The sequence below is a fragment of the Nocardia brasiliensis genome (assembly GCF_042691675.1).
GTDB lineage: Bacteria > Actinomycetota > Actinomycetes > Mycobacteriales > Mycobacteriaceae > Nocardia > Nocardia brasiliensis_D.
The window spans coordinates 8,600,258-8,657,928 of sequence record NZ_CP170507.1; the positions used below are offsets into that span (position 1 = coordinate 8,600,258).

The following is a 57,671-nucleotide window of genomic DNA, read 5'->3' on the forward strand; positions in this document are numbered from 1 at the left end:
AGGCTGCCTGCCCGCGTCTACGCGCATCCTCCGCGCCGACACCGGTGGGGAGACCACCCTGGGTGAGCTCCTCGCCAGTGGGGAGCAGCCGTTGGTGTGGTCGCTGGACGAGCGCATGCGGATGGTTGCTCGCCCGATGGTGAAAGTGTTCCCCAGCGGGCGCAAGGAGGTGTTCCGGCTTCGCCTCGCCTCCGGCCGCGAGGTCGAAGCCACTGGGAACCACCCCTTCCTGACCGTCGACGGCTGGATTCCGCTGGAGAAGCTGGCCATCGACGATCGTCTCGCCACGCCCCGCGTGATACCCGAGCCGGTGCAGACGACCCGGATGGCGGACGCCGAGGTAATCCTGTTGGCGCACATGATCGGTGATGGTTCCTGCGTCAAGCGTCAGCCGATTCGCTACGCCAGCATCGATGAGGAAAACCTGGCCGTCGTCACGGAGGCGGCCACCCATTTCGGCGTCACCGCCGCCCGTGACGAGTACGTCGCCGCACGCGTGACAACCCTGCGTTTGCGCGCCCCTGAACGCCTCACCCACGGCAAGCGCAATCCCATCGCCGCATGGCTCGATGAATTGGGCTTGTTCGGCTTGCGCAGCTACGAGAAGTTCGTCCCACAGCCCGTGTTCGCACTCCCCAACGACCAGGTTGCACTGTTCCTGCGCCACCTCTGGGCGACGGACGGCTCCGTGCGCTGGGATGCCAAAGAACGTCAGGCTCGTGTCTACTACGCGTCCACCAGCCGACGCCTCGTCGACGACGTAGCGCAACTGCTGCTCCGCCTCGGTGTTCACGGACGAATAAAGCAGGTCCGCAAAGACGGCTACCGACCATGCTGGCACCTTACGATCGATGGTCCGGACAACCAGACCATCTTCCTGCGAGATGTCGGAGTGCACGGCGCCCGCGGCAAGGCCGCGGAAGCTGCCCTGGTTGAACTGGAACCGATAGTCCGCAACACCAACGTGGACACGGTGCCCAAGGAAGTTTGGACCAAAGTCCGCGGCTTGCTGGCTACCAAACACATGACCCACCGCGAATTCTCGGCGGCAATGGGCTCGCGCTTCTGCGGCTCGACAATGTGGAAGCGCTCCCCCAGCCGATCACGGCTCGCCCGTGTGGCGGCAGTCCTCGATGACGCCGACATAGAAATGTTCGCCACCAACGACGTCTTCTGGGACAAGGTCGTGGAAATCACCAGCCTCGGCGAACAAGACGTCTACGACGGCACCGTACCGGGCACACATAATTTTGTAGCCCAAGGCATTTCAGTACACAACAGCCTCGAGCAGGACGCCGACATGGTTATTCTGCTGCACCGGCCCGACGCATTCGAACGAGACGACCCCCGTGGCGGCGAAGCCGACCTGATCCTCGGCAAACACCGTAACGGCCCCACCGCCACCATTACCGTTGCGCACCAGCTGCATTTGAGCCGGTTTGTGGATATGGCCCGCGGTTAGCGGTCGCTGTAGGGTCTCACGCCGCCTTTCATGATCTCACGATCAACTTCTTCGCCACTTCATATATGAAGACGGCGTGAGACAACGTTCTACGAAACCGCCCACACGCCAACGGCGCACGTGACAAGCTCTCGCGAAGCACCCAGCCGGATGACGAGGGCAAGTGATGAGCGGGACCGTGGCGCTGAAGTCCGCCACGGTGGTTGTGCGTCGCCCGCACAAGGATCAGTTAGATGAGCTTCTGTGGTCCAGGGTTAGCGGTGATCTTCTCGCCGCTGCAGCGCCCCTGGCGGACGTTCCGGTAGCGTCACGACCAGAGCACTACTCGGGTACCTACTGGTCGGCGACGGAAGCCGGTCACGTCATCTAAGAATCGCGCCTCGAGCTGTCACGCCTGCTGATCGCAGATTTCGATCGCTCGGTGAAACACATCGCGGTCCAGCCATTTCTGCTCAGGGCAACGGTGGACCGGAAATTGCGGGAGCAGATTCCCGAGTATCTCCTACTCACCGACGACGGCCCAGTCGTGGTCGCCGTAAAGTTTCGTGCGCGAATGGCCCGGCCAGCCGTTCAGTCGACATCCACGTGGACGCGGGAGCTGGTCGAGTCTGTCGGGTGGCGTTACGAGGTAGCCAACGAAGCCGCTCCGGTGATGCCGGAGAACGTTCGTTTTCTAGCTGGTTACCGGCGCCCATGGTTGCTGCGCCAGCGCTGCTGGCAGAGTTGCGGACCGGCGTAGTTGACAATGTCCGTTCGTCGAGAGAGGTTATCGCCACCGAGCTCCACCGTCGCGCCGGGCTCGACACCCGTTGCGCACCGTAGTAACTGGGACGGACAGGACGACAACGCGTTGCCGACCAGTCCGGGCGTGTGGGTTGGTATCCGCCCACACTCGGAGTGCACACTCGGCAGGGGACATTCGTGTTACGAAATTCGGTGCACGAGAACCGCTGAGTCCATATTGGTTTACCTCCTGAACAGCGGCTTTAGCGACCAGTTGACGGAGCCGCGCTCGCGCTCTACTGTCTTCGGCATCGGGCACTATAGTGTCCAATCCGAAGCTTCAGCCGATCGGCTGAAGCTTTTTCGTTTCTACAGGTCCTAGCCTCCGGTGCTCGCTCCCGGGGGCTTTTGTCATTTCTGGAGGTGGTTGTGCCGATCGAACTGGCGGCTGCGACGTGGGCAGGCGGTGCATGGACGGTGTTCTGGCTCCAGTTACCCGTGCTGGTCCTCGCGTTGGCGGTCATCATTGTTGCTATCACCGCTCTGCGGAGGGCTCGACAGGAAGACATTCCCAAGGTGTTCGAGGCGTTCGCAACAGCGTTCGGCCGCCGAGCCCCACGAACCAAGCCCCGACGCATGGTGCGTCGTCGACGCGTGACCGAGGAGGACGCCAAGTGACGCGCCGCCGAAAATTGATCCACGACCTGTCCGACAGTGTGGCCGACCGAGATCTGCGTGAGCGCCTGGCTCAGGCTGTATGGGAAATGTCAGGCCGATTGCCCGCCTACTACCTAGCGTTCGATCCCAGCCAACTGTATCGAGATGCGAATCCATCAACAGAGGCCCGAGAGCGACGGCTACTCGGAGGTCATCTATCTGTTGCATGGGCTGTACCGGAGTACCGTGCCGCGCTGATGGCGTACACGGGGAAAGATCCCGAGGAGGGCCGCTGCAGAGGATGCAATATAGAACTGCAGCCTCGGCAAACCGGAGACCGCGGCCGCCCTCGTGAACACTGCAGCAACGGGTGTAGGCAACGCGCATACCGAAACCGCAAACGAATAGAAGCGCGAGAGCTCGCGCGACCACCGTAAGCGTCCCCGGCGTAGGCGTTCAACGGTCGCCCCTCCACAAAGTTAAATCACCGACATCACCGGATGGCTCCAGGACACCACCTCGCCGTTCCGCAGTCGGGCTCACGCCAGTACGAGCTCGACTGTCTGTACCGCACTATTGGTGGCTCCGTAGGAAATGAAGCGGATCGTGAGACGACTCGGACATCAAGGGTCTGAAGACAAGAGGAAAATCTGCTGGTCGCGGATGTGAATTATGAAGCGGAGGTAGAGACCTCTACAGGTCGCCTGTCGGGTCAACCATTCGAGCGCGGCAGCGACGGCAGGCGTTCACGCGGCCGGGGCCTGTCCGGCGGATCGTGCCGGACAGGCCCTGGTTCCGAGGGGTCAGCGTTTGAGGGTGAAGGTGAAGTCGCCGGAGAGCTTGCCGCTCAGGCGAACTGCCGAAACGAGGTTTCCGTCGGTGCGTAGTCGTTCGACTTCGGCTCGGGAAAAGCCGAAACCTTCAGCGATCAGTCGCACCGGTCGGACGGGGATCCGGGCGGCAAAGCGGACGGAGACGTCGATTGCCTCGTCCCCCGGTTGATCCGATCCGCCGGTGTCGAGGCGCCACGCGTTGTCCCAGTCGAGGGCGATGCGATTACGGCGTTGCACGACCGGGTCCTGGAGTAGCTCGGCTGTCAGGTCAGGGTCGTTGTCATGCAACCGGTTCAGTAGCTCAGGTCGTACGGAACGCACATTCGTCCGTTCCAGGACAGTGAGCTTGGTGGTTTCCCCGCAAGTGGTACAGAGCGCGAGGAGCCAAGCGTCGATGAGCTTGTGGTTCGCGTTGACGCGAAATTTACCGCTCGCGCGGAAGCGCTCGGATGCGCACGCGTGGCAACGGCGGCGAATAATAGGCAGGCAGGTGGGCACAACCACCCAGTTCTCGAGCACAGAAGTACACCTGTTCCAGTGAGAAGTCCGCAGCGAAAAGAAGCGCGGCGCACATGCGCGACGCGCGACAAATCAGCACTCGGGAGGTCTCACAGGATGTACAACGGCATGCCCTCGACTAGACGACTTGGTCCGGCAGCACGGTAATGGCGCGCAACGACGCCGCGCCACTGATTTTCGAACACCTCACGGCCGGTCCCGCCGCCGAACCATGGACAAACCTAGAACCAGATCGCGGCGACGATGACGGTGCGCACCAGCGGCCCACGACCTGACCGGCACGGGCGACTACCCTACGAGGATTACCCCGATGAGCGGGGCTGGCGCTGAGACGCTTTGTGCCGTGACTTCGCGTTTCGAAGTGCCGTTACAGTGGTGGGTCACTGCCGGATTCTCGAGGAGTGGATATGGGGCGGTCCGGCAAGATGATCGGCCCGATGTCGCTGGTGTGGACGCTGGGTGTCGCGGTAGCGGCGGTGGCCTTCATGGCGGGTGCGCTGAACCTGGGGGTCGCGATAGCCCGATGGACCGGTTCGCAAGTCGCGATGGCGCTGTTTCTACCGGTGAGCGCATTGCTGGGCATAGGTGCGTGGATGTTCGTGCTGGCCGCGGCATGGCGGTTGCGCCGGAATTACCTGCGGCGGGCGGGGATCGCGATCTCCGCGGTGGTGGTCGAGTCGGACCTGCGGCGCAAGTACCGTCAGGGTCCGCTCAACTACGATTTGTGGCGAGTGCGGATCGAAGCCCAGTTCCCGCACCCGGACTCGGGTGCGGATACCCGTGTGCAGAAGCAGTACTTCTACCCGCAATTCCGCGAGGTCAAAGCGCGGGCTCTGGCCGAGCGACTGAGCGTCGGCTCCTCGGTTCCCGTCGTGGTCCACAAGAATGCCGCGTTGTTCGACATTCCCAAACGGCCTGTCTGGGCCGACATCTGGTGACCGTCGGAGGCTCCGGCTGGGAAGTTGCCATTGGAGAAACGAAGCCCGCCTCTTTCCGTACCGCGGTCGGTTGACGCTCAGTCGAGGACGGCGTATGCCTCTACTTCGACGAGTACGTCGGGTTCGAATAGGTAGTCGACGCCGATTGCGGAGAGGGGCGGCAGCGGCTGTGGCAGGTCGAGTTCTGCTGTGACGCGTGCGATTCCGGCGATGAAGTCGTGGTATTTGTCCGGGGTCCAGTGGGTGACGAAGAAGCGGAGACGTACGACGTCGGCGAAGGTTGCGCCGGCGCCGGCCAAGCCGCGGGCGGTGTTGCGGAGGGCCTGTGCGATCTGACCGGCTAGGTCACCGGGCGCGACCGGGTTGCCCTCGGCGTCGCGTGCTATCTGGCCCGCCACGTGCACGTGGCGCGTGCCTGTGCTGATCGAAACGTGGTGGTACGGAACGGGAGTGAACATGCCCTCGGGGGTCAGCAGTTGTACTGCCATGGGTGTCCCTTCGCTGTCGGAGTAGGTATCCGATGTCTACCTGGTACTCGAAGGGAACTTCAACGAGACTAGGTGTCATGCCGGAAACCGCGCCAGCACGTTCGGACAGTCCTCAGCTCACCGAGCAGCACCGCGAGTTGCTCGACCAGGTGCTCGACAAGTGGTCGCTCCAAGTCCTCGACGCGCTGTGCGGGAGTCCGTTGCGCTTCAACGAGCTCCGACGAGCGATCCCGGTAGTGACGCAGAAGTCGCTCACTGCGGCGCTTCGGCGACTGGAGCGCAACGGGATGGTCGACCGCATCGTCACGAGTACGCGGCCCGTCGCCGTCGAGTACCGCATCTCGCCGCTCGGAAAGACGTTGCAGGACCTCATCGATGCACTCCTGCACTGGTCCACCATCACATTGCCCGAGGTCGAGCAGGCCAGGGCGCGTTTCGATGACCTGGACGACGCGGACGAAATGCCCTCGCCGAACCGTCTGCGTCCCTGACACATCTGGCCCTTGGGGCACGACTCGCGGAACGGGACTATCGCGACATTCGCACGTCGACGGTGAGCAGCCAGTTACCCTGAGGTGATGCGATTCCGGTTTCGTAGGTATGCCCTCGCCGTACTCGCCGCCGCATCGAGCATGCTGCTATGTACGCAATCCGCGGCGGCCCTGCCGTTCCGGCCGGTCGCTGCCACACCGCCGGTGGACCCGGGTTTTCTCTGGGGTGTCGCGACCTCCGGATTCCAGTCCGAAGGCCATGCGCCCGACAGCAATTGGACGCGGTACATCCCGTCGCATCCCGATTACGACGCATTGCACGATTCCGTCGACTTCTATAACCGCTATGCGTCGGACATCGACCTGGCGGCCGCGCTCGGCGTGCGGGTATTCCGGCTCGGGATCGAATGGGCCAGACTGCAACCTGCGCCGGGGGTTTGGGACGAGGACGCGTTCCGTTTCTACGACGCCGTCATCGCGAATATCGTGCGCGCCGGGATGCGACCGATGATCACCCTCGACCACTGGGTGTACCCGGGCTGGGCGGTCGATCGCGGCGGCTGGCGCAATCCCGGCATGGTCGAGGACTGGCTGGCCAACATGCGAACGGTGGTCGATCGCTATGCCGCCCACAATCCGCTGTGGGTCGCGGTGAACGAGCCGGCCGCCTATATCTCGCACGAGGTCCGCAGGCGCGCCGCCGATGCCGGCGAGATGCTGGAGCGGATCGCGCAGGCGCACAACGCCATCTACGACCACATCCACCACGTGCAGCCCGGCGCGCAGGTGACCAGCAATGTCGGCTACGTCGCCGGTTCGGAGGCCGAGGTCAACGGAGCCTTCCTCGATCGCGTCGCGCACCGGCTCGACTACGTCGGCATCGACTACTACTTCGGCTACGATCCGGCGCAGTCGCTGCTCGGGGCCATCACCCGAGCCACCGGATCTGCTATACCGAACCTGCCGGGTACGAACATCTGGGAACTGCCCCTGCGTACCGAGGGCATCTACTATGCGCTGCAACACTATTCGCGCCGTTTCCCCGGCAAGCCGCTCTACATCGTGGAGAACGGCATGCCCACCGAAAACGGACGCCCCCGGCCCGACGGCTACTCGCGCAGCGATCATCTGCGCGACACCGTCTACTGGATCCAGCGCGCGAAAGCCGACGGTATGAACGTCATCGGCTACAACTACTGGAGCCTCACCGACAACTACGAATGGGGCAGTTACACGCCACGTTTCGGTCTCTACACCGTCGACGTGCGCACCGACCCAGCTCTTGTTCGCCGACCCACCGATGCGGTCGGCACCTACACGCAGCTCGTCGGCGCGGGCGGCGTCCCCGCCGACTACCGACCCACCCGTAGCCCGGCCCTCTGCTTCCTGGTCGATCCACCGGCCAGCTGCCTGAATCCGGTCGCGGTCCCGTAACCGATTCGGTCGCAAAGGAACCCGTCGCTCACCTGCGCAGCTGTGCGTTGAGCCGTGCGGCCTGTCGCGTGAGATGGTCGCGTTCGGGGAGGCTGTGCGCCGAATGCGCGGCTTCGGCGTAGAGCCGCGCCGCGGTCACCGGATCACCGTCGCGCTCGTGCAGGTACGCCGCGACCGCGGAGTGGCGGGGCAGGGTGGGGTCGAGCTCCGCCAGGGCGGCCAGACCGGCCCGCGGTCCGTCGGCCTCGCCGACCGCGACGGCGCGGTTGAGGCGGGCCACCGGATTGTCGGTGCGGCGCACCAGTTCGTCGTACCACTCGACGATCTGCACCCAGTCGGTCTCCTCGGCCGTGCGCGCGTCGGCGTGCAGCGCGGCGATGGCGGCTTGGGCCTGGAACTCGCCCAGTCGATCACGGGCGAGAGCGGCCTGGAGTATGTCGACACCCTCGGCGATAAGTCGGGTGTTCCATCGACTGCGATCCTGCTCGGCGAGCGGGACGAGGTTGCCGTCGGGACCGGTCCGTGCCGGGCGCCGGGCGTGGTGCAGCAACATGAGCGCGAGTAGGCCCGCCACCTCCTCATGGTGGGTCTTCGCCGCCAGTTGGCGGGTGAGCCGGATCGCCTCGGCGGCGAGGTCGACGTCGCCGGAGTAGCCCTCATTGAAGACAAGGTAGAGCACGCGCAGCACGGTGGCGACGTCACCGGCCTGGTTGAACCGGACGTTCGCGACGGTCCGCTTGGCCCGACTGATCCGCTGCGCCATGGTCGCCTCGGGGACGAGGTAGGCCTGTGCGATCTGCCGGGTGGTCAGACCGCCGACCGCGCGCAGCGTGAGCGCGACGGCCGAGGCCGAGGTCAGGGACGGGTGCGCGCACAGGAAGTACAGCTGCAGTGTGTCGTCCACCGCCGTAACCGGGCCGGGCATGGGCTCGACCTCGACGCGTTCCTCACGCTGCCGCCGAGAGGTTTCGGCGCGGGCGGCGTCGAGGAACTTGCGCCAGGCCACCGCGACCAACCAGCCCTTGGGGTCCCGCGGCGGGTCATCGGGCCAGGCGCGCACCGCTTCGACCAGCGCCTCCTGCACGGCATCCTCGGCCGCCGCGAAGTCTGCTCCGCGGCGGACGAGGATCCCGATCACAGTGGGGGTGAGGGTCCGCAGCAGGGCCTCATCCACCATGCGTCACTCCGTAACGGTCGGCGATGCGGCGTAGAACGGACGCAGCTCGAGCCATTCGTGGATCGGCTTCCCACCCGCGCCGGGGGCCGCGGACAGTTCACCCGCCAGCTCGACCGCCCGCTCGTAGCTGTCGACATCGATCACCATCCAGCCGGCGATCAGGTCCTTGGTCTCCGCGAACGGGCCGTCGGTGACCGGCGGCCGCCCTTCGCCGTCGTAGCGGACGAACGTGCCCTCCGAAGACAGCGCCTGACTGTCGACGAACTCGCCGGTGCTCTCGAGCCGAGCGGCGAAGTCGTTCATGTACTGCAGGTGGGCCGAAATCTCCTCCGGTGTCCACTGATCCATCGGCACGTCGTTGACCGCTGCGGGTGCGCCCCGGTAGTGCTTGAGCAACAGGTACTTGGCCATCGTGTTCTCCTTGATGAGGTACGGCCCATTGTGGCCGTGTTCTACTGCTGGGACGGAGCTGCGGACTGGTTCTCGACATCCCACGGCGATATTTTTTGGCGGACTTCGAAGTCGCCTTGGGGCCTATCGTCGTTGTCTGGACTGTCCGGATGCCATGATCGCGTTACGACACCCGATCGACCCCGAGGACGCTATGCCCGCCTACGTCATCGCTCATCTACAGGACGCCGCCCCGCACCCGGAGATCGTCGAGTACATCGAGCGCCTGCCCGGTACTTTCGAGCCGTATGGCGGCCGCTACCTCGTGCACGCGACGCCACACGAAGTGAAGGAGGGCAGTTGGCCGGGGGCCGTTGTGATGCTCGGCTTTCCCGGGATCGAGCAGGCTCGGGCCTGGTGGGATTCACCCGCGTACCAAGAGATCGCGCCGCTGCGCTCGCGCCACATCGAGGGTGACATCATCCTGGTCGAAGGCGTACCCGACGGCTACACCCCGACTGCGGTCGTAAAAGCCTTGCGGGAGAGCCTGTCTGCCGAGTAGCCGCACCGCTCGGACTGCCGCGCACCGAGGATCCGGTGCGCGGCAGCTCGGGCAGTGGTCAGCCCGGTAGGTCGTTGACCGAGGCGGATTCATTGCGGGACAGCGTGATTCCGAGTTTCGCCGCGGTGCGATCGAGCTCTTCGTCGTCGCCGTGATCCAATTCGATGGCGGACCCGGCGGACAGGACCTCGACGTTGAGGCACAGCGACTGGAGTTCCTTGAGAAGCACCTTGAACGACTCCGGAATGCCCGGCTCCGGAATGTTCTCGCCCTTGACGATCGCCTCGTAAACCTTGACGCGACCGACGACGTCGTCGGACTTGATGGTCAGCAGTTCCTGCAGGGTGTAGGCGGCGCCGTAGGCCTGCATGGCCCAGCACTCCATTTCACCGAAGCGCTGACCACCGAACTGTGCCTTACCACCGAGCGGCTGCTGGGTGATCATCGAGTACGGACCGGTCGAACGGGCATGGATCTTGTCGTCGACCAAGTGGTGCAGCTTCAGGATGTACATGTAGCCGACCGCCACCGGGTACGGAAACGGTTCACCGGTTCGGCCGTCGAATAGTGTTGCTTTACCGTCTTTTCCGACCATCACCTCGCCGTCGCGGTTGGGCAGTGTCGACGCCAGCAACCCGGCGAGTTCTTCCTCCCGGGCGCCGTCGAAGACCGGTGTCGCGAGATTCGTATCCGGGTCCGCCGACAACAACTCCTCGGGCAATCGTTTCGCCCAATCCGGACGTGTACCGTCGGTCAGCTGAATGTCCCAGCCTGCCTTGCCGATCCAGCCGAGGTGGGTCTCCAGGATCTGGCCGATGTTCATACGACGCGGCACACCATGGGTATTGAGGATGATGTCGACCGGCGTGCCATCCGGCATGAACGGCATGTCCTCGGTCGGCAAGATCTTGCCGATCACACCCTTGTTACCGTGGCGACCAGCGAGCTTGTCACCGTCCTGGATCTTGCGCTTCTGCGCCACATACACCCGCACCAACTCGTTGACACCGGGCGGCAGATCGTCGTCGTCCTCACGCGAGAACACCCGAATACCGATGACTTTGCCCGACTCACCGTGGGGCACCTTGAGCGAGGTGTCACGCACCTCACGGGCCTTCTCACCGAAGATCGCCCGCAGCAACCGCTCCTCGGGAGTCAGCTCGGTCTCACCCTTCGGGGTGACCTTGCCGACCAGAATGTCACCATCCCGAACCTCGGCACCGATCCGCACGATCCCGCGCTCGTCGAGATCGGCCAGGACCTCATCGGAGACATTCGGGATATCACGAGTGATCTCCTCGGCACCGAGCTTGGTGTCACGAGCATCGATCTCATGCTCCTCGATGTGAATCGAAGTGAGAACATCCTCCTCCACCAGGCGCTGCGACAAAATGATCGCGTCCTCGTAGTTGTGGCCTTCCCACGGCATGATCGCCACCAGCAAGTTCTTACCCAGGGCCATCTCACCGTTCTCGGTGCACGGCCCATCGGCCAGCACCTGACCGACCTCGACACGCTGCCCCTCGTCCACGATCGGACGCTGGTTCGCACAGGTCCCCTGATTGGTGCGGGCGAACTTGCGCAATCGATAGGACTTCCGCGTGCCGTCGTCGGCCATGACCGTGACGTAGTCGGCCGAAACCTCCTCGACCACACCGGATTTCTCGTTCACCACGAGATCGCCCGCATCGATCGCGGCCCGCAACTCCATACCGGTACCGACCAGCGGCGCCTCCGACCGAATCAGCGGCACCGCCTGCTTCTGCATGTTCGCACCCATCAGGGCGCGGTTGGCGTCGTCGTGCTCGAGGAACGGGATCATCGCCGTCGCGACCGACACCATCTGGCGCGGCGAGACGTCCATATAGTCGACCTCGGCGGAGTCGACGAGTTCCACTTCGGAATTCTTGCGACGCACCACGATTCGCGCATCGACGAACCTCCCCTCGGCATCGAGCGACTCATTCGCCTGCGCCACGACATGCAGGTCTTCCTGGTCGGCGGACAGGTAGTCGACCTCGTCGGTCACCTTGCCGTCGACCACTTTTCGGTACGGCGTCTCGATGAAGCCGAACGGATTGACCCGCGCATATGCCGACAGGTAACCGATCAGCCCGATATTCGGGCCTTCCGGCGTTTCGATCGGGCACATCCGGCCATAGTGGCTGTAGTGCACATCGCGGACCTCGAGACCGGCGCGTTCCCGGGTCAGGCCACCCGGCCCGAGCGCCGACAGGCGACGTTTCTGGGTCAGACTGGCCAGCGGGTTCCGCTCATCCAGGAACACCGACATCTGCGAGGTTCCGAAGAACTCCCTGATTCCCGCGACGACGGGGCGGATATTCATCAGCGTCTGCGGCGTGATCGCCTCGACGTCCTGCGTCGTCATCCGTTCCCGGACCACGCGCTCCATCCGGGACAGACCCACCCGGATCTGGTTCTGGATCAACTCACCGACGGTCCGCAACCGGCGATTGCCGAAGTGGTCGATGTCGTCGACCTCCACCGGCACCTCGATGCCGCCGGGGGCGGTCATGACGCGCTCGCCCGCGTGCAGGCGTAGCAGGTATTCGATGATCGTGACGAGGTCTTCCTCGGTGAGTACCCGTGAGCCGATGACTTCGCCGGTGTGGATGCCCAGCTTCTTGTTCATCTTGTAGCGACCGACGCGCGCCAGGTCGTAGCGCTTCTCCTTGAAGAACAGGTTCTCCAGCAGCGTCTGCGCCGACTCCTTGGTCGGCGGCTCACCCGGACGCAGCTTGCGATGGATGTCGAGTAGCGCCTCATCGGTGCCCGGTGTGTTGTCCTTGGCCAGGGACGTGGTCATGATCTCGGAGAAGCCGAACCGTTCGGTGATCTGCGCACTGGTCCAGCCGAGCGCCTTGAGCAGGACCGTCACGGGTTGACGACGTTTGCGGTCGATACGAACGCCGACGGTGTCGCGCTTGTCGATGTCGAACTCCAGCCACGCGCCACGCGACGGAATGACACGCACACTGTGCAGGTCCTTGTCCGTGGTCTTGTCCGTGCTGTGCTCGAAGTAGACGCCCGGCGAGCGCACCAGTTGCGAGACGACGACGCGTTCGGTGCCGTTGATGATGAACGTGCCCTTGTCGGTCATCATCGGGAAATCACCCATGAAGACCGTCTGGCTCTTGATCTCACCGGTGTTGTTGTTGATGAACTCCGCGGTGACGAACAACGGCGCCGCGTAGGTCAGATCCTTGTCTTTGCATTCCTCGATCGAGGCCTTGACCTCCTCGAAACGGGGTTCGGAGAGCGTCAGCGACATCGTCGCGGCGAAGTCCTCGATCGGGCTGATCTCGTCGAGCACCTCCGCCAATCCGCCTGCGGCCGATTCACCGCGCACCGCTGCCCGTTCGCGCCAGGCAGGTGCGCCGATCAACCATTCGAACGAATCTGTCTGGATCTCCAGCAGGCCCGGAACATCCAGGGGCTCACGGAGTTTGGCGAATGAAACCCGCTTCGGCGCCCCAGCGATTCCGCTATCGGCGGGTATTGCGGCATTGCCCTTGGTTTGACTCGAGACTGCCAAGATGCGTCCTTCCAGCACCTCGCGCCGCCCACGCGTTCACGCGGTCGTCACGGTATCTGCTTGTCCTGTGGGCTGTATTCACATTGCGCGCCGACCGGACGCCGCCCGAACATGACTCGACAACAACGGGTAGCCGGTGACACGCAGACAGTGTCACTTTCTACAGTCATTTCGTATTTCGAGAGTTGGACAGCACTCGCCCCGGTGCGAAGTCCTAAATTACACGCCAACTCGACCGATGTCGAGGGCATAAATAAAGAGACATCAGATTTACCGATGCCTTCCTATATCGATAATGACATTCCAATACGCCATTCGTCAAGACTATTAGCGGTAATCCGCCAACGCGTTCACAGCGGCGGTGCGACCGGCCCCGGCGGCGCTGCGTGCGTGCTCCGACCTGGCCGCACCATGTCACCGGCCGGTGCCACACGCGATGCATCCACGTCGGCGCCGAATCCGACTGCGGCTCCAGCCAATACAGTCACCGCATGGACAAGCGCACGATCCGCATTCTCGACGCCGCATATCGCCCGCGGGCAAAACTCTGGGACTCCGCGCGGGGTGAAAGTGTTGTCGACGAGAACGCGCTCCCGGCGGCGGATCGGGCGTACTTGGATTCCGTCGGCGTCGTAGTCAACGACTTCGTGACCTGGGATCACCACGAGCAGGTCGGGCGGGCGGCGAAGCTCGACTGGCAGCAGGTCGCCGCCGCGTTCGTGGCCGGGGTCGGTGGCAGCGTGCGGCGCGGGCTTCCGGTGCTCGACGGCTACGTGTGGTGTGCGAAGCTGCCCGAGCACAGCTACCGGACCATCCCCGAACTGCGCGCCTGCGGTGTCTGCGGTGCGAACCAGCGCAACACCGTCGACCGGACCGAGTTGCGGCTTCGATTCTGGCAGGGCCGACCGTGGTCGAATCTCATCGGTGCGACGATCAATCTCGCGGAGTTCGGCACGCTGGCGCCGATCACGCCGACACCGGAGGATCGCCTGGTGTTCGACGCGATGTTGGACGTGCTGTCCGCGGCGCCGGTCGAGGTGTCGCCCAGTGGCGCGGTCGCGCTGCTCGGACAGGCGAAGGTGATCCCGAAATCGAATGCGGGCCTTCGTTATCGAATTTTGGAGGGGCTGGCCGACGTCGGCGTACTACCGCAGCCCGCGGTCGGCCTGCGCACAGATCTGTGGGTGGACGTCCAGGAACATTCCCGCGCTTGGGCCACCCTCGGGCGTTCCCATCGCTCCGATGTTCCGATGCCGCTTGCCGCGTGGAACGGGTCCCACGGCGTGGATCGACAACGAGCGGCGGAGCTGTTCGGATAACTAATAGTTCCGCGTGCTAGCGGAATTCCCCGGGCGATAGCTGCCCCTATTTCCATGGGCAATGCCGACTCGGCGTGACCGCACTGTGCTGTTCGTCGCCCTATGGACCCGACAGCGTAACGCTCGCATCCCAATTCCCGACGTGTTTGGTGACGCATTGCCCGTCGGGGGGCTTTGTCCGTCCACTTGTTGGTTATGGAATGGGGATCAGGACATGGCTTTTCGCGAGTTCTTCGCGCGACACCGTATCGCCTCGGCGGTCGCCGCGCCGGCGGTGCTCGGAGTGGCGGCGGTCGTCGCCGCCTCGCTGGCGCTGACATCGACGCCGCAGACCAGAGATACACAGCTCACCACGTCCGTCACGGAGTGCAGGGACATGGTGACCATCTCGGTCGCCGGGCGCGGTGACACACCAGTCGCGGGGACCACGAAATTACTGCTCGACGCCAACGGTAAAGAATTGCCCGCCGCGATGTCCGGCGATCACCAGAGCAAGTGGGTCGATCCGGTCGTCAACGCGCCGGCCGGTTCGGTCGACCCCGACGCCTACGCCGCTGTTTACATCGCGTATCCGGCGAACATGGCCACTTATGAAGACGCCGTCAACGCGGGTGCCGCGAATACCGAACAGGTGATGCGGGAGATCGCGCGGGCGTGCCCCGCCACCAAGTTCTCGATCGTCGGATACAGCGAGGGCGCCGACGTCGTCCGCCGCGTCGCGATGAAGGTCGGGCATCAGGAAGCCGACAAGGACGGTGCGTACGGGATCGTCGATCCGAACAATGTCGTCGGTGTCGTCATTCTCGCCGACGCGGGCCGTTCGGCCGGAGACGGGCCGTTCATCGGCGCGAAGGACCCGCACGGCAATCCGGACGGCTTCGACCAGAAATATCAGAACGGCAAGAACCCGACCCCTGGTAAGGGTGCGCTGCCGGGTACCAGCGGTGACTTCGGTGCGCTGAACGGCAAGATCGCGTCGTTCTGCTCCGACGGCGATCTCACCTGCGCGGCACCGGAAAACATTTCGCTGCTGCAGTTGGTGGTCAATGTGGGTAGGCAGTTGAACGTCGACGCACTGGAAAAGGACGGGCTCACCCCGGCGACCGGACAGGACGTCGCCGTTGTCCTCAGCCGTATCGCACTCGCCGCACTCGCGGACATCCAGTCGCAGCCGAATTGGATGCAGAGTGACGAGACCTTTCTCCAGGTGCTGCTGAAGGTGTCGGATCCGGCATACAAGCCGGGCCAGACGCCGAAGACCCCGGCCAAGGCGGACGCGATCGCGGCGGGCGACATGTCGCCGCTGGCCTACCTGCCGCAGAAGGTGCTGAACGAGATCATCGGTCTCATCGTCACGAACCAGAACACCATCCCGGTCGTGATGAGTGACCCGTACAAGCAGACCCTCGGCCCGAACCACAGCGGTCACCACTTCGACTACTGGCGCGACGCCGACCCGGCCAACGGAAAGCCACTGACCTCCGCCGAGTACGCGGCCGCCTGGATCACCCACCTGGCGAAGCAGGCGCAGGCGGGCAAGAAGGTCGACGCCACCGCCAAGCCCGCACCGGCCGAACTCGCCGCCGCCTACAAGGAAGTAGTGGCGACCACCGCCGCACCGACCAAGACCCCCACCGCTTCCCCGACGACCACCAGCACCCCGAGCGGCACCACGACCACCACGCCCCCGGCGACCTCGACACCGCCGACCACAACAGCCACCCCGGAGGCCACAACCTCCCCGGCCCCCTCTTCGGTAGCGACACCCACCGAGACCGCAACGCCGACCACCACCGCACCACCCACCACAACAACGCAGTCGGCGGCCCCTACCACCACCAGCACACCCCCGGCCACCAACTGACCCGAAACCAAAAGACCCTGTCCACCGCATTACGCGGCGGGCAGGGTCTTTTCGCGACCAGAGGTCAGACGATGGCGTAGGGGTACGCGGCGGCGCGGTTCTGGAAGGAGAGAATTCGAAGGTTTTGGACTCGGCCGTCGCGAATTTCGATTGCGCGGCGGACGGTTTCGTTGCCGTCCCAGGCATCGGGGCCAGCCATGACGATGGGGAGGTATTCGAGGAGGGCTTCGGAGTTTTCCCAGGTGGCGGAGTTCCACAGGAAGGAGGGGCTGTGGTCGACGGCGTAATAGTGCAGGTCGTCGCCGATGGTGAACATGGGAGACACGAACGAGGTGGGGCGGGCCCATTCGAAACCCATCCCTTCGTCACAGGAGACATCGACGAACAGGGTGCCGCGGGCGAACAGGGGTAGGTCCTCGTTCATCACGAACATCAGCGGTTCCTCGGTGTCCTGGAGGATGCAGTTGACGACCACGTCGTACTGGGCCAGCATCTCGGCGAGCGGCCCGGGTTCCGGCGCCTCGAGGGCGAGGGTTCGGCTGGGGTTGGCGGGGTCGCGCTCGAAATGCTGCATCCGGACGGACGCGAACGGCGAGGCGACGGCCGAGACGCTGCGCTGGGTCAGCACGGTGACGTCGCTGATGCCGAGTGCGTTGAGCGCACGGACCGCCCCGCGGGCGGTGGCGCCGAAGCTGATCACGGCCGCGCGCATCCGGCGGCCGTAGTCGCCGCTGGATCCGCGCAGCTGTAGCGCGTGCAGAACGGAGCAGTAGCCGGCGAGTTCGTTGTTCTTGTGGAAGACGTGGACGCTGAAGTTGCCTTCCTTCGTCCAGTGGTTCATCGCCTCCCAGGCGATCAGGGTCAGACCACGGTCGACGGCCAGCTGGGTCATCCGCTCGTCCTGCACACAGTGCGGCCACCCCCACACCACTTGGCCGGGGCGCAGATTCGCGAGGTCCTCGGGCAACGGCTTGGGCAACAACAGCACGTCGCATTCGGCGAACAGCTCTTCGCGGGTGCGGTGCCCGCCGACCAGCGGGGCCAAGTGCTCGTCGGTGTAACCGAATCGGTCGCCGTAGCCGTGCTCGAGGAAGACGCGGTCGCGAAGCCCGGGATCGATCCGGTCGAGGTGCGCCGGATGGATGGCCAACCGATGTTCGTCCTCCTTGCGGGAGGTCCCGACTACACCGATCGTTAGTTGCTTCACCAAATGAGTCTACGCGCCTGGCGCGGTCGAGGCCCGGCCACACCTGGCCTGGTCAGCGCCGCGATCACCGCATCGTCGCCGAATAATGGAGTGCCGCCCACCCGTCGCCGAATTAGGCTCGGGCCCATGCGTTTTCTCGTCCCCTACCACCTCGACGAGCACAAGCCCGAGTTGGACGCGCCGATCACCCCCGATGCGGTGATCACGGCGGAGCTACCGAACGTCGACGACCCATGGGCACGAATGGCCGTGCTGTACGACACGGTGGCGCAGCGAGTGGCCGAAGCGGTCCGCGGGGGCGGCCGTCCGATCGTCGCGTCCGGCGACTGCACGACATCGCTCGGCATCGTGACCGGGTTGCAGCGGGCCGGGATCGACCCGGCGATCGTCTGGTTCGACGCACACGGCGACGTCCAGACGCTGGAAACGTCCACCTCCGGTTACCTCGGCGGCATGCCGCTGCGGATGCTCACCGGTTACGGACGGCACCTGCTCGCCGATCGAATCGGTTTGCGCGACATCCCCGAAGAACGCGCCCTCCTGGTCGACGGCCGGGACCTCGATCCGCCGGAAGCGGAATATTTGCGGACGGCCCGGATCCGGCACCGCACGGTGACCGACCTCGGTGAGCTGCCGGACGGTCCGCTCTACCTGCATCTCGACTGCGATGTGGTGGATCCCGGCGACCTGCCCGGACTGATCTTCCCCGCACCGGGCGGGCCCAGCCTGCAAGCGGTTTCCGGTGCGGTGCGCAGCATCGTGGACACCGGCCGGGTGGCCGCCTTCGGTCTGGCCTGTACCTGGCACATCGGTCAGGGCAGCGTCGAACGCGTTCGCCCACTGGTCGAATCTGTCTGAGGCGGCACTGTTCTCGACGGATAAGTGGCCTGGCCGCAGCGGCCACAAGTGGACCTGTCGGATGATCCGACGTTCTGTATAAGCTCCCGGTTGATCGAAAGCGAGTGGAGCATGCCAGTTACCCGAATCTCCCCCATAGTGCTGTGCCGAGCGGCGGTCGCGCGATGACGCAACGTGGGTGGGCATTGTTCCTGGCGATGGGCGTCATCTGGGGCGTGCCGTACGCGATGATCCGGATCGCGGTGGTGGACTTCGATCCGGTCGCGGTCGCGTTCGCCAGGACGTTGATCGGGGCGCTGGTGCTGTTGCCGATCGCGTTGTACACCAAGGCGCTCGGCCCGGTGTTCCGGCGGTGGCGGCCGTTGCTGCTGTACACCGTCCTGGAGATCGTCGGGCCGTGGTGGTTCATCGGGTTCGCGGAGACCACATTGAACAGTTCGACCGTCGGTTTGCTGATCGCGGCGGTGCCGTTGATCGCCGTGGTGGCGGTGACCAAGCTCGGCGGCGACCGCTTCGATCGGCGCCGGGTCACCGGGCTGATCGTCGGGTTCGCCGGGGTGGCCGCGCTGGTCGGTCTCGATATCGATCTGTCCAACCCCACCGCCATGGCCGCGATCGGCTTGACCACCATCGGTTACGCGCTCGGCCCGATCGTGATCAACCGGTCGCTCGCCGACCTGCCGCCGCTGGGTGTGGTGACCGCGTCCCTGATCGTCGCCTCGCTGATCTACGCGCCGTTCGCGGCATTGCGCAGGCCGACAAGCTATCCCGCTGATGCGACGCTGTCCGTGCTCGGCCTCGCGCTGCTCTGCACGGCCGTCGCGTTCCTGTTGTTCTTCGCGCTGATCTCCGAGGTGGGCCCGGCCCGCGCGACGGTCATCACCTATATCAATCCGGCGGTGGCGATCGTGCTGGGCGTGACGGCACTCGGCGAACCACTCACCGCGGGCATGGCGATCGGCTTCCCGCTGGTGATCCTCGGCTCGATCCTCGGCACCGCCCGCAGCCGGGAGAAGACACCGGAGGACGCGCTCTGCACCACCCCCGCCGCTCCCGAGGCGGCCGTCCAATTACCGGAGCGACCAACGGCGGTCGACGACCGCACAGTGCTGCCGCCAACTCATCCAGAGGCAACGTCCGGGTCGGCGCGCACACCCTGACGACCTGGCCGCGGCACGCGCGGGTCGCGCGTGGATGATGTTGGGGTGGTTGACAATCAGGGCACACCAGCCGACGTGAACATTACCCGCGACGCCTACGACGACATCGCGACCGTCTACGCGGAATTCGCCGAGCACATTCTCGCCAGGCAACCGTACGAACGCGCGATGCTGGCCGTGTTCGCGGAACTCGTGCACGCCAACGGTTCCCGCACGGTGGCCGACATCGGCTGCGGCCCCGGCCGCATCACCGCCCACCTGGCCGACCTCGGCCTCGAAGCGTTCGGTATCGACCTGTCGCCGGAAATGATCAGCCTCGCGCGGCGGCGGTACCCGGAGCTGACCTTCACCGAGGGTTCGATGGAGCAGCTGGCGCTGGGCGACGCCAGCGTCGGCGGGCTCGTCGCCTGGTATTCGACCATCCATCTGCCGCCCGAGCGACTCCCGCAGGTGTTGACCGAGTTCTATCGGGTAGTAGAAGAGGGAGGGCACGCGCTGCTGGGATTCCAGGCGACCGACGCACCCGACACGGTAGAAGCGTTCGACCACAAGGTGACTCGCGCCTATCGGTGGTCGCCGGAACGGCTTGCCGGATTGTTGCGCGACGCCGGATTCACGGTGCGCTCGCAGCTGGTCCGGGAGCCGGATCCGGACGAACGTTTCCAGCAAGCCTACTTGCTGGTAACGAAGCTTCGCTGATTCGCACAGCGGAGGCCGTCCGGTCCAGGTAAGTTGGTGGTGTCGCGCAGGATTCATGGCTGCGCGCGGGCCCGCCCGACAACGTGGTCGATTCGATTGCAACCACACCACTGTCGTCAGGGGGCGACCACACCATGGAACTCATCGCACCGATCGATGCCGTCTTCCTTCTCGCCGAATCCCGCGAACACCCGATGCACGTGGGCTCGCTGCAATTGTTCGAGGCACCCGAAGACGCGGGACCGGACTTCGCCCGCGTCACCCACGAAAAGTTGTTGGCCTGCAAGGACATCGACTCGACCTTCCGTAAGCGCCCGGCCACCCTCTTCGGCGCACCGCAACTGGCCTGGACCCGCGAAACCGACGTCGAACTGGGGTACCACGTACGGCGGCTCGCGGTACCGCGCCCCGGTCGCATGGACCAGTTGGTCGAACTCGCGTCCGTACTGCACAGCACGCTGCTCGATCGGCATCGCCCGCTGTGGGAGATCTACCTCATCGAGGGCCTCGCCGACGGCCGCTTCGGCGTCTACTCGAAGATGCACCACGCCCTGATCGACGGCGTCTCCGCGCAACGCGTGCTGCAGCGGACACTGACCAGCGAACCGATGGGTGAAGCCAAGGTCCCCTGGAACCTGCCGAAGCCACCGCGCAAAGACCACGCCGAGGCGCCTTCCATACTGCGCGGCACGGCCCGAAACCTGTTGTCCGCGGCGGGATCCGGACCGGCGATGCTGCGGGTGGCCCGCGCCGCCCTGCTCCAGCAGCAGTTGACGCTGCCGTTCGAGGCGCCGCGCACCATGTTCAACGTGCCCATCGGCGGCGCCCGCCGCACCGTGGTCCGCTCCTGGCCACTGGAACGGATCAAGCAGGTGAAGAAGGCCACCGGCTCGACCATCAACGACGTGGTGCTCACCATGTCGTCCGGGGCGTTGCGGTCCTACCTGGCCGAGCGGAACGCGTTGCCGGACAAGCCATTGATCGCCATGGTGCCGATGTCGCTGCGCTCGCCGGACGACACCGAGACCAACGGTGTGAAGGTCGGCGCGGTGCTGTGCAACCTCGGCACCGATATCGCCGACCCGCTGGACCGACTACGCGTGGTCAGCGATTCGATGCGCAAGAGCAAGGACGTCTACAGCTCGCTGTCGAACACCCAGACCATGGCGCTGTCCGCACTGATGCTCAGCCCGCTCGCCCTCAGCCTGCTCCCCGGCCTGATCCCACTGACCAGCCCGGCGTTCAACATTGTCATCTCGAATGTGCCCGGCCCGCGCGAACCCATGTATTGGAACGGCGCCCGCCTCGACGCCACCTACCCGATGTCCATCCCGTTCGACGGCCAGGCCGTGAACATCACGCTGACCACCAACGCGGACAATCTCGACTTCGGCCTGGTCGGCTGTCGACGCAGCGTGCCCGAACTCCCGCGGCTGCTCGACCACCTGGAGAACGCGCTCACCGAGTTGGAGGAGGCCGCCGTCTGACGGAGCCATTCCGAGCAAAACTAGAACGTGTTACTGTCGAGTGATGGTGCACCGACCCGTCGAGGAAGTCGCGGCCGCGTCATGGCGATACGTGCGGCCCGCGGCTGATTCGAGGGGTCGGGGTCCGACCGTGGACCCGCGAGCACCGCGGACAACTATGTAACTCGTTCTAGGACAGCTGCTGCTCGTCGTTCGCGGCGGCGGAGCGGTGAGGGAGACCAGCACGCCATGCGTACCGAAATCTGCGAACGGCTCGGGATCGAATTCCCCATCTTCGCGTTCACGCACTGCCGCGACGTGGCGGCCGCGGTCAGCAATGCCGGCGGACTCGGCGTGCTCGGTGCGGTCGGCTTCACCGCCGACGAGCTCGAGGTCGAGCTGAGCTGGCTCGACGAGCATGTGCACGGCGTATACGGCGTCGACCTCGTCATTCCCAGCAAGTACGAGGGCAAGGGCATGGACGGCCTCACCCCCGACGAGCTGGAAGCCAAACTGGCGGAGCTGGTTCCGCACGGTCACCGCGACTTCGCCGAGAAGATCCTGGCCGACCACGGCGTCCCGCAACTGCCCGACGGCGAGCGGCACAACCAACTGCTCGGCTGGACCGCGACGACCGCCGCCCCGCAGGTCGAGGTGATCCTGCGACACCCGAAGGCCAAGCTGGTCGCCAACGCGCTCGGCACCCCGCCCGACGACGTGATCAAGCAGGTGCAGGACTCCGGCAAGCTCATCGGCGCACTGTGCGGGTCGGTGAAGCACGCGCTCAACCACAAGAACGCGGGGCTGGACTTCGTTGTCTGCCAGGGCACCGAGGGTGGCGGGCACTGCGGCGAGATCTCGTCGCTGGTGCTGTGGCCGCAGGTGATCGACGCCGTCGGCGACCTGCCGGTGCTCGCCGCGGGCGGCATCGGCAACGGGCGTCAGGTCGCCGCCGCGATGGCGATGGGCGCGGCGGGCGCGTGGACCGGATCGCTGTGGCTGACCGTCGAGGAGGCCAATGTGCCGCCCGCGCAGATGCAGACTTACATCGATGCGTCCAGCCACGACACAGTGCGTTCGCGCTCGTGGACCGGTAAGCCGTGCCGCATGCTGCGCAACGACTGGACCGATGCTTGGGAGCAGTCCGACACCCCCGACCCGCTGCCCATGCCGCTGCAGATGATGGTGGCGCTGGACGGCGTCAAGCGCGGGCACCGCTACCCCGAGGCCGCCAAGGACGTGAACTTCAACCCGGTCGGCCAGGTGGTCGGCATGATGAAACGGGTCGAGCGCTCCGCCGACGTGGTCGGACGACTGATCGAGGAGTACGTGGAGGCCTGCGATCGGCTCAACAAACTCAACGGTGGGCTGTAGTCGGTCGGTCCATTCCGGCGAGTTCGCGCCGTTGGCGTCTCCGGTTAGGTCGGCGGCAGATCGTCCGCTAGTCCTCGGATTCCAGCCGCTTGCCGAGGAAGCGGTCGAGCCTGCCGAGCACGGCCTCGGGGATCAGCCGGTTCATCAGGTCGGACAGGTCGTCCACCTTCAGCAAGCGCGCGACCGCGCGGGCGCCACCCGGTGATACCCGGGTGGCCAGATAGAGGGCGCGTGCCTCGATCGGCGTCGGCACCACCGCCGGATTGCGGGCGGCAACGCGCACAATCGTTTTCGCGATCGTTTCGGGACTGTGCGCGCTATTGCACGACCAAGGCGGCCGCCCAAATGCTCACCGAGGGTTTGCGATTGGAGTTCGCCGGAACCGGCGTCGGGGTGAGCGCGATCGCCACCTGGTGAACATCTCCTCCATGGCGGCTTTCGCACCCGCCCGGCTCGTTACGCCGTACAGCGTCAGCAAGGCGGGGGTGAAGCATTTCAGCGAGACGCTGCGCGCCGAGTTCGCCGGACACAAGATCGGCGTGACGGTCGTGTGCCCCGGTCTGATCGCGACGAATCTCGCGGCGACAGCGGCGGTTTCGTCGGTCACCGCGGATCAGGTCGAGATCGGCAAACAGGGCATTACCAAACTTGTTGGTCCCCACCGGAATCTGTCGAGAGTTGAGCCAGGTATGCCACAGGCCCTCGGACGAATACCGGCTTGACCGAGGGCCGTCGGCACACTTGGGCCACACCCTTGGCCTACATTTGTCTGAGACAGATAGTCGAGGGTGTCGACCGCTCGATGCCTCGCCGTCCAAGCGGACGCCGACGACGATGGTGCGATCAGGCGGTGGCCGCGTGCCCGTCGTCCGCCTGCTCGTCGGCCCCGCCGACCAGCTCCTCGAAGCGCAGGATCACCCGCTCGTGGTACATCCCGAACAGATCCTCGAACAGCGCGACCTGCGCGTCGGACGGGCCGGAACCGGAGTCCCACACGGCCGCGAGCGCCCGCCAGACCAGCACGTGCAGGTCCGGCGCGCCCGCGAAGAACGCCTCGACCGCCTCCGGCACCTCGAGCACCATCTCGCCGACCGAGTTCAGAATCGCCCGCTGCATAGTGAGTCCGAGCGCGGTGAGCAGCTTACGGACCAGGCCGACCTCGATCGCCAGAATCTGGCGCAGGTCCGGATCGTCCTGCCGGGCAAGGGATTCGAGCTTGTCGATCTCGGCCTTCAGCACGGCCTGGTCGACGGCCTGTTCGCTGCCGGTGTAGGCGAGCAGCGTCTCCATCACGATGCCGCGCTCGACATCGATGATGTCGCGGAACATCTCTATCGCGATGTCCGGCATCGGAATCGAGAAGCGGAACAGCTGCCGGTACACATCGACGCCGCCGGCTTCGCGGACATCACGGATGGTAAAGCCCTTGCCACGGCGCGCTTCGACGAAACCGTTCGTCTCCAACCGCCCCAACGTCAGCTGCGCGGTCGCCCGGTTCATGTCGAATTCCTCGGCCACCTGGCGGACGGAAGGCATGAGATCCCCCGGCTGATATTCCCCCGCGGCAACCCGGCGTGCCAACTCATCGGCAACGTCGGCGACTACCGTCTGGGATCCCATCGAAGTCACCTTTCGACTACGTTCGAATACGTCCCAGACAGTCTAAGCCCTACTGTGCCAGACTGCACGTGTGCAACACTGGTCCGCGCACAGTGTGAGGTGAGTCATGGCGATCCGGCGCAGCGGCGATAGTTCTGACGAGGGTTCGACGAGCAGGCGCTCGCGCTTGTTCGCGTCCAGGTCCGACGGCAAACCCCCAGTTCGCACCGCTGTTCGCAATGCCAAGCTCGCCGCGCTGCCATTGGCCTTCGCCGGGCGACAGGCCGCGGGCGTCGGCAAGCGGGCGCTCGGCAGATCGTCCGAAGAAGTCAATCGAGACATCCAGTTGCGCACCGCGCAGCACATCTTCGAAGTACTCGGGGAACTGAAGGGCTGCGCCACGAAACTCGGTCAGCTGCTTGCCATTTACGAACTGGCACTGCCGCCCGAGATCGCCGAGCCCTACCGGATCGCGTTGAGCCAGCTGCAGGATTCGGCGCCGATCATGCTGCCGAAAACCGTGCATGAAGCCATCGCGGCCAGCATGGGCGAGGACTGGCGTTGGCATTTCCAGGAATTCGACGATCGCCGCGCGGCCGCGGCCTCGCTCGGCCAGGTGCACCGCGCGGTGTGGCACGACGGCAGGCCGGTCGCGGTCAAGGTCATGTACCCCGGTGGCCGCCAGGCCGTAGAGGGCGACCTGGAGCAGTTGCGGCGAATCTGCCACCTGGCCACCATCTTCCTGCCCGGCGCCGACGTCAAGGCGGTCACCGAGGCGATCTGCGACTGCGTGCGCGAGGAACTCGACTACGCGGCCGAAGCCGAATATCAACGCGCCTTCGCCGCGGCCTACGCGGACGATCCGGACTTCTATGTGCCGCAGGTGGTCGCGCAGCGCGGCGACGTGTTGATCACCGAATGGGTCGACGGCACACCGCTGACCCGCATCGTGGCCGCCGGCGCGCAATCCGAGCGCAATCGGGTCGGCATGCTCATGCTTCGGTTCGTCACCTCCGGCTGGGGACAGCACGGGTTGCTCTACGCCGACCCGCATCCCGGCAATTTCCGGGTGCTGCCGGACGGGCGCCTCGGCGTGGTCGACTTCGGGGCCTGCTGCGCTTGGCCGCCGGAGGGCTTCCAGGAACTGGCCCTGGACTACTGCAAGGCCTTCTTCGATGGCGGCGGGCCGCAGGAGTTGGCGGCGGCCACCCGGCGGCACGGTTTCGTGGCCTCCGGACGCACCTTCGACATCGAGGCGCTCTACGCCGCGATCGCGCCGTGCAGCGAGCCGTTCAAGCATCCGACCTATCGGATGACGACGCCGTGGCTGCGCAGGCAGGTGCTGCGCACCACGAATCCGCGGCTGTCGAATGTGGTGCGGGAGATGACGATGCCCGCCTACTTCACCCCGTTCGCACGCTCCGCGCTCACCTTGGTCGGCGTGCTGAGTCAGCTGGAAGCCGAGGGTCCCTACCGCGACGAGATCCTGCGCTGGCTGCCCATGCTCGCCGAGGCGCTCGGTGCCATCGAAGACCCGGACCCGGATCGGCCGGTGGATTTGGCCGCGGTGCGCAAGCAACGCGCCGGAACGCCGAACCGCCAGATGTCGGTGGGCTGACTCCGGTCGACCGGAGACCGCCGCCTCGACCGCGGCAACGGCGTCTCGCCATGCGACCACGCCCTGGCCAATCTGTCCCAGACAGTGTTATCGTCGCCGTAGCACTACCAACGGAGGTAACCGTGTCGATAGCACCTGCGCAGGCGGCGCACTCGCGTTCGGTCGAGCAACCCGACTTCGAAGTCGTCGTCATCGGCGCGGGCTTCGGCGGTATCGGAATGGGCGTCGAACTCCGCAAGGCGGGCATCCACAACTTCCTGATCGTGGACAAGAACAGCGATATCGGCGGGACCTGGCAGGCGAACACCTATCCCGGTGTGGCGGTGGATATTCCGTCGGTGTACTACAGCTTCTCCTACGAGCCACCCAAGGTGTGGTCGCGGATGTTCGCGCCCGGCGCCGAGGTGAAGGCATACGCCGACCAGGTGGTCGACAAGTACGGTCTGCGGCCGCGAATCCTGCTGAATACCAGGGTGGTTGCCGGGGAGTGGGACGAGCGGAACCACCTTTGGCGCGGCAAGATCGACACCGGCCAAGAGGTGACCTCGCGATTCGTTGTCGGTGCGGTCGGCGGGCTGGAGGTGCCGAAGATGCCCGATATCGAGGGCATCGACAAATTCGGCGGCAAGATCGTGCATACCGCGCGGTGGGATCACGACTACGACTACGCGGACAAGCGGATCGCGGTCATCGGCACCGGTGCGACTGCGCTGCAACTGATTCCGGAGCTGGCCGATATCGCGGCGAAACTCACGGTATTCCAGCGGCGCCCGATCTGGGTCGCACCGAAACCGGACTTCCCGATTCCCACGTTCGCCAAGAACCTCATGGTCAATGTGAGTCCGCTGCGCCGAATACTGCGTGCGGCGGTCACCCTCGGCATCGACTTCGGCATCTCCGGCGTCGGGGTATTCCACAGCCGGATTCCACGGGTGGTGCAGCTAGCTCAGCGCGGCGGCGGATGGCTATACCGGGCGCAGTTGCCGGATGATCCCGAGCTGGCACAACGGCTGACGCCGGACTACGCACCGGGGTGCAAGCGGCCGTCGGTGTCGAATCGATACCTGCGCACCTTCACCAGGGACCATGTCGAGCTGGTCACCGATCCGATCGAGAAGGTCACCAAGACCGGTGTCGTCACCGCGGACGGAGTGCTGCGCAAGGCCGATGTGCTGGTGTGCGCCACCGGTTTCCGGGTCATGGACAAGGGCTGCACACCGCCGTACCCGCTGGTCGGCCGGGACGGCCTCGACCTCGGCGAATTCTGGGATCGCCACCGCTATCAGGCGTATCAGGGCGTGACGGTGCCGAAGTTCCCGAATCTGTTCCTGATCACCGGACCATACGGGTTCGCGGCGGGCTCGTATCTCGCGATGATCGAATGCACCAGCCGGCATGCGGCACGCGCGATCAAGGAGGCGCGCAAGCGCGGCGCCACCGCGGTGGAGATCAAGCAGGAGCCGCACGACGCCTACTTCCGGCAGTGCGTACGGCGCGGGTCGCAGACGATGTGGCTGTCCGACGCGTGCGCGGACTCCAACACCTATTACGTCAACTATCAGGGTGATCCGGCGGCCATCCGGCCGAGCACGCATCTGGAAATGTGGTGGGGAAACAAACACTTCCCGTTCGACCACTACTCCTTCACCCAGGTGCGCGGTGGCGTGACCGGCGACAGCGAGGATGTCCGGTTCACCAACGCGGCCCTGACCGAGTTGGTCCGCAGCCGCAGGCTGAGCGTCCGGACCTAGTCGTACCAAGGAGAGACAGTGCGCAGCAGAATCATCGGCCGTCGCGGGCGGCGCAAGGCGAACCGGGCACTGGCGACAGCCAAGACAGCTCAGCCTCCCGTGGTGATCACGGCACGACCACCGGACAGTAAGCGCGCCCGGGCATTCGGACTCGGGCTCGCCGGTACCGGCGCGGCGCATTTCACCGCGCCGCGAGCCTTCGATCAGCTGACCGCACGGGCCTTCCCGCGATCGACCCGACGATGGACCTATCGCAACGGTTTCACCGAAGTGGTGCTGGGACTGGCGATCACCTTCCGGCGGAGCAGGCCGATCGGGTCGGTCGGCTTCATCGCCTATCTCGCCTTTCTAGCGGCGCGCTTCTCGGGCGCCCGACCCGAACAGTCTGGAGCGCACACATGGTAGCCCCGCCGAAAGACCATGAGGTGGTCGTCATAGGTGCCGGTCCGGGCGGTATCGCCGCGGGAGTGAAGCTGCGCGAGGCCGGTATCGAGGACTTCGCCATTCTCGAACGGGCCGACGAAGTCGGTGGTAGTTGGCACGAAAACCGCTACCCAGGCTTGAGTGTGGACGTTCCGGCCCTCACCTACCAGTACTCGTTCGCCCGGAACCCCAACTGGACCAGGTTCTTTCCGCGCGGACCCGAGGTGAAGGCCTATCACGTCGACGTGGCGAAACGATTCGGCCTCTACCCGCACCTGCGGTTCGGCGTCGATATCGTGCGCCAGGTTTGGGACGAGCGGCGGCATCTGTGGCGGTTGCACACCGCCGACGGATCGGTGGTCACCGCACGCTTCGTGATCAGCGCGGTCGGCGCCTTCGTCAACCCGAAGGACGATCCGGGCATACCGGGTCTCGCCGCCTACACCGGCAAGTTGCAGCGGCCGAGCGACTGGGACGAGGACTACGACTACGCCGGTAAGCGGGTCGCCGTCATCGGCACCGGCGCGAGCTCGGTGCAGATCGTGCCGACTCTCGCCCCGCACGTCGCCGAACTCGCGGTGTTTCAGCGGACCCCGGTCTGGTCGGTGCCCAAACCCGATATGGCGGTGCCGGAGTCGGTGAAGACCGTGCTGCGGCTGCCGGGCGTGCAGGCGGGCATCAACAACGCGGTGCTCGTCGTCATCGATATCGGCCTGCGCGCCGGTGTCTCGGCCCCGCTGTGGGCGGTGCGGCCGGTGCTGCGCACGGCGGATGCGGTGGCGATCGCGGCGTATCGGCGGTATCTGCGCTGGGTGGTCAAGGACCCGGCCACCGCGGCGGCGCTGGCACCCGACTACGGCCCGATTGCCAAGCGGCCCACCATGTCCAACTACACCTTCGCCTTCAATCGGGACAATGTCGGGCTGATCACCGAGCCCATCAAGCGGATCACGGCCGCGGGCATCGAGACCGCCGACGGCGTCGAGCACACCTTCGACATGATCGTGCTGGCCACCGGATACGAGGTGTTCTCCGATCCGGAGACCTACAAGCCGGGCACCATCGTCGGACGGAACGGGTTCGATCTGAGCACGTTCTTCACCGAGCAGGGCCTACAGGCGTATCAGAGTGTGGCGCTGCCGGAGCTGCCCAATCGGTGGATGCTGGTCGGACCGTACTCGTGGACCGGCAGTGGCTGGCACGCCTTCGTCGAGATGACGGCCGATCACGCGGTGCGCGCGATCACCGAGGCGCGGCGCAGAAAAGCCGACGTGATGGCGGTTCGCCAATCGGTACACGACGCCTACCATCGGCGCATCCACCGCAAGGCCGCCGCACTGCGGTTCTACCTGACCGAGCTCAATGGTCACGTGCCGACGTACTACCGAAATTCCCAGGGCGACACCACCTATGTGCGTCCGTCGGGGTTCTTCGAAGCACGCCGCGGCAACCGCAAGTTCCCCCTCGAGGACTACGAATACGGTGTGCTCGCCGCCGCCGATCGCCCCGAGACGACCAACGGAAAGGCATCCCTCACGGTCACCGCATGACCCCGGCCGCACGGTCGCGAACTTCCGGAACACGAGGGGTTGCCGGAAACCGCGCCGTGCGATCGACTCGCTGCCCTGGCTGACGATCCCGGCGCATGCCGCTCACGCACAAAACGAACACCACCAGCGCAGGTCATCCGCACGCCCTTATGATCGCAAGTGGGTTCGACCGTGAGGGAGCGATGGTGACAACCGAGTGGGTACTGGACGCACCGGCGAAGGCACAGCGGTTCGCGGACCTGTTCGCCCATCGGCGCTGGATACGCCGCAATCAGCCGTTCCCGCACGTGTATGCCAGGGACGTGTTCGTGCCGGAGTTCTACCAGCGGATGACCGATGAGCTGACGCGGCTGCGCCGCGAGCGGCCCGAACTGTTCGGGAAGGTCGCGGCGGATTACAGCGCCGACGGCGTACGCCTCGCCGATCTGCGGGACGGCCCGCTCGGCGTGTTCGTTTCCAGGGAGTGGCACGACCTCATCGCGGGCATCGCCGGCGTCACGGCGACCGGGGATATCGAGGGGTCGCTGCACCATCACGCGCCGGGCGCCCCGTACGGTTGGCCACACAACGATCTCAACCCCGGCTGGTTCCCCGGCGATCCGCCCGGCCCCGACGAGGTGCGGCTGCCGGACGAGACGGTGAACACCAAGACCGGCGAGCGTGCCCCGGGTGTCATCGCGCGCGAGTCGGTGCGGGCCGTGGCCGTGCTGTTCTATTTCGGCAACCCGGGCTGGCAGCCGGGTGACGGCGGCGAGACCGCGCTCTACGACAACATGTCCGAGGGCGAGAAGCTGCCCGAGCTGACCCTTGTTCCGCCACTGGACAATTCCCTGATTCTGTTCGAGGTCACGCCGCGGACCTGGCACACCTTCGCGGGCAACAACACCAAGGACCGCAACAGTTTGGTGATGTGGGCGCACCGCACCAAGGACGACGCCTTGCAGCGCTGGGGAGGAGACAGAATTGTCTACTGGTGAACGCCGGGTCTGTCTGATCACGGGCGCCAGCGGCACGCTCGGCGACGTCTTCTGCCGTTCCTATTACACCGAATACGACATCGTCGCGGTCTGCCGCACCCGCACGCCCGCCGTGCCGTCGCAGCTGGAGTGGTTCGTCGATCCGCTCGATCCGGAAAAGGCGGTGCCGGAGAACAATTCGCGGATCTTCGTGGTCCGCGCCGATCTCACCCGGCCGGGCGAGGTGGAGCGGGTGGTCGATCTCGCGCTGGCCCGGTACGGCAAGGTCGACCTGCTGGTCAACAATGCCGCCCACATCCGGCTGCACCCGCGCGGCATCGTCGACGGCGACGGCGCACTGGAGCAGTTCGAACCGCATTTCTCCCTGAATGTAGGTGTGCCGCTGCGATTTTCGGCTCGGCTCGCGCAGCGGTGCTGGCTGCACGCCGGGCCGGAGAACCGCGCGCGGAACCGGAACATCGTCAATGTCTCCAGCATCTCCGGCTCGGAGGTGTACCCGGGGCAGACACTGTATTCCGCCTCGAAGGCCGCGCTCAATCAGTTGACCCGGAATATCGCCGACGAGTTCGCCGAGTTCGGCGTGCGCGCGAATGCCATCGCGCCCACCAGTTTTCCGGCACTGGTACCCACCGAGCAGGTCGCGCAGGCGATCGTCGAACTCGATATCAGCACCTTCACCGGCGGCGTGTTCGGCGTCGGCGTCGAGCCGGACGCGGCGGACGGCAACCGCGACACCCAGTTCGCCGACGCCGAACACTGACCGCCGCTAGCTGCCCGACCCGGTGATCCGCTCCGACATTTCCCACAACTGTTGAGCGAGAGCGGCGTCCACCGCCTGCTTGTTGCTCGGCGGTTCCAGTTTGAACCGGTGGAAGTACTGTCCGTTGATGCTGCCGTCCGGTGTCGTCGCCAAGTGCACCAGCGGTTCGGCGCCCTTTTCCGGTCGAATGAAGAACGGCTTGGCCAGCGGCGACCGGATGAGCATGCCGAGGCCGAACGGTGCGTGGTCGTACACGTGCGTGGCGACGGCACCGGGATGGAAAGCGGCGGTGATCAATCCGGTGCCCTCGGTGCGCCGGGCCAGCTCGCGGGTGAACAGGATGTTCGCCAGCTTCGACGCGGCGTAGGAGCCCATCTGGGTGAACGACCCCGTTCGCGCGTTGATGGTGTCGAGGTTCAGTCTCGCCATCCGATAGGTCACACTGGCGGTGTTGATCACCCGGGCCTGCGACTGTACGAGCCGGTCCAGCAGCAGGGTGGTGAGCAGGAACGGGGACAGGTGGTTGACCTGGAAGGTCAGTTCGTTGCCGTCATCGGTCGTGGTGCGTTTCGGCCAGGCGCCGCCCGCGTTGTTGGCGAGCACATCGATGCGCGGGTAGCGGTCGAGCAATTGGTGAGCGAGCTTGCGCACCTCGTCGAAGCGGGCGAAATCGGCGAGGAACGGCTCCGCGCCCGCCTTGGCCGCCACCTCGGCCGTCCGTTCCGGCGAGCGACCGACCACCGCGACGGTGGCGCCGAGCTCCGCCAGTTTCGCCGCCGCCTCGGCGCCGATGCCGGAACTCGCACCGGTCACCACCACCGTCTTACCTGTCAGATCCTGGTCCTGCACAGCCATTCTTGCCTCCCGAGCATCCTCTGATCAGCAATTGGACGTAGTCCGTCCGCAGACCCGCGCTGGTCTGAGCGAAGGCGGGGTACGCCTCAACTGACCTGATCGTGTTCGGCGGGCGCGGATTGAGCAAGGGGTGACGCGCCCGCAAAATGCGCTGCGATGTCGTCGGCCGTGGTCAGCCAGACCCCCGGATGGTTCGCCACCCGCTCGAGCGCCTGGTCCAGGTACTTGGCCCGGAACGCCTGGCCGATGACGAACGGGTGCAGCGCGAGCGCCATGACCCGGCCGCTGTCGGCCGACTCGGCATAGAGCTGGTCGAGTTGGTCCTCGACGATCCGCACGAAGTCGGGGCCGCTGGTTCCCTTGCCGAGGAACAGGGTGTTGTCGTTCAGCTCGACCGTGTAGGGGACACTCAGCATCCCGGGCACATTCAACCGGTACGGCTGGTCGTCGTTGGTCCAGTCGAGCACGTAGTTCAGCCCGAGTTCGGCCAACAGCTCTGGGGTGTGGAAGGTTTCGGTGAGCGCCGGTCCCATCCAGCCGCGCGGCCTGCGACCGGTTGCCCGCTCGATGGTCTCGACCACCTCGGTGAGATACCGGCGCTCCTCCTCGATGGACATGTCGGCCTGGAAGATCGAGTTGTTCTTGCCGTGCGCAAGCCAGGCCCAGTCCCTGGCCAGGCCCGCCTCGATGATCTGCGGATGGTGCTCGACCACATCGGAATTGAGCAGCGCGCTGGCGCGGATGCCGTGCCGATCCAGGATTCGGATGATCCGCCAGATGCCGACCCGCGGGCCGTAATCGCGCCACCCATAGTTCAACGGGTCGGGGGAGAGGTGGGCGGTGCCGGGGAAGATGCTCGTCGAAGGCCGATCGACCTGATAGTGCTCGACGTTGAGGCCGACGTAGAAGGCGACCCGGGCCCCGTCTGGCCAGCGGATCGGTGCGCGGTCGACGATGGGGCTGTAGTCGTAGAGCTTGTTGTCCATACCGCCGATTCTCGAATCTGACACCTATGTCAGGTTCAACCTCGGAGCCGGGTGAGATACAACACAGCCGCCTGCGCCGACGTCCATTTGGCCAGGACATCCGCGGCGTGTTGGTGTGTATCGTGCTCGCCGGTCTCCTGCATACTCACCGAAAGGTGAGCGAGGGTGGCCGACGCAGCTCCAACTCGAGCCGAAAGTACCTACACATGCGAGTCGACGGGCGGGAAATCCCGGTAACGGGCAACCTGCTACAACCGCTGATCCGGCGGACCAGTGACATCGTCCGAGTGGTGCTCGCGGCGTTGTGGGTTGCGATCGTCATCGCCGCGTCGCTGATCACCCGGCCGGAATGGCTTGCGCTGGAACGTTCGGTGTCCAATATCGTCGGCTTCCTCAATCCCGACCAGTCGAACCTGGTGTACCTCGTCTACGGCATGGCGATTCTGGCGCTGCCGTTCGCCATCTTGATCGAACTGATCATCGGCAGGCAGTGGAAACTGCTCGCGGGCTACGCGGCGGCCGGGCTCACCGCCGGACTGTTGCTCTCGATCACCGGAACCGGCCTTTCCGCGCCGAAATGGCATCTGCAGGTGCCGGACCGGCTGGATACCTTCCTGTCGCAATTCATGGACGATCCGCGCTGGATCGCCATGCTCGCGGCCGTGCTGACGGTATCGAGCCCGTGGCTGCCCACCCGACCGCGGCGGTATCTGTGGTTTCTGCTGCTGGCGTTCGCGCCGATCCACTTGGTCGTCAGCACGGTGGTGCCGGCCCGGGCGATGTTCGGACTCGCGGTCGGCTGGCTGGTCGGCGCGGTGATCGTGCTGGTGGTCGGCACTCCCGCACTGGAGGTGCCGCTCGATGCGGCGGTGCGGGTGCTGGCCAAACGCGGGCACACGGTCACCGGGTTCACGGTGGTGCATCCGGCCGGACGTGGCCCGTTGGTGCTGGCCGCCACCGTCGACGGACCCGAGCGCGGACTCGTCGTGGAGATGTACGGCAAGAACCAGCGCAGCTTCGGTGCGCTACGTCAGCTGTGGCGCTGGCTCACCTTCCGCGCCAGCGAAACCGCGGCGCTGCACACATCGTTGCACCGCGCCGTCGAGCATCGCGCGCTGATGGCGATCGCCGTCGGCGAGCTCGGCCTGGCCAGCAGCACGCCGGTCGCGGTCGCGGCCCTGGACCGCGGCTGGATGCTGCACGCGCACACGCTGCCGAAGGGCGCCCGGATCACCGAACTACCCGCCGACCAGCTGACCGGGGTGTGGAAGTCGCTCGGCGTACTGCACCAGGGGCAGATCTCGCACGGCGACCTGCGCCCCACCGAAATCCGAATCGACAACGGCACCACGCTGTTCGGCGGATTCGCCAGCGCCGAGTACGGCGCCTCGGAAAAGCAGCAGCAATCCGATATCGCGCAGCTGCTGGTGTCGACGACCGCGATCTTCGGCAAGGAACCGGCGGTCCGCGCCGCCATCGAATCGCTGGGCGAGCAGCCGGTGCTCGCCGCTGCCAGCCGATTGACCAAGTCCGCCATGCCCGCCGGGCTCCGCAAGACGGTGCCCGGCTGGAAGGACGCCTTGGCCGCGGCGCGCGACGAGGTGCGCAAGCAGACCGGACAGGACCGGATCGAAGCCGAGCAGATCACCCGGTTCACCCGCAACCAGATCATCCAGCTGGTGCTGCTGATCGGGCTGGTGTACGTCGCCTACCCGTTCATCAGCGCGGTGCCGACCTTCTTCACCCAGCTGAAGACGGCCAACTGGTGGTGGGCATTGCTCGGCCTCGCCGTCTCCAGCCTGACCTATGTCGGTGCGGCCGCGGCCCTGTGGGCCTGCGCGTCCGGCGCGGTGAGCTTCAAGAATCTGGTGATCATGCAGATCGCCAATACCTTTGCCGCGACCACCACCCCGGCCAGGGTGGGCGGGCTCGCGCTCAGCGTGCGATTCCTGCAGCGCGGTGGTATCGGCGCGGTGCGCGCCACCGCCGCGGTGGCACTGCAGCAGGCGGTACAGGTGATCACGCACCTCAGCCTGCTCGTCGTGTTCAGCATCGCGGCAGGCACCTCCGCCGATCTTTCTCACTTCGTCCCGGACGCCACCGTGCTGTATCTGCTGGCCGGTGTCGGCGTCGGCATTATCGGCACCTTCATGTTCGTGCCGAAATTGCGGCGCTGGCTGAACAATTCGGTGCGCCCGCAATTGCAGGAAGTGCTCGGCGAGCTCGGCGAGTTGGCGCGCGACCCCAAGCGTTTCTCGGTGATCATTCTCGGCTGCGCGGCGATCACCCTCGGTATGGCGGGGGCGCTGTGGGCCAGCGTGGAAGCGTTCGGCGGCGGCACCACCTTCGTCACCGTCACCATCGTCACCATGATCGGCGGCACGCTGGCCTCCGCGGCGCCGACACCCGGTGGCGTCGGCGCCGTCGAGGCGGCGTTGATCGGTGGTCTCGCCGCCTTCGGCCTGCCCGCGACCATCGCGGTGCCCTCGGTACTGCTCTACCGGGTGCTCACCTGCTGGCTGCCGGTGTTCTGCGGGTGGCCGACGATGCGTTGGCTCGCCTCGAAGGACATGATCTAGCCGCTGGTCGCCTTGGTGGCGAGCAGAACTCCGGTCGCCGGTGCGACCGGATGGAATTCCACGGTGGTGAATCCGGCCGTGCTCAGCAGGTCGCGATAGCGGCGAATGTCCACCGCCGCCAACGGGTCCTCGTGCACCGCGGTCTCGTCGTGGGTGCGGCGTGCGGCAAAACGTGCCATGACGCGCACCACGGCGGGCAATACTCGGCCGGTCGGATGCGTATCGGCAAGCAGCAACCGGCCACCGGGCCGCAGTATCCGGAACATCTGCGCGACGGCCGCCGGCCGTTGTGCCTCCGGGATATGGTGCATGGCGAAGGTCGAGGTGACCACGTCGAACGCGGCATCGGGCAGCGCCAGTGTCTGAGCGGCACCGACTTCGAATCGGCAATTAGGTACCGCACGGGAATGTTCGGTCGCGTAGTCGATCATTTCCGGCGCGGGATCGACGCCGACTACGCGACCTTCCGGACCGACTCGCTTGGCCAGCGCGCGGGCGAGATCACCTGGGCCACAACCGATATCGACCGTCTGATCGCCGGGTGCCGCGCCGCTGAGCGCGACGAGCCGAGCGTTGAGGCGCGTGCCTCGGCCGAGCAGGAATATGGCCTTGAATACCCGATAACTCCGTGGCTTGGTAAGCAGAACTCCGGTTTCGGTGTCATGGTGGCCCTGTCGAATGGAAGACTGGGGTGCGTTTTTGGTCATGTGTTCATGGTCGGGAGGTGCCGCCGCATCGGCCAGAGGCAAAACTACGGAAACCGTTCCGTTCGGGACGGATTCGCGACATTTGTACGGGAGGCACATTGTCGTCGGACGTTAAAAGACTGACGGGCAGCACGGATCGCCGGGTACGGCGGACCAAAAGCCTGCTGCATCGGGCGTTGATCGAACTCATGCTGGAGCGCGGCTACGACCGAATCTCGGTACGGGACATCCTGCACCGGGCCGACGTCGGACGGTCCACGTTCTACGCGCACTTCCGCGACAAGGACGATCTGCTGCTGTTGAGCAGTACCGATTATCTGCGCGCCGCGGTGACCGCGCCCGGATCCGCCGCCGATGCCGATGCCGCACCACTGGCCCCGGTACACACGCTGTTCCAGCTGGCCGCGGCGAATCCCGAGGTGTACCAGGCATTGCTCGGTCGCAAGAGCGGTGCGCTGCTGCTGCGAACGACGCGGGAGATGGTCGCCGAAATCCTCGCCGAACGGCTCGCCGAACAGCTCGACATGGACGAGGCCGAATTCGCCGCCACCATGACGTTTCTGTCCTGGGGGGTGGTCGGCGTGCTCGGGGCGATCGCCGATGCCGACCCGCCGCTGCCGCCGACCGAGGCGTATCAACGGTTGGAGAAATTGCTCGGGCCAGGCCTGTCCAGGCGGGTCCGAGCAGGCTGATTCAGTTTCCGTACTGCGCTGTCTCCGGGCGCTCGATCAGCACGATATGCGCGGGCTCATCGGCGACAGGTCGGTGCCGAACCCCTTTGGGCACCACGAACAACTCGCCGGGGTGCAGGGTCACCGGATCTTGTCCGGCCAACTCGATCCGGAACGTACCGTCCCAGCACAGGAACAGTTCGTCTTCGTCATGGTGGTGCCACGGGAACTCTCCGGCCAGCTGGGCGACCCGCACGACGGCGTCGTTGACGACGGCCAGCTCACGTTGCTGAAAAGGACCGGGCAGCCCGGCGATCGCCTCATGGATCGATACCGGCCCGGTGATTCTTGCTGCTGTCATGGCGGTAATCGTCGGACGGCCGCGGTCGCCGCTCCATGGCCAATCCGGCAGAATTGGTCTGGCAATGGATCCAATCAATGTCGCCGAACGGCTCGGTCGCTGGTCCGCGGGACGTGGGGCGCTGTACGCGCTGCTGGCCGCGCGACTGCGTTGCCTGATCGATGACGGTGAGCTGCCGCCCGGCACACGGCTGCCGCCGGACCGGGTGCTGGCGAGCACGCTGGCGGTGGGGCGAAGCACCGTGGTTGCCGCCTACGACCTGCTCCAATCGGAGGGCCGGATTGTCCGGCGGCAGGGCAGCGGTACCCGGGTGGCCGGAAACCCGGCGGCCCGGGCCGTCGACACCACCAGCGCGCCGGTGTTCCTCGATCTACTCGAACCGCGTCCCGATGTCATTCCGCTGGCCTGCGCCGCGCCGGACACCCCACCGGTGGAACTGACCGAGTGCTACGCCAGGATCCTGCCCGAGCTCGCCGCGACCATCGGCGATATCGGGTATTACCCGACCGGCCATCCCCGGCTCCGGCACGCCATCGCCGAGTATTACCGAAGCCGGGGCGTGCCGACGACTTTCGAGCAGGTGATGGTCACTACCGGAGGGCAGCAGGCGCTTTCACTGCTGGCGCGCGGCTTTGTGCAACCGGGCGATCGGGTATTGATGGAATCGCCGAGTTCGCCGCCCGCGCTGGAGGCGTTTCGGGCGGAAGCGGCCGTCGTGCGGGGGCTGCCACCCGGACTGCCCGGTTTCGCCGCGGCCGCGCGCGACCATCGTCCGGCCCTCGCCTACGTGATCCCAACTTTCCAGAACCCGACCGGATCGGTGCTCGCCCCGCTGGCGCGCAGGCGGTTGGCGGAAACAGCGGCCGCGGCGGGCGTTCCACTCATCGAAGACGAGGTACTCGCCGAGCTCGGCTTCCCCGGATTCAGCACGCCGCCACCCTTGGCCGCCCACTCGGCGGCGGTGATCACGGTCGGCTCGCTGAGCAAGACCGTGTGGGGCGGGCTGCGCATCGGCTGGATCCGGGCCGCCGCGCCGATCATCGCCAGGCTCGCCCGAATTCGGGCGGTGCACGATCTCGGCGGCGACGTCCCCGCCCAGTTGGCCGCGGCCGAATTGATGCCGCGCCTGGCTGCCGTCTGTGCCCGGCTCGCACCGGAACGGCAAGCCAGACACGACCACCTACGTGCCGAACTCGCTCGACTACTGCCCGATTGGCACGTCCCAGCGCTAACGGGTGGCCAAACCCTCTGGGTGCGTTTGCCTTACGGTGACGGCACCTCGTTCGCGCAGGCGGCGCTGCGCCATGGCGTCGCCATCCTGCCCGGCAGCGGGCTCGACCCGACCGGTGGCAGTGCGGACCACATTCGCGTCCACTTCCTGCACCCGCCGGACACCCTCACCGAGGCAGCCCGCCGTCTCACCGAAGCATGGCGCACCTATCGGCCACCCGCTCGTCCCGCGCCCGCGCCGCCCGCTCTCGCTATCTGAGTCGCGCACCGACTCACGAACAGCGGCAACCGGTTCGGCGTCAGGCGACGACGGTTTCGGCGAGGCGGGCGGTGATGAGAGCTTCGGCTTCGCGGACCATGCGGGTGATGAGTTCTTCGCAGGTGGGGATGTCATGGATGAGACCCTGGACCTGGCCCGCGCTCCAGATGCCCGCGTCGAGGTCGCCCTCTTCGAAGACACGGCGGCCGCGGGCGCCGGCGACCAGATCGCGGACGTCGTCGAAAGTGCCGCCCGCCTTTTCGATTTCGACCACCTTGCGGCTGATCTCGTTGTCGGCGACGCGGGCGGTGTTGTGCATGGTGCGGAAGATCAGCTGGGTATCGCGCTCGGTGTGCGCGACGATCTGTTCCTTGACCTTCTGGTGGACCGCGGATTCCTGGGTGCACAGGAAGCGGGTGCCCATGTTGACGCCGTCGGCGCCGAGGGCGAGGGCGGCGACCAGGCCGCTGGCGTCGGCGAAGCCGCCCGAGGCGATCATCGGAATGTCGAGCACCCGGGCAGCGGCGGGGATCAAAATCAGGCCGGGCACGTCGTCCTCGCCGGGGTGGCCCGCGCATTCGAAGCCGTCGATGCTGACGCCGTCGACGCCGATCCGCTGCGCCTTCAGCGCGTGCCGCACGCTGGTGCACTTGTGCAGCACCTTGATCCCCGCGTCCTGGTAGTACGGCAGGAACGGCTCCGGGTTGCTGCCCGCCGTCTCGACGATCTTGACGCCGCTCTCGACGATCGCCTGGACGTATTCGGCGTAGGGCGGCGGATTGATCGAGGGCAGGATGGTGACGTTCACGCCGAACGGCTTGTCGGTCAACTCCCGGGTGCGGGCGATCTCGCGGCGCAGGTCGTCCGGCGTCGGCTGGGTGAGGGCGGTGATGAAGCCGAGCCCGCCCGCGTTGGCGACGGCCGCGACGAGTTCGGCACGGCCGACCCACATCATCCCGCCCTGCACGATCGGGTGTTCCACGCCGAAGGTTTCGGTGAACCTGGTCCGCAGCATTGCGCTCTCCTATGCCTCGCGCGGGCGTGCCAGTTCGCCCGTAGGCCTGAATGGTGACACGGGGATCCACTCGGGTTCAACCCATAAGTAAGCCGACATTCGCATCGTCGGGCGACTTCGGAGTGGCACGCAGCCGGTCTTGCCCTCCGTTATTGGACGAAAATCTGCAGTTGAACGCCCGTTTCCCTGGCGAGTTATCGACGGCTGCTGATTAACGACGGTTCATATTTCGATCCCTTGCCTGCGCGATAAGTTAGTTGTTATTCTGCTCTCAGTTCAGCCCGTCACGGCTGTCGGCCACCCCGGCGGACGCAGGTGACGGTCCGAGAGGAGTTCGTGGCATGACCACCGGTGCGCAGGCGCTCGACGAGCCGCTCAGGTCGCGGCGCAACCACTGGAACAATCAGATCGCGGCGCACGCGCAGATGCGCCCGGACGCGGTCGCGCTGCGGTTCCGTGGGACGGATACCACCTGGGGGCAACTGCACGAACGCTCACTGAAATTCGCCGACGCCCTCGCCCGGCGCGGTGTCGGCTTCGGCGACCGGGTGCTGATCCTCGCGCTGAACTACCCCGAATACCTCGAGGCCGTGTTCGGCGTCAACGCGCTCGGCGCCATCGCGGTGCCGGTCAACTTCCGCCTCACCCCACCCGAGGTCGCCTACATCGTGAGCGACAGCGGCGCGAAGGCGATCGTCACCGACACCATGCTGCAGCCGCTGGCCGCCGCGGTGCGTGCGCAATCCAGCACGCTGGAAACCTGTTTCGTGATCGGCGGGCAGACCGCCGACGACGTACTCGGCTTCGACGACGTGCTGGCCGAGGGCGGCGAACCGCACACGCCGCTCGACATCCCCGAGGACACCCCCTCGCTGATCATGTACACCTCGGGCACCACCGGCAGCCCGAAGGGCGCGATCCTGTCGCATGCCAACATGAATGCCCAAGCGCTGACGTGCATCCGGGCGCTCGCGATCGAACCGGACTCGATCGGCTTCTGCACCTCACCGTTGTTCCACATCGCCGGACTCGGCAGTCTCGCACCGTATTTCCTGCTCGGCGCGAAGACCGTGCTGCATCCGCTCGGCGCGTTCGATCCCACCGAATTCCTGGACGCGATCGAGCGGGAGCAGGCGACCAGCGCGTTCTGCGTGCCCGCGCAGTGGCAGGCCATCTGCGCCGAGCCGACGGTGAAACAGCGCAAGCTCGCGCTGACGGGACTCAGCTGGGGTGCGGCGCCCGCCTCCGACACGGTGCTGAAGGCGATGGCCGACTGCTTCCCGAACGCGTTCAATGTCGCGGTGTTCGGGCAGACCGAGATGTCGCCGATCACCTGCGTGCTCGACGGCAAGGACGCACTGCGCAAGCTCGGCTCGGTCGGCAAGCCGATTCCGACCATCCAGGCGCGCATCGTCGACGACGAGATGAATGACGTCGCGCCCGGCGAGATCGGCGAAATCGTCTACCGCGGGCCGACGCTCATGCAGGGCTACTGGAACAAGCCGGAAGCGACGGCGGAGGCGTTCGCCGGCGGCTGGTTCCACTCCGGCGACCTGGTCAGCCAGGACGAGGAGGGGTTCATCTGGGTGGTGGACCGCAAGAAGGACATGATCATCTCCGGTGGCGAGAACATCTACTGCGCCGAGGTGGAGAACGTGCTGTTCGCGCATCCGAAGATTCGGGAGGCCGCGGTGATCGGCCGGGCGCACGAGAAGTGGGGCGAGGTCCCGGTCGCCGTCGTCGCGCTCAACTCGGCCGAGGACGAGCTGACACTGGACGAGCTGACGGCGTTCCTCAACGAGAACCTGGCTCGGTACAAGCATCCCAAGGATCTGGTGATCGTTCCGGAGCTGCCCCGCAATGCCAGCGGCAAGGTCGTGAAAGTCCAACTGCGCAAGGATTATTCATCCTGACTTTAGTTAACTAATGTAAGGTCGTGGGATGGCGATTCCACGTATCCGCGCGGCCGTGCTCGCGCTGCACTGGCAGGTGAATGTGATCAAGCCCGACGGCTTCTTCGGGCCCATGCTCGCGGCGCCGGTCGCGGCCAGCGGCGCGGTCGAGCACGCGGTGAACTTCCACGAAGTGGCGGCCGGGCACGGAGTTCCGGTGATCTTCACCCGGTTCACCATTCCGGTCGGTGAGGGGGAGTTGGTCCGCAATACCGGCTTCATGCGGTCGGTGGGCGCGGCGCAGACCGAGTTCCGGCCGGATTCGCCCGGCAGCCAACTCATCCCGGAGATGGCGGCACAGCCGACCGAGGTATTCGACAACCAGAAGCTGTCCGGACTGGCGGGCAGCAAACTGCCCGACTGGTTGGCGGGCCAAGGCATCGACACCCTGTTCATCACCGGCGTCGCCACCAACCTCACCGTGGAACAAACCGCAAGGCACGCCACCGATCTGGGCTTCACCGTCCACCCGATGGCCGACTGCACCGCCGCGGCCGCCCCGGCGGCACATGAGTCATCCCTGGCGAACCTCGAACTCGTCACCGCCGGTGCCCTGACCACGGCGCAGGCACTGGAGTTGATCACCCGTCGCTGACCGGACCGGCCGGTCAAGCCCTGGCGAGAACCGCGTCGTAGTCGTGGCCGGCGATGACCTCGAGGTCGGCGGGAAGGGCGTGTAGACGTTGGATGGTGCGGAAAGCGGCGTCCCGGTCGGCGTCGAAGAGGAGGCCTGGCATCGGGGCCTTTTCGCGGATCAGCTTGATTTGCAGGGTATTCCAGACGGCGTCACCGACGAGGAGTACCCGGGTGCCGTCGTCGACCGCGAGCAGGACGCCGATGCTGCCTGGCGTGTGTCCCGCCAGATCGACGAGGACAACAGCACCATCGCCGAAGACGTCGTGGCTGCGCGGGAAGGTGAGTACGGGCGGGCCGTCGAGTTCCACCGGCGCGACGGACTGGCCGCGCAACGGTTCCCGGATCACACCGATCGGCGCCTCGTCGCCGCGCATCGCCCAGTCGTATTCCACCGCGGGGACTCTGAGTTCGATCGAGTCCGGTAGCTCGAGCAGGCCGGAGACGTGGTCCCAGTGCAGGTGGGTGGCGAGGGTGAAGTCGATGTCGGCGGGAGCGAGATCGCGGGCGGCGAGCGCGTTGCTCAGGCCGAGTACCGGCTTTTCCGGAGACACCAGTCTGCCGACGGGGAAGGGGTGTCCGGGCAGGACACGCTCGTGCACGTCGGAACAGATAGCGGGGTCGACAAGAAATCTGGCCCGCGGGTGCTCGACCAAGAAGGCGCCCATCGACATCGGCAACTCCCGCAGACTTCGCACACCCTCGGCGACGATGATGGTCGGTGCGGCCATCTTGGCCTGCATTATCGAGGTCAGTCGCACGGTCGCCTGTGCTTTCGGCGCCGGCGCGGTCACCAGGCTCGCGAGAAACGCCTGGTCGGCTCGGCGCGGCCGGAGCAGCCTGCCCGGCGTCGCGGCCAGCGCCACGCAACAACGTGCCAGCGTGCGGAGGGTTCCGGGTCGTCCGTCGGCGGGCCGTGCGGAGGATTCGCTCACCTCGTCACGGTAGGCGATGGGGGCGCCGCACAAAAGGCTCTTCTCCGCGGTGCGATATCTCGGCATAATCGCGGGGGTAGCTGGGCGGTCGAGACGAGCCGCCGATTCGGTGGGTAGTTGCGTTCGGGATGGATCGGAGCTCGATGGTGCACAGTCGGCGTGCGCTCACGACCGCGGCGGTCACTGCCGTGGCCGAGTTGCTCGGCGTCGACGAGACGGCCGTGTGCACCAGCGCGCCGTTCGCCGACCTCGGCTTGAATTCCACCCAGCTGGCCCGGCTTACGGCGCGCCTCGAGGATGCCATGGGGGTCGAGGTCGAGCTCAGCGCGATATTCGACTACCCGGACATAGATCAATTGGTCGAGTACCTCGCGATGCGATGACCACGGCCGCAGTATCGATCGTCGGCATCGGCTGCCGGGTACCCGGCGCCGGGGGCGGCGACGAATTCTGGCGGATGCTGCTCGCGGGGCGCGACGCCACCGCAGCGCCGCCGGACGGACGCTTCGGCACCCGGCGCGGCGGCTACCTGGACGACGTCGAATTGTTCGACAACGACTGGTTCGCCCTCGACGACCGGGAGACCGCGCTCATGGACCCGCGGCAGCGGCTGGCCATGGAAGTCGCCGTCGAGGCCATCGACGACGCCGGGATCGGTTATCGCGTACCGGGTTCGGGCGGCGCGGTGCTGTTCGGCGCGTGCGGCTACAGCCACGGTATCGCCGTGCTCGGCCGGGACGGTACCGACGCACGCCGCGCCGTCGCCGGTTCCGGGCTCGGCTCGGTCGCCACCCGGCTGTCTTACCTGCTGGATTTGCACGGACCGAGCATGGTGCTGGACAGCGCGGGGGCGTCCGCGCTGGCCGCTGTCGACTTGGCGGTGCGGCTGCTCGTCGATGAGACGGTGCCGTTCGCGATCGTGGGCGGTGTCGATCTCACGCTGCTGCCGCATGACTCGGCCACCGTGGCGGAGAGCCGGTTCCGCCCACCTGGCGGACGCGGCGAACCATTCGACGCGGATAAAGACGGCTGGGTCCGCGGCGAGGGCTGTGCTGTGGTGATCCTGCAGCGCACGGAAGACGCGGTGCGCGAGGGAAATCGGATCTACGCGGAGGTCGCCGGGACAGCTGTCGGCGCGAATGGCCACTCCAACAGCCGCTGTGCACCGAACGGTCGCGCCCAGCAGGACACGGTGCGCGCGACGTGGTCTCGAGCTGAGCTCGACCCGCACACCGCTGGATACATCGAATGCCACGGCATCGGACCCGCAGTGGACGACGCGGCGGGGGCGGGCGCGCTGGCGGCCGTTGTCGCACAGGGGTTTACGGAACGTGTCGAGCCGACTGGGATCGGGTCGGTCACGTCCGATATCGGGCAGCTCGAAGCGGACTCGGGCATCATCGGCGTGATCAAAACGGCGCTGTCCATCCACCACGGCGTCATCGTCCCCACCATCGGCTTCGATACCGAGAACCCGTTGCTGAAAACGACCGAACGCGGGCCGCGGGTGCCGACGGCACCGGTCGACTGGAGCATGGTGCCACGCGGCGATCGCAGTGCGGGGGTCTGCTCCGTCGGCTTCGGCGGCACCACTGCACACGTGGTGCTTCGCGGTGTCGAGGCAACGCCCGTAGCGCACGGAGACGAGTCGCCGGTACTGATCCCGATCACTGGCCGCGATACCGACGAGCTGCGCGCACAGGCGCTTCGGTTCGCCGACCAGCTCGAGCTCGGCGACGCGTCACTGCGTGAAAGTGTCGCCGCGGCTGCCAGATTGCTGCCGGAGCAGAACCGACTATGCGTGCTGGCGCGGGATCGGGAGGATGCGGTGGCGCAGCTGCGCACGGTGGCGCGTGGCGACTCGGGTGGCGCGGCGCCCGGTCCGGCCACGACGCGGCGGCGTGGTGGTGTCTTGTTCTTGTTCTCCGGGCCGGGCGGTCAGCATCTGGCGATGGGGCGGTCGCTCGCGGCGCGACACAGCGACTTCGCCACCGCGCTGGCCAGCGCGGCCGATGCGATCGCCGCGGCAGGTGGGCCGCGGATCTGGACGCCGCGGCACGGCTTCGCGCTGTCGGCGGGCAACGGTAGCTCCGGAAACGGCTCGCATGCCCCGGAATACGTGCAGCCCGCGATCTTCGCGTTCCAGGTGGCGATGGCGGAATTGCTGGCAGCCTGGGGTATTCGGCCGGACGCGGTGGCGGGGCATGGTCTGGGTGAGGCGGCCGCGGCGGTCGTCAGCGGCGCGTTGTCGCTGTCGGACGCGGCGCTGGTCGTGGTGCGGCGCAGCAAGTCCCGACCGGATCTGCACGCGGCGACGGCCCTGTTGACGGCGGCGCCCTACGAGGCGGCGAAGCTGGTGGAGCCGATGCGCGCGCAGGTGGGCATCGCGGCGATCAACGGTCCGCGGTCCGTGGTGGTGTCCGGTAGCGCCCGCTACATCGATACGCTCGTCCGACGAGCCAAGCGCCGCAATATGTCCGCGCTACGGATCGCCGACGATTCGGGCGCGTACACGCCGCGGATTGCCGCCGTGCCGCCGGAGTTCGTCGAAGCGCTGGCTGATCTGCGGCCCGTGGTACCGCACACCCCGATGTATTCCACCGTCCGCCGGGGTGAGCTGATCTCGAGCGCCAGCTTGGACGGCGAATACTGGTCCGAGAATGCCTCGGGGACAGTCGAACTCGGTGCGGCGCTGGAGAGCGCCGCCGCGGCTGGTCTGTCGACCGTGCTGGAGGTCGCGCCGCACCCCGTGCTGATTCCGGCCGTCCGGGAGCATCCCGACTTTCACGACGCCGCGCACCCGGTAGCCACTCGCGACGACGAGGCGGGCGGGTTCCTCAGCTGCCTGGCCCGACTTCATCTGGAAGGACGACCGGTCGACTGGTCCGCACAGGGCCCGTTCACTACCGCCGCACCACGGCGGGCGTGGCGCAAGCGTCGCTTCCCACTGGTCACCGCGGTGCCGGACGCCGCTGCAGAACCGTTCCCCGCAGACGATCTCACCGACCACATGGTCCAGGGTGCGGCGACCGTGCCTGCCGCCTTCTGGCTGCGCAGGCTGCTGCACCTGACGCGCACCGGCACCGGGGCGGCGACGGTGCTCACCGACTTCGTGGTGCACGATCGGGCCGAGTTGTCGGTCCTGCCGGAGGTCGTTTATCGCAGGCGCGGCGATGGAGGTCTGCGGGCGGAGGTCACGGCGGCCGGAGCGCTGGCTTCGGCCCGGCCGGTCGGTGACCCCACACCCGCGGATATCGTCGCATGGATGCGGGTGGTGGATGCCAACCGGGCTGGGCGACACCGTATGCGGATCATCGCGCCCGCTGCCTTCTACGACCAATTGCGTTGTCGGCGGCTGGAGTACGGACCGCGCTTCCGGGTGCTGCGCGGCATCGCGACCGGAACCGACACCGCGATCGGCCTCTTCGATGCGGCCGAATTGCGCCGCACCGCAACGCTGGACGGCTGTCTGCAGCTGCTTGCCGCGACGATCTATGACGATTTGCCCGTCGGTGTGGTCCCGCTGCCGATCGGCATAGATTCCGCGTGGTTGTCGGCGGAACCGAACAGGACCGTTCTCGAAGCGCACGCGTTCCTCCGGGAGCGCACCCGCACCGGACTCACCGGCGACGTCATCGGAACCGATCAGCACGGCGTGCCCTGCCTGGCATTTTCCGGGGTGCGAATCCGATTCTCGGAACAGGATTCGCCCGCTGGCGTCTCGGTCGCACCGCGCCGCGCCGATCGCGCCGCACCCTATTTTCAGGAAATTTGGGTAGCTCATGACCTCGAGTCCGTCGGCCTCGCTAGTTCAGAGCACCCGAACGCGCAGCGCGTTTTGGTGATCGGCGGATCGAACCTGGCCATTCAGTTGGCAAAGTTGCTCGACGACACCATGCCCACCGATCTCATTGCCCGCGAACCCGACACCGCAGGGCCCCTCGTCACCACCTGGCTGGCGAGCACCGGTAGCGCCCCCACCGCGGTCGTACTTGTTTGGCCTACCGACGACAGATCGTCGGCAACGGCATCCGGCACAGGATTCGAGGGGAGTGCCGCGGCGACGGTCGGCCGGGTCCTCGAACTGCTGCAACGGGTCCGGGCCGACGGAGGCACAGCTTCGTTGACGATCGTGCTGCCGGAACCGACCGCAGCGTCGGTGCCACCCACCGACGGTCCCGACAACCTCGCGGTCCCGGCGGCGATCGCCGGTCTGGTGCGGTCCCTGCAACTGGAATCCGATCGCATGGTCCGTCTCGTCTGGGTCGATACCGACACCCGGAACCTGCCGCCGCTGTGTCGACTCGTTGCGGCGGGGTCTAGCGACACCTCTCGGCTGCCCGCCGAAATACGGTGCTCCGCAGGCGATCTCGCCGAACGCCGGTTCACCGCCGCGCGGCTCCGGCCGAGTCCCAAGGCCACCATCGACACCAACGGAACCTACGTCGTCACCGGCGGGTTGGGTGCGGTAGGCGCGGTCGCGGTGCGCTGGCTGCTCGATGCCGGGGCACGTGACGTAGTGGTGCTCACCCGTGCGCCTCGCCCTGTCCCGCCGCTACTGGACGGACTCGAAGATCGGATCGTCGTGGTCCGCTGCGACGCCGCCGACCGGGGCGACCTGGCCAACGCGCTCAACGACATTCGCCACTGCGGCTCCACCATTCGCGGCTTGGTCCATGCGGCGGGCACCACGGAGAACGCCACCTTCGACGCGGCCACCCCTGACCAGTTGGCCAGGATGTTGTCACCGAAGCTGACCGCCGCGGGCAATCTGATCGAGCTCACCGCGGCCGACCCGACAGATTTCATCCTGCTGTTCTCCGCCGCCACCGGCGCGCTCGGCGGCCCGGGCCAGGCCGCCTACGCCGCCGCCAACGCCGCGATGGACTCCCTTGCGCTGACGTATCCGGGGCGGGGTGTACTCAGCATCGGCTGGGGCGCGTGGGCAACGGGTTCGCAAGCGGCGGCGTCACACTTGCGACGGGCGGGCGTCACAGCTTTCGACACCCGGCGCGGCGGCGCACTGTTGTCCGAGGCGCTGCGCTACGAAGGGACATATCTCTGCGCAGTCGATTACACACCGACCACTGATGCATCACCCCTGGCGGTGCGAATGTCGGATCTCCTTGCACCCACCGCCGTTGCTGCTCGGGTCGCCGCCGTGCACACCAGCGAGGGACCGTGACGTTGACCATCATTCGCAACAGTCTCGCCGTACGGGTCGCCGAGTGGGCCACGTCCCGACCGGAGACGGTCGCCTACACCGAACTTCGATACCGGATGCACGAACGGCGTCCCGTCGCCGCGACCTACGCGCGCTTACACACCGCCGCAGGCGAACTCGCCGCGCGACTGCGGATCGCGAGCGCACCGGGTGACCGGGTCGCCATCCTCTGCGCGCACGGACTCGACTATGCCGTCGCGTTTCTCGCCTGTCTGTACAGCAATCGCATTGCGGTGCCGTTGTTTCCGGCAGCGGGTTCGCGCAATAAAGAACGGCTGCTCGCGGCGCTCGCCGACGCGCGGCCCGCCCTCGCCCTGCTGTCGCACGGTGACTCGACCAGCGAGTCGGTGCTCGGACCGCTGCTCGGTCAGGTTTTGCGGCTCCCGGCGGAGGTGACCGCACCGAACGCCGATTCGGCCGAACCGGTCATCGATCCGGTCCGCGCCGAGCTCGCCTACTTGCAGTACACCTCAGGATCGACCCAGTCGCCCACGGGCGTCCGGGTCACCCACGCGAACCTGACGACGGCGCTGGAACAACTGCGGCACGCGCTGCAGCCCGCGCCGGACAAGCCCATCCTGACCTGGCTGCCGTTCTTCCACGACATGGGCCTCATCCTGGGCATGTCCCTGCCGCTCTACTGTGGCGTGCCCGGCTTGACCATGGCCCCCGCCGAATTCGTGAAGCGGCCCATCCGGTGGCTGCGTGCCGTGAGCGACTACCGCGCCGGAATCACCGGCGGGCCCAATTTCGGCCTGGCCCTGGCTGTTTCGGCGACGACGCCGGAAGAACGGGCTGGTCTCGACCTGTCCGGGCTCGACATGCTGCTCAACGGCTCCGAGCCGGTCCGCGCCGACGTGCTCACCGAATTCACCGAGACCTTCGCCGAATACGGGTTCCGGCATCGTGCGCATACACCCGGTTTCGGCCTGGCCGAGGCCACGCTCAGCGTGACGGTCTGCGACTGGCGCGAAGAGCCGGTGGCGCACCGCTTCGACCGGGCCGCGCTGGCCGACGGGCGGGCGATCCCGCTGGCCGACGGGGCCGAACCGCTCATCGGCGCGCCGCTCGTCGGTTGCGGCGCGCCTGCCGGACAGGACGTGCGCATCGTCGACCCCGTCAGTTGCGTCGAGTTGCCCACCGGCCGGGTCGGCGAGATCTGGGTGGCGGGCGACAATGTATGCGACGGCTACTACGGCAGGCCGGACGCCACCGCCGCGGCCTTCCACGCCACCCTGCCCGGCAGCGACGCCCACTGGCTGCGCACCGGCGACCTCGGCTTCTGGTTCGACGGTCAGCTCTACATCGCGGGCCGCCGCAAGGACGTCATCGTCGTCGACGGCCGCAATCACTATCCGGCCGATATCGAGGCGACGGTCGAAGCCTGCGCCCCCGAGGTGCGGCCCGGGCACGTGACGGCGTTCGGCCACGACGACGGACGCCGAGAAGACTTGGTGGTGGTCGCGGAGTTGCGCACTGTCGAGGCCGTCGAACCGGCCGAGCTTTCGGTGCTGGCCCGCAGGATCCGCACTGCGGTCGCGGCCGCACACGAGGTGCTGCCCGGCGCGGTGATGCTGGTCGAGCCCGGCCGGATTCCCAAGACCACCAGCGGCAAGCTGCGCCGCGGCGAATGCCGGGCCCGCTATATCGCGGGTCATCTGGATCCCGTCGCGGTGATCTGAGCGCGCCCGCTGAACAGGTCCGCGGGCCGCGATGATGTCACCCGGTGCCGTTCGCGCTCACTCGTCGGTGCGGCCGAGGAGCCGATCGGTTTCCCGCCGCTCGCGTTTGGTGGGTCGGCCGGACCCGCGGTCGCGTCGCGGCATGGTGGCGAGGAGTTCGCGGGAGGGTGGGGGTGGGCTGTGGTCGACCAGGCATTGCGCGGCAATGGGGGCGCTGACGCGCTTGGTGATGATCCGCTCGACGATCACGATGCGTTCGACGCCGCTGAGGCGGATGCGCACCTCGTCACCGGGCTTGACCGGCTGGGCGGGTTTGGCCGCGGCACCGTTGACGCGGACGTGTCCACCGCGGCATGCCTCGGCCGCAGCGGATCTCGTTTTGAACAGGCGCACGGCCCAAGTCCATGAATCGACTCGGGCCTGCGTCGCAGTACTCTTGTTTCCGCTTGTACGGATGCCGTTGTCGGCGGGGGCCACGCTCTAGACGATACGGCGTGCGGTGACCACCTGGTCGGGACTGAGCGGGGTGTAGGTGACCGGCTGGCCGGACTGCACCGCGTTGAGCAGCTTGCCGTCACCGGCGTAGATGCCGACGTGGCCGCCACCGTTGGTCACGACGATGTCGCCGGGCTGCAGGTTCTGGAAGGCCACCGGAGCGCCGACGTGCGACTGCTCGAAGCTGGTGCGGGGGAGCTCGATGCCTGCCTGCCGGTAGGCCCACTGGACCAGGCCGGAGCAGTCGAAGTTGGAGGGACCAGCGGCACCCCAGGAGTACATCGCGCCGACCTTGGTCTTGGCGGCGTCAAGCGCGATATCGCTGGCACTGGGAGCTTGGTTGAACAGGCCGGGCATGTTCGGCGCGAAATTGGGGACGCCGGGTGCGGCCTGCTGCGGCGCGCCGGGAACCTGTGCGTTGGGCATGGCCGAAACGGCCTGCTGGATCTGCTGGTTGAGTTGCTGGACCGGCGCTTCGTATTCCTGTGGCACAGGAACATCGAAGTTGCCCAGTCCGGGGATGTTGATGGTTGCCGCCATCGCCGGGATCGCGGGCATGGCCCCGGTCGTCGCGGCCACCGCGCCCATCACGAGGGCACCCTTGACGGAATTCGGCAAGCGAGAATCCCGCTGCAAGCTGTGTTTACCCACCGAGCTACGTCTCCGATCTTCGTGCTCTCCCGCCGACCGGGTTCGCTGACCAGAAAATGGCCGCAAGGTATCACCCAGACGAACCTTTGGGTGTTCCCGGCACGGCAGCCGGGAAGATGGCCCCGACAGCCGTTAAGGCGGTAACTCCGTGGCGCCGCTTCTCTTTCGAAACGACAGGACTCCACTAAGTCACGAAGAGATTACGATGCCGACGCGGTGTTGTCCAGCGCACAGACCTGCAAGTTTTCCGCGGGCGCCAAACTCGCTGGACGATCGCCCGGTTTCGCGACACGCCCGCTGGGTCACGACACGATATCGGCGACCGAGCGCCCGTGACCGAACGGCGAGCGGCGGGGCGAATCGGCCGCCCGGAACTCAGGATTCGAGGCCGTTCGGGGACTCGCCGCCGCGTTCGGCGAGCGCCCGCTCGAGTTCGACGATCCGGCGGCGCGCATCGGCGAGTCCGACTTCCAGCTGACCGAGCGCCATCACCAAGGGGCCGACCGCCAGATCCGCCACCAGCTGCGGATCGTCATAGCCGCGCTCTATCGCCACCAGGATGTTGGAGCGAATGCGCCGCGCCACCGTGGCATCCGGTGGAACGTTCCACGATTCGACCACCTCGGCAGTGGTTGGGGTGGGTTCGTCGGACATGCCCCTCCGATACTCGCCGGAAACGCCACCAGCGTAGTGACTTCCGGGCCTATAGCAATACTGCAAGAGCATCGTGCAATACCGACCGCTAGCAATATCTAGGACACGCCGTAGATGGGGACAGATTTCCCGGACGGAACGGGCTACGGTGTTAGGGCATGGACCCCGTGCGGAATCCGTATGCTCCCGGAGCCGGACAGCGCCCACCCGAATTAGCCGGGCGCGACAAGCAACTCACCGCCTTCGATATCGTGCTCGAACGCATCGCGCGTGGCCGTCCGGAGCGCAGCGTCATGCTCACCGGCCTGCGTGGCGTCGGAAAGACGGTGCTGCTCAACCAACTTCGCTCCGCTGCCATCTCCCGCGGCTGGGGCACCGGCAAGATCGAGGCACGACCGGACCAGGACCTGCGCCGACCGCTGTCCTCCGCGCTGCACATGGCCGTCCGCGCGATCGCCATGGCGCACCGCAATCCGGAGCGGGTCGACGACTTCCTCGGCATCCTCAAGGCGTTCGCGCTACGCGCCACCGCCGACAAGGGCATGCGGGAACGCTGGCAGCCCGGCATCGACGTGCCCGCGGTCACCGGCCGGGCCGATTCCGGCGATATCGAGATCGACCTGGTCGAGCTGCTGGTCGAGGCAGCCGCGCTGGCCGGCGAGATCGGCGTCGGCATCGCGATTTTCATCGATGAGATGCAGGACCTCGGTCCGGCCGATATCTCCGCGATCTGCGGGGCCTGCCACGAATTGAGCCAGGACGCGGCACCACTCATCGTCGTCGGCGCCGGCTTGCCGCACCTGCCCGCCGTGCTGTCCGCCTCGAAGAGCTACTCGGAGCGACTGTTCAGTTATCACCGCATCGATCGGCTCGACCGGGAATCCGCCGACCTGGCGCTGATCGCGCCCGCCGAGCGCGAAGAGGTGAAGTTCACCGACGAAGCCCTGGATGCCCTGTACCACAAGGCCGATGGTTATCCGTACTTCGTGCAGGCCTACGGCAAGGCGGCCTGGGACCAGGCGCCGGAAAGTCCGATCACCGCCGAGGATGTCGAGGTGGCCTCGCCGACCGCGGAGGAGGAGCTGGCGGTCGGCTTCTTCGGCTCCCGCTACGAACGGGCAACGCCCGCCGAGCGCGAGTACATGCGCGCCATGGCCGATCTGGCGGGTGATGACGGTCCGGTGGCGACCTCGGCGGTGGCCACCGAGTTGGGCCGCAAGCCCGCCTCACTCTCGCCCGCGCGCGACGGGCTGATCAAGAAGGGGCTGATCTACTCGGCCGAGCGCGGCACCATCGGATTCACCGTGCCGCACTTCGGCCGCTATCTGCGCAGCGTCTGAGTCGCCAGATACCGGCGGACGGGATAGCCGCGGATAAGGTGCTCTACCAAGATCATTAGAGATCTATAGAAATCAATCGACCCGCAGCCCTACCGGCGAGTAACTAAAGTTCCTACACTCGAATGTGATCCTGATCACGTCCGAGGAGGACATCATGGCGACAGCCGCGAAAGTCGACGCCACCGAAGAACAGGCCCGCGCACTGGTCGAGGAATCCCGCGAAACCAGCTGGGCCAAACCATCGTTCGCCAAGGAGATGTTTCTCGGACGGTTCCGGCTCGATCTGATCCACCCCTACCCCCAGCCCGGCCCGGAGGACGCCGCGCGCACCGAGGCCTACCTGGCCCGGCTGCGGCCGTACTGCGAATCCATCGACGGTCGCGTGATCGAAGCGGAGGGCCGCATCCCGGACGAGTACGTCAAGGGCCTCGCCGAGCTCGGCTGCTTCGGCCTGAAGATCCCGGAATCGTATGGCGGGCAGGGTCTTTCCCAGTTCGGCTACAACCGCGCGCTGATGCTGGTCGGCTCGGCCCACCCCAGCCTCGGCGTGCTGCTCTCGGCGCACCAGTCCATCGGGGTACCCGAGCCGCTGAAGCTGGCGGGCACCGCCGAGCAGAAGGCGGAGTTCCTGCCGCGCTGCGCCGCGGGCGCGGTCAGCGCGTTCCTGCTCACCGAGCCCGACGTCGGCTCCGACCCGGCCCGGATGGCGAGCACCGCGACCCCGATCGAGGACGGCGACGCCTACCAGCTCAATGGCCTCAAGCTGTGGACCACCAACGGTGTCGTCGCCGAGTTGCTGGTGGTGATGGCCAGGGTGCCCAAGAGCGACGGACATCGCGGCGGCATCTCCGCGTTCGTCGTCGAGGCCGACTCGCCGGGCATCACGGTGGAGCGGCGCAATGCGTTCATGGGCCTGCGCGGCATCGAGAACGGCGTCACCCGGCTGCACAACGTGCGGGTGCCGAAGGGCAATCTCATCGGGCGGGAAGGCGACGGCCTGAAGATCGCGCTCACCACCCTCAACGCGGGCAGGCTGGCCATCCCGGCGCTGTGCACCGCGTCGTCGAAGTGGTCGCTGAAGATCGCCAGGGAGTGGAGCGCCGAGCGGGTGCAGTGGGGCAAGCCGGTCGGCGAACACGAGGCCGTCGGCCAGAAGATCGCCTTCATCGCCGCCACCACCTACGCGCTGGAGGCGGCGCTCGACCTGTCGGCCGCCATGTGCGACGAGGCCCGCAACGACATCCGAATCGAGGCGGCGCTGGCCAAGCTCTGGGCCAGCGAGATGAGTTGCACGATCGCCGATGAGCTGGTGCAGATCCGGGGCGGTCGCGGGTACGAGACGGCGGCATCGCTCGCGGCCCGCGGCGAACGCGCGGTCGGCGCCGAACAACTGGTCCGCGATCTGCGGATCAATCGCATCTTCGAGGGCTCCAGCGAGATCATGCGGCTGCTGATCGCCAGGGAGATGGCCGACGCACACATGTCCGCGGCGGGTGCGCTGGTGGACCGCAAGGCCGAATTCAAGGACAAAGCCAAGGCGGCGGTCGGGGCGACCGGCTTCTACGCCAAATGGTTCCCGCAGCTCGCAGTCGGCGCGGGAACGGTACCCGCGACCTATCCCGAGTTCGGCACGCTCGCCCGGCATCTGCGGTTCATCGAGCGCAGCTCGCGCAAGCAGGCCAGGTCACTGATGTACGCGATGGGTCGTTGGCAGGCGGGGCTGGAATATCGGCAGAACTTCCTGGGGCGGATCGTCGATATCGGCGCCGAGCTGTTCGCGATGTCGGCCGCCTGCGTGCGGGCCCAGTCGTTGCGGGCCGCGGGCGCGGCGGAGGCCGAAGCCGCGACGGAACTCGCGGACGTCTTCTGCAGACAGTCCCGGATCCGGGTGCGCAGGCTGTTCGACGCGCTGTGGGACAACACCGACGATGACGATCGCACGCTGGCCCACGGCGTGCTCACCGGCCGGTACACCTGGTTGGAGGACGGCGTGTTCGATCCCAGCGAGGGGACCGGGCCGTGGATCGCCGAATGGCAGCTCGGCCCGTCGACCGAGCCGAACCTGCTGCGCCCGTTCCTACCGTCCACCCGCAGCCACGCCAAGTCCTGACCGGAGGACGGTCGGCCGCCCACCGGGCGTCACGCTCGATAACGCTATGGCACGAGCGTGACGTCCGGCGGGTGCCACCGATCGGTGAATATCCCGACGTATCGGCAAATCCCTAGATAGACTTAGATTTTCAGGACAGGGGCGAGGCGACCACTTCGTAACCGAAGCTAGGGGACTCTAGGGAATTTGGAAGATAGCCTGATAGCAGGCAAGCGTCGACCGATCATGACTATCTATCGAAATCTAGCGTTTGACCTACCGTTTCGTAGATACTCCGGACTTCGACGACCGACGGACCGTCAGGTACGCCCTGGGCGTCGGTTGGACAACTTGTCCATAACGGCAGGTATGGGCCGTTAACGCAGCGGAAATGTATATCGACAACCGGGCACAGAACGCTCCGCAGGGATGCACCCTCCTCAGGAGAACCTCATGTCCACGATCATCGCCCGCTGCGCCGCCGACTACGACGGTCACCGTGTCACGGTGCCGGCCGAAGACGGCGTGCCACTCTCGGTCCGCGCCTTCGGCACCGACACCGCGCCCGTCACCGTGGTGTTCGTGCACGGCCACTGCCTGCGCACCGAATCCTGGTCCTTCCTGCGCGACGAACTGCTTCGCCAATGGGGCGCCGACACCCGGATGATCTTCTACGACCACCGCGGCCACGGTGAATCCGGCGAGGCCCACCCGTCGACCTACACCATCGACCAGCTCGCCCGCGATCTCGACACCGTGCTCCGGGCGGTCGCGCCGACCGGTCCGGTGATCTTGGTCGGCCATTCGATGGGCGCGATGGTCGTGCTGGCCTACGCCCGGCTGTTCCCGGAGATGATCGGCACCCGCGTCGTCGGCGTCGGGCTGATCGCGGGCGCGGCCAACGGCATCACCGAGGTGGGGCTCGGCCGATTCCTGAAGCGGCGCGCGGTGAACTCGCTACAGGTGGCCGTGGTGCGCGCACCGCGCGTCATGCAGGGCTCCAAGCGGCTGTCCCGCCGGATCTTCGAACCGATCATGCGCGCCGCCAATTCCGGTACCAGGAAGGTGAATCCGCGGATGGTCGCGGTCGCCACCGCCATGCTGAACGACACGCCGCTGCTGACCATGTCGAGCTTTCTCGGCTCGCTGATCACCTTCGACGAGACCGCGTCGCTGCACCGGCTCGGCACCATTCCGGCGCTGGTACTGGCGGGCACGGCGGACATCGTGGTGCCGTTCGCGCATTCGGTGGTGCTCGCCTCGCAGCTGGCCGGCTCGCAGCTGGTTCCACTGGAAGGGGCCGGGCACAGCGTGATCTTCGAGCGGGCCGAGGAGGTCGCGGTGTCCATCGTCGGGCTGGTCGATCAGGTCGTCACGAGCATGCGTGGGCAGGGGCCGGAACTCGCCGTCGCCGGATGAGCGGGTCGCTCCGGATCGTCCGGGGCGGGCCGCTCAGGCGTTCACACCAGACGCGGCGGACGCGCGTGGGCAACATTTG

49 protein-coding genes (1 of these 49 cut by a window edge) are annotated in these 57,671 nt (G+C 66.5%); 32 read left to right on the forward strand and 17 right to left on the reverse strand.

Annotated elements, in window-relative coordinates:
- The 3 genes from ACFK0J_RS39750 to ACFK0J_RS39760 all read left to right on the forward strand — a co-directional run.
- A protein-coding gene (locus tag ACFK0J_RS39750) for a replicative DNA helicase (RefSeq protein ID WP_378735061.1) crosses the window boundary here: on the forward strand, window positions 1-1,462 show its end. It extends 1,622 nt beyond the left edge of the window; only the last 1,462 of its 3,084 coding nucleotides appear in the window; its start codon lies off the left edge, out of view; the stop codon is at window positions 1,460-1,462.
- A gap of 421 nt (window positions 1,463-1,883) precedes the next feature.
- The gene (locus tag ACFK0J_RS39755; RefSeq protein ID WP_378735063.1) at window positions 1,884-2,201 is read left to right on the forward strand and encodes a hypothetical protein; all 318 of its coding nucleotides are present in this window, start codon (window positions 1,884-1,886) and stop codon (window positions 2,199-2,201) included.
- Window positions 2,202-2,614: 413 nt separating this feature from the next.
- The gene (locus tag ACFK0J_RS39760) at window positions 2,615-2,863 is read left to right on the forward strand and encodes a hypothetical protein (protein WP_378735065.1); all 249 of its coding nucleotides are present in this window, start codon (window positions 2,615-2,617) and stop codon (window positions 2,861-2,863) included.
- A 782-nt stretch (window positions 2,864-3,645) separates the two neighbouring features.
- Here ACFK0J_RS39760 and ACFK0J_RS39765 read toward each other — a convergent pair.
- Window positions 3,646-4,173: a DUF1062 domain-containing protein gene (locus tag ACFK0J_RS39765; RefSeq protein ID WP_378735067.1), complete on the reverse strand. Its 528-nt coding sequence runs from the start codon at window positions 4,171-4,173 to the stop codon at window positions 3,646-3,648.
- 428 nt (window positions 4,174-4,601) lie between these two features.
- On the opposite strand from ACFK0J_RS39765, the gene ACFK0J_RS39770 reads away from it, so the two are divergent.
- Complete coding sequence (locus ACFK0J_RS39770; RefSeq protein WP_378735069.1) at window positions 4,602-5,132, forward strand: hypothetical protein; 531 nt, start codon at window positions 4,602-4,604, stop codon at window positions 5,130-5,132.
- Window positions 5,133-5,209: 77 nt separating this feature from the next.
- Here the strand turns inward: ACFK0J_RS39770 and ACFK0J_RS39775 are convergent, their stop codons facing one another.
- The gene (locus tag ACFK0J_RS39775) at window positions 5,210-5,620 is read right to left on the reverse strand and encodes a Rid family hydrolase (protein ID WP_378735070.1); all 411 of its coding nucleotides are present in this window, start codon (window positions 5,618-5,620) and stop codon (window positions 5,210-5,212) included.
- Window positions 5,621-5,697: 77 nt separating this feature from the next.
- Here ACFK0J_RS39775 and ACFK0J_RS39780 point away from each other — a divergent pair, with 77 nt between their 5' ends.
- Window positions 5,698-6,111 carry a winged helix-turn-helix transcriptional regulator gene (locus tag ACFK0J_RS39780; protein WP_378735072.1) on the forward strand — a complete coding sequence of 138 codons (414 nt, stop codon included), beginning with the start codon at window positions 5,698-5,700 and terminating at the stop codon, window positions 6,109-6,111.
- Window positions 6,112-6,198: 87 nt separating this feature from the next.
- Window positions 6,199-7,545 (forward strand): family 1 glycosylhydrolase, encoded by a 1,347-nt coding sequence (locus ACFK0J_RS39785; protein ID WP_378735074.1) that lies wholly within the window; start codon window positions 6,199-6,201, stop codon window positions 7,543-7,545.
- A gap of 28 nt (window positions 7,546-7,573) precedes the next feature.
- Here ACFK0J_RS39785 and ACFK0J_RS39790 read toward each other — a convergent pair whose 3' ends face one another.
- Complete coding sequence (locus ACFK0J_RS39790) at window positions 7,574-8,719, reverse strand: RNA polymerase sigma factor (RefSeq protein ID WP_378743340.1); 1,146 nt, start codon at window positions 8,717-8,719, stop codon at window positions 7,574-7,576.
- Between the two features lie 6 nt (window positions 8,720-8,725).
- Window positions 8,726-9,133: a YciI family protein gene (locus ACFK0J_RS39795; RefSeq protein ID WP_378735076.1), complete on the reverse strand. Its 408-nt coding sequence runs from the start codon at window positions 9,131-9,133 to the stop codon at window positions 8,726-8,728.
- 154 nt (window positions 9,134-9,287) lie between these two features.
- Here ACFK0J_RS39795 and ACFK0J_RS39800 point away from each other — a divergent pair, with 154 nt between their 5' ends.
- Window positions 9,288-9,674 carry a DUF1330 domain-containing protein gene (locus ACFK0J_RS39800; RefSeq protein WP_378735078.1) on the forward strand — a complete coding sequence of 129 codons (387 nt, stop codon included), beginning with the start codon at window positions 9,288-9,290 and terminating at the stop codon, window positions 9,672-9,674.
- 58 nt (window positions 9,675-9,732) lie between these two features.
- Here ACFK0J_RS39800 and ACFK0J_RS39805 read toward each other — a convergent pair whose 3' ends face one another.
- Window positions 9,733-13,230 (reverse strand): DNA-directed RNA polymerase subunit beta, encoded by a 3,498-nt coding sequence (locus ACFK0J_RS39805; protein WP_378735080.1) that lies wholly within the window; start codon window positions 13,228-13,230, stop codon window positions 9,733-9,735.
- A 491-nt stretch (window positions 13,231-13,721) separates the two neighbouring features.
- On the opposite strand from ACFK0J_RS39805, the gene ACFK0J_RS39810 reads away from it, so the two are divergent.
- Both ACFK0J_RS39810 and ACFK0J_RS39815 read left to right on the forward strand, forming a co-directional pair.
- Window positions 13,722-14,549 carry a hypothetical protein gene (locus ACFK0J_RS39810; protein ID WP_378735082.1) on the forward strand — a complete coding sequence of 276 codons (828 nt, stop codon included), beginning with the start codon at window positions 13,722-13,724 and terminating at the stop codon, window positions 14,547-14,549.
- 214 nt (window positions 14,550-14,763) lie between these two features.
- Window positions 14,764-16,413: a cutinase family protein gene (locus ACFK0J_RS39815; RefSeq protein ID WP_378735084.1), complete on the forward strand. Its 1,650-nt coding sequence runs from the start codon at window positions 14,764-14,766 to the stop codon at window positions 16,411-16,413.
- Window positions 16,414-16,477: 64 nt separating this feature from the next.
- On the opposite strand, the gene ACFK0J_RS39820 is transcribed toward ACFK0J_RS39815, so the two are convergent.
- Window positions 16,478-17,620: a N(5)-(carboxyethyl)ornithine synthase gene (locus ACFK0J_RS39820; RefSeq protein ID WP_378735086.1), complete on the reverse strand. Its 1,143-nt coding sequence runs from the start codon at window positions 17,618-17,620 to the stop codon at window positions 16,478-16,480.
- A gap of 126 nt (window positions 17,621-17,746) precedes the next feature.
- On the opposite strand from ACFK0J_RS39820, the gene ACFK0J_RS39825 reads away from it, so the two are divergent.
- The 5 genes from ACFK0J_RS39825 (at window position 17,747) to ACFK0J_RS39845 (ending at window position 23,177) form a co-directional block, all read left to right on the forward strand.
- Complete coding sequence (locus tag ACFK0J_RS39825; protein ID WP_378735088.1) at window positions 17,747-18,478, forward strand: arginase family protein; 732 nt, start codon at window positions 17,747-17,749, stop codon at window positions 18,476-18,478.
- A 164-nt stretch (window positions 18,479-18,642) separates the two neighbouring features.
- Window positions 18,643-19,638 carry a DMT family transporter gene (locus tag ACFK0J_RS39830; protein WP_378735089.1) on the forward strand — a complete coding sequence of 332 codons (996 nt, stop codon included), beginning with the start codon at window positions 18,643-18,645 and terminating at the stop codon, window positions 19,636-19,638.
- A gap of 45 nt (window positions 19,639-19,683) precedes the next feature.
- The gene (locus ACFK0J_RS39835) at window positions 19,684-20,337 is read left to right on the forward strand and encodes a class I SAM-dependent DNA methyltransferase (RefSeq protein ID WP_378735091.1); all 654 of its coding nucleotides are present in this window, start codon (window positions 19,684-19,686) and stop codon (window positions 20,335-20,337) included.
- Window positions 20,338-20,471: 134 nt separating this feature from the next.
- On the forward strand, window positions 20,472-21,824 hold the full coding sequence (locus ACFK0J_RS39840) for a wax ester/triacylglycerol synthase family O-acyltransferase (protein WP_378735093.1): 1,353 nt from the start codon (window positions 20,472-20,474) through the stop codon (window positions 21,822-21,824).
- Window positions 21,825-22,052: 228 nt separating this feature from the next.
- Entirely contained in the window at window positions 22,053-23,177 is a 1,125-nt protein-coding gene (locus ACFK0J_RS39845) for an NAD(P)H-dependent flavin oxidoreductase (protein ID WP_378735095.1), read from the forward strand.
- 67 nt (window positions 23,178-23,244) lie between these two features.
- On the opposite strand, the gene ACFK0J_RS39850 is transcribed toward ACFK0J_RS39845, so the two are convergent.
- Entirely contained in the window at window positions 23,245-23,460 is a 216-nt protein-coding gene (locus ACFK0J_RS39850) for a hypothetical protein (protein ID WP_378735097.1), read from the reverse strand.
- Between the two features lie 37 nt (window positions 23,461-23,497).
- On the opposite strand from ACFK0J_RS39850, the gene ACFK0J_RS39855 reads away from it, so the two are divergent.
- A complete protein-coding gene (locus ACFK0J_RS39855; RefSeq protein ID WP_378735099.1) occupies window positions 23,498-23,899 on the forward strand; it encodes an SDR family NAD(P)-dependent oxidoreductase in 402 nt (133 codons plus the stop codon).
- 121 nt (window positions 23,900-24,020) lie between these two features.
- Here ACFK0J_RS39855 and ACFK0J_RS39860 read toward each other — a convergent pair whose 3' ends face one another.
- Window positions 24,021-24,797, reverse strand: coding sequence for a GntR family transcriptional regulator (locus tag ACFK0J_RS39860; protein WP_378735101.1), 777 nt, complete (start codon window positions 24,795-24,797; stop codon window positions 24,021-24,023).
- 106 nt (window positions 24,798-24,903) lie between these two features.
- Here ACFK0J_RS39860 and ACFK0J_RS39865 point away from each other — a divergent pair, with 106 nt between their 5' ends.
- The 6 genes from ACFK0J_RS39865 to ACFK0J_RS39890 all read left to right on the forward strand — a co-directional run bounded on the left by ACFK0J_RS39865 (window position 24,904) and on the right by ACFK0J_RS39890 (window position 31,855).
- Window positions 24,904-26,394, forward strand: coding sequence for an ABC1 kinase family protein (locus ACFK0J_RS39865; protein ID WP_378735103.1), 1,491 nt, complete (start codon window positions 24,904-24,906; stop codon window positions 26,392-26,394).
- A 128-nt stretch (window positions 26,395-26,522) separates the two neighbouring features.
- The gene (locus ACFK0J_RS39870) at window positions 26,523-28,145 is read left to right on the forward strand and encodes a flavin-containing monooxygenase (RefSeq protein ID WP_378743342.1); all 1,623 of its coding nucleotides are present in this window, start codon (window positions 26,523-26,525) and stop codon (window positions 28,143-28,145) included.
- Window positions 28,146-28,163: 18 nt separating this feature from the next.
- Window positions 28,164-28,550, forward strand: coding sequence for a hypothetical protein (locus ACFK0J_RS39875; RefSeq protein ID WP_378735105.1), 387 nt, complete (start codon window positions 28,164-28,166; stop codon window positions 28,548-28,550).
- Window positions 28,544-30,118, forward strand: a complete 1,575-nt coding sequence (locus ACFK0J_RS39880) for a flavin-containing monooxygenase (RefSeq protein WP_378735107.1) — start codon at window positions 28,544-28,546, stop codon at window positions 30,116-30,118. The genes ACFK0J_RS39875 and ACFK0J_RS39880 overlap by 7 nt, the downstream gene beginning before the upstream one ends.
- Window positions 30,119-30,300: 182 nt before the next feature.
- The gene (locus tag ACFK0J_RS39885) at window positions 30,301-31,095 is read left to right on the forward strand and encodes a 2OG-Fe(II) oxygenase family protein (RefSeq protein ID WP_378735109.1); all 795 of its coding nucleotides are present in this window, start codon (window positions 30,301-30,303) and stop codon (window positions 31,093-31,095) included.
- The gene (locus ACFK0J_RS39890) at window positions 31,082-31,855 is read left to right on the forward strand and encodes an SDR family NAD(P)-dependent oxidoreductase (RefSeq protein ID WP_378735111.1); all 774 of its coding nucleotides are present in this window, start codon (window positions 31,082-31,084) and stop codon (window positions 31,853-31,855) included. The genes ACFK0J_RS39885 and ACFK0J_RS39890 overlap by 14 nt, the downstream gene beginning before the upstream one ends.
- Before the next feature lie 6 nt (window positions 31,856-31,861).
- Here ACFK0J_RS39890 and ACFK0J_RS39895 read toward each other — a convergent pair whose 3' ends face one another.
- Both ACFK0J_RS39895 and ACFK0J_RS39900 read right to left on the reverse strand, forming a co-directional pair.
- Window positions 31,862-32,710 carry an SDR family NAD(P)-dependent oxidoreductase gene (locus ACFK0J_RS39895; RefSeq protein WP_378735113.1) on the reverse strand — a complete coding sequence of 283 codons (849 nt, stop codon included), beginning with the start codon at window positions 32,708-32,710 and terminating at the stop codon, window positions 31,862-31,864.
- 86 nt (window positions 32,711-32,796) lie between these two features.
- Window positions 32,797-33,696 (reverse strand): polysaccharide deacetylase family protein, encoded by a 900-nt coding sequence (locus ACFK0J_RS39900; protein WP_378743344.1) that lies wholly within the window; start codon window positions 33,694-33,696, stop codon window positions 32,797-32,799.
- Between the two features lie 206 nt (window positions 33,697-33,902).
- Here ACFK0J_RS39900 and ACFK0J_RS39905 point away from each other — a divergent pair, with 206 nt between their 5' ends.
- Window positions 33,903-36,275: a flippase-like domain-containing protein gene (locus ACFK0J_RS39905; RefSeq protein WP_378735114.1), complete on the forward strand. Its 2,373-nt coding sequence runs from the start codon at window positions 33,903-33,905 to the stop codon at window positions 36,273-36,275.
- On the opposite strand, the gene ACFK0J_RS39910 is transcribed toward ACFK0J_RS39905, so the two are convergent.
- Window positions 36,272-36,982 carry a methyltransferase domain-containing protein gene (locus ACFK0J_RS39910; RefSeq protein ID WP_378735116.1) on the reverse strand — a complete coding sequence of 237 codons (711 nt, stop codon included), beginning with the start codon at window positions 36,980-36,982 and terminating at the stop codon, window positions 36,272-36,274. The two genes, ACFK0J_RS39905 and ACFK0J_RS39910, sit on opposite strands and share 4 nt — an antisense overlap.
- A 98-nt stretch (window positions 36,983-37,080) precedes the next feature.
- Here ACFK0J_RS39910 and ACFK0J_RS39915 point away from each other — a divergent pair, with 98 nt between their 5' ends.
- A complete protein-coding gene (locus ACFK0J_RS39915; protein WP_246634265.1) occupies window positions 37,081-37,674 on the forward strand; it encodes a TetR/AcrR family transcriptional regulator in 594 nt (197 codons plus the stop codon).
- 1 nt (window position 37,675) lies between these two features.
- On the opposite strand, the gene ACFK0J_RS39920 is transcribed toward ACFK0J_RS39915, so the two are convergent.
- Window positions 37,676-38,014 carry a cupin domain-containing protein gene (locus ACFK0J_RS39920; protein ID WP_378735118.1) on the reverse strand — a complete coding sequence of 113 codons (339 nt, stop codon included), beginning with the start codon at window positions 38,012-38,014 and terminating at the stop codon, window positions 37,676-37,678.
- A 64-nt stretch (window positions 38,015-38,078) separates the two neighbouring features.
- On the opposite strand from ACFK0J_RS39920, the gene ACFK0J_RS39925 reads away from it, so the two are divergent.
- Window positions 38,079-39,503, forward strand: a complete 1,425-nt coding sequence (locus tag ACFK0J_RS39925; protein ID WP_378735120.1) for a PLP-dependent aminotransferase family protein — start codon at window positions 38,079-38,081, stop codon at window positions 39,501-39,503.
- Between the two features lie 40 nt (window positions 39,504-39,543).
- Here the strand turns inward: ACFK0J_RS39925 and ACFK0J_RS39930 are convergent, their stop codons facing one another.
- Entirely contained in the window at window positions 39,544-40,518 is a 975-nt protein-coding gene (locus ACFK0J_RS39930) for a nitronate monooxygenase family protein (protein ID WP_218472415.1), read from the reverse strand.
- 341 nt (window positions 40,519-40,859) lie between these two features.
- On the opposite strand from ACFK0J_RS39930, the gene fadD5 reads away from it, so the two are divergent.
- Window positions 40,860-42,431 (forward strand): fatty-acid--CoA ligase FadD5, encoded by a 1,572-nt coding sequence (fadD5, locus tag ACFK0J_RS39935; RefSeq protein ID WP_378735122.1) that lies wholly within the window; start codon window positions 40,860-40,862, stop codon window positions 42,429-42,431.
- A 28-nt stretch (window positions 42,432-42,459) separates the two neighbouring features.
- Entirely contained in the window at window positions 42,460-43,065 is a 606-nt protein-coding gene (locus ACFK0J_RS39940) for a cysteine hydrolase (protein WP_378735124.1), read from the forward strand.
- A gap of 13 nt (window positions 43,066-43,078) precedes the next feature.
- Here the strand turns inward: ACFK0J_RS39940 and ACFK0J_RS39945 are convergent, their stop codons facing one another.
- Complete coding sequence (locus ACFK0J_RS39945) at window positions 43,079-44,038, reverse strand: MBL fold metallo-hydrolase (protein ID WP_378735126.1); 960 nt, start codon at window positions 44,036-44,038, stop codon at window positions 43,079-43,081.
- Between the two features lie 143 nt (window positions 44,039-44,181).
- Here ACFK0J_RS39945 and ACFK0J_RS39950 point away from each other — a divergent pair, with 143 nt between their 5' ends.
- The 3 genes from ACFK0J_RS39950 to ACFK0J_RS39960 are packed head-to-tail and all read left to right on the forward strand — an operon-like array spanning window position 44,182 to window position 50,944.
- A complete protein-coding gene (locus tag ACFK0J_RS39950) occupies window positions 44,182-44,421 on the forward strand; it encodes an acyl carrier protein (RefSeq protein WP_378735128.1) in 240 nt (79 codons plus the stop codon).
- Entirely contained in the window at window positions 44,418-49,223 is a 4,806-nt protein-coding gene (locus ACFK0J_RS39955) for an SDR family NAD(P)-dependent oxidoreductase (RefSeq protein WP_378735130.1), read from the forward strand. Before ACFK0J_RS39950 ends, ACFK0J_RS39955 begins: the two co-directional genes overlap by 4 nt.
- The gene (locus ACFK0J_RS39960) at window positions 49,220-50,944 is read left to right on the forward strand and encodes a fatty acyl-AMP ligase (protein ID WP_378735132.1); all 1,725 of its coding nucleotides are present in this window, start codon (window positions 49,220-49,222) and stop codon (window positions 50,942-50,944) included. Before ACFK0J_RS39955 ends, ACFK0J_RS39960 begins: the two co-directional genes overlap by 4 nt.
- A 57-nt stretch (window positions 50,945-51,001) precedes the next feature.
- Here the strand turns inward: ACFK0J_RS39960 and ACFK0J_RS39965 are convergent, their stop codons facing one another.
- The 3 genes from ACFK0J_RS39965 to ACFK0J_RS39975 all read right to left on the reverse strand — a co-directional run bounded on the left by ACFK0J_RS39965 (window position 51,002) and on the right by ACFK0J_RS39975 (window position 52,744).
- The gene (locus ACFK0J_RS39965; RefSeq protein ID WP_378743346.1) at window positions 51,002-51,400 is read right to left on the reverse strand and encodes an RNA-binding S4 domain-containing protein; all 399 of its coding nucleotides are present in this window, start codon (window positions 51,398-51,400) and stop codon (window positions 51,002-51,004) included.
- A gap of 24 nt (window positions 51,401-51,424) precedes the next feature.
- Window positions 51,425-52,027, reverse strand: a complete 603-nt coding sequence (locus ACFK0J_RS39970; RefSeq protein ID WP_378743348.1) for a C40 family peptidase — start codon at window positions 52,025-52,027, stop codon at window positions 51,425-51,427.
- 438 nt (window positions 52,028-52,465) lie between these two features.
- Complete coding sequence (locus ACFK0J_RS39975) at window positions 52,466-52,744, reverse strand: hypothetical protein (protein WP_218472422.1); 279 nt, start codon at window positions 52,742-52,744, stop codon at window positions 52,466-52,468.
- Between the two features lie 158 nt (window positions 52,745-52,902).
- Between ACFK0J_RS39975 and ACFK0J_RS39980 the strand changes: the two genes are divergently transcribed.
- The 3 genes from ACFK0J_RS39980 to ACFK0J_RS39990 all read left to right on the forward strand — a co-directional run bounded on the left by ACFK0J_RS39980 (window position 52,903) and on the right by ACFK0J_RS39990 (window position 57,592).
- Entirely contained in the window at window positions 52,903-54,084 is a 1,182-nt protein-coding gene (locus ACFK0J_RS39980; protein WP_218472423.1) for an ATP-binding protein, read from the forward strand.
- Window positions 54,085-54,238: 154 nt separating this feature from the next.
- Window positions 54,239-56,194 (forward strand): acyl-CoA dehydrogenase family protein, encoded by a 1,956-nt coding sequence (locus ACFK0J_RS39985; protein WP_378735134.1) that lies wholly within the window; start codon window positions 54,239-54,241, stop codon window positions 56,192-56,194.
- A 432-nt stretch (window positions 56,195-56,626) separates the two neighbouring features.
- Entirely contained in the window at window positions 56,627-57,592 is a 966-nt protein-coding gene (locus ACFK0J_RS39990; protein ID WP_378735136.1) for an alpha/beta fold hydrolase, read from the forward strand.
- Window positions 57,593-57,671: the final 79 nt, after the last annotated feature.

Coding starts and splice junctions, on each gene's coding strand:
- ACFK0J_RS39950 (WP_378735128.1), top strand. CDS start 44,182: ATGGTGCACAGTCGGCGTGCGCTCACGACCGCGGCGGTCACTGCCGTG.
- ACFK0J_RS39940 (WP_378735124.1), top strand. CDS start 42,460: ATGGCGATTCCACGTATCCGCGCGGCCGTGCTCGCGCTGCACTGGCAG.
- ACFK0J_RS39865 (WP_378735103.1), top strand. CDS start 24,904: ATGGCGATCCGGCGCAGCGGCGATAGTTCTGACGAGGGTTCGACGAGC.
- ACFK0J_RS39970 (WP_378743348.1), bottom strand. CDS start 52,027: ATGGGCGCGGTGGCCGCGACGACCGGGGCCATGCCCGCGATCCCGGCG.
- ACFK0J_RS39785 (WP_378735074.1), top strand. CDS start 6,199: ATGCGATTCCGGTTTCGTAGGTATGCCCTCGCCGTACTCGCCGCCGCA.
- ACFK0J_RS39985 (WP_378735134.1), top strand. CDS start 54,239: ATGGCGACAGCCGCGAAAGTCGACGCCACCGAAGAACAGGCCCGCGCA.
- ACFK0J_RS39980 (WP_218472423.1), top strand. CDS start 52,903: ATGGACCCCGTGCGGAATCCGTATGCTCCCGGAGCCGGACAGCGCCCA.
- ACFK0J_RS39930 (WP_218472415.1), bottom strand. CDS start 40,518: ATGCTGCGGACCAGGTTCACCGAAACCTTCGGCGTGGAACACCCGATC.
- ACFK0J_RS39955 (WP_378735130.1), top strand. CDS start 44,418: ATGACCACGGCCGCAGTATCGATCGTCGGCATCGGCTGCCGGGTACCC.
- ACFK0J_RS39975 (WP_218472422.1), bottom strand. CDS start 52,744: ATGTCCGACGAACCCACCCCAACCACTGCCGAGGTGGTCGAATCGTGG.
- ACFK0J_RS39925 (WP_378735120.1), top strand. CDS start 38,079: ATGGATCCAATCAATGTCGCCGAACGGCTCGGTCGCTGGTCCGCGGGA.
- ACFK0J_RS39880 (WP_378735107.1), top strand. CDS start 28,544: ATGGTAGCCCCGCCGAAAGACCATGAGGTGGTCGTCATAGGTGCCGGT.
- ACFK0J_RS39800 (WP_378735078.1), top strand. CDS start 9,288: ATGATCGCGTTACGACACCCGATCGACCCCGAGGACGCTATGCCCGCC.
- ACFK0J_RS39795 (WP_378735076.1), bottom strand. CDS start 9,133: ATGGCCAAGTACCTGTTGCTCAAGCACTACCGGGGCGCACCCGCAGCG.
- ACFK0J_RS39895 (WP_378735113.1), bottom strand. CDS start 32,710: ATGGCTGTGCAGGACCAGGATCTGACAGGTAAGACGGTGGTGGTGACC.
- ACFK0J_RS39910 (WP_378735116.1), bottom strand. CDS start 36,982: ATGACCAAAAACGCACCCCAGTCTTCCATTCGACAGGGCCACCATGAC.
- ACFK0J_RS39830 (WP_378735089.1), top strand. CDS start 18,643: ATGACGCAACGTGGGTGGGCATTGTTCCTGGCGATGGGCGTCATCTGG.
- ACFK0J_RS39840 (WP_378735093.1), top strand. CDS start 20,472: ATGGAACTCATCGCACCGATCGATGCCGTCTTCCTTCTCGCCGAATCC.
- ACFK0J_RS39845 (WP_378735095.1), top strand. CDS start 22,053: ATGCGTACCGAAATCTGCGAACGGCTCGGGATCGAATTCCCCATCTTC.
- ACFK0J_RS39905 (WP_378735114.1), top strand. CDS start 33,903: ATGCGAGTCGACGGGCGGGAAATCCCGGTAACGGGCAACCTGCTACAA.
- ACFK0J_RS39920 (WP_378735118.1), bottom strand. CDS start 38,014: ATGACAGCAGCAAGAATCACCGGGCCGGTATCGATCCATGAGGCGATC.
- ACFK0J_RS39825 (WP_378735088.1), top strand. CDS start 17,747: ATGCGTTTTCTCGTCCCCTACCACCTCGACGAGCACAAGCCCGAGTTG.
- ACFK0J_RS39815 (WP_378735084.1), top strand. CDS start 14,764: ATGGCTTTTCGCGAGTTCTTCGCGCGACACCGTATCGCCTCGGCGGTC.
- ACFK0J_RS39770 (WP_378735069.1), top strand. CDS start 4,602: ATGGGGCGGTCCGGCAAGATGATCGGCCCGATGTCGCTGGTGTGGACG.
- ACFK0J_RS39860 (WP_378735101.1), bottom strand. CDS start 24,797: ATGGGATCCCAGACGGTAGTCGCCGACGTTGCCGATGAGTTGGCACGC.
- ACFK0J_RS39885 (WP_378735109.1), top strand. CDS start 30,301: ATGGTGACAACCGAGTGGGTACTGGACGCACCGGCGAAGGCACAGCGG.
- ACFK0J_RS39990 (WP_378735136.1), top strand. CDS start 56,627: ATGTCCACGATCATCGCCCGCTGCGCCGCCGACTACGACGGTCACCGT.
- ACFK0J_RS39810 (WP_378735082.1), top strand. CDS start 13,722: ATGGACAAGCGCACGATCCGCATTCTCGACGCCGCATATCGCCCGCGG.
- fadD5 (WP_378735122.1), top strand. CDS start 40,860: ATGACCACCGGTGCGCAGGCGCTCGACGAGCCGCTCAGGTCGCGGCGC.
- ACFK0J_RS39900 (WP_378743344.1), bottom strand. CDS start 33,696: ATGGACAACAAGCTCTACGACTACAGCCCCATCGTCGACCGCGCACCG.
- ACFK0J_RS39780 (WP_378735072.1), top strand. CDS start 5,698: ATGCCGGAAACCGCGCCAGCACGTTCGGACAGTCCTCAGCTCACCGAG.
- ACFK0J_RS39775 (WP_378735070.1), bottom strand. CDS start 5,620: ATGGCAGTACAACTGCTGACCCCCGAGGGCATGTTCACTCCCGTTCCG.